At 42.7% G+C, this 49,388-nt stretch carries 40 protein-coding genes, 1 CRISPR repeat array and 1 riboswitch; of the genes, 32 read left to right on the top strand and 8 right to left on the bottom strand.

The window, feature by feature from the left end; all coding sequences use genetic code 11:
* Positions 1–214 precede the first annotated feature (214 nt).
* The 15 genes from I2G42_RS14730 to I2G42_RS14660 all read left to right on the top strand — a co-directional run bounded on the left by I2G42_RS14730 (position 215) and on the right by I2G42_RS14660 (position 18,364).
* On the top strand, positions 215–2,407 hold the full coding sequence (locus tag I2G42_RS14730; RefSeq protein WP_195531208.1) for a glycoside hydrolase family 31 protein: 2,193 nt from the start codon (positions 215–217) through the stop codon (positions 2,405–2,407).
* A 292-nt stretch (positions 2,408–2,699) separates the two neighbouring features.
* On the top strand, positions 2,700–4,862 hold the full coding sequence (locus I2G42_RS14725; protein ID WP_055226000.1) for a PTS sugar transporter subunit IIABC: 2,163 nt from the start codon (positions 2,700–2,702) through the stop codon (positions 4,860–4,862).
* A gap of 27 nt (positions 4,863–4,889) precedes the next feature.
* The gene (locus I2G42_RS14720; RefSeq protein WP_055226001.1) at positions 4,890–5,726 is read left to right on the top strand and encodes a PRD domain-containing protein; all 837 of its coding nucleotides are present in this window, start codon (positions 4,890–4,892) and stop codon (positions 5,724–5,726) included.
* Between the two features lie 4 nt (positions 5,727–5,730).
* Positions 5,731–5,988 (top strand): HPr family phosphocarrier protein, encoded by a 258-nt coding sequence (locus tag I2G42_RS14715; protein ID WP_055220321.1) that lies wholly within the window; start codon positions 5,731–5,733, stop codon positions 5,986–5,988.
* A 23-nt stretch (positions 5,989–6,011) separates the two neighbouring features.
* Positions 6,012–7,640: a phosphoenolpyruvate--protein phosphotransferase gene (ptsP, locus tag I2G42_RS14710; RefSeq protein WP_055226003.1), complete on the top strand. Its 1,629-nt coding sequence runs from the start codon at positions 6,012–6,014 to the stop codon at positions 7,638–7,640.
* A 223-nt stretch (positions 7,641–7,863) separates the two neighbouring features.
* Positions 7,864–7,975, top strand: a riboswitch (SAM riboswitch).
* Between the two features lie 126 nt (positions 7,976–8,101).
* Positions 8,102–9,289, top strand: a complete 1,188-nt coding sequence (gene metK / locus I2G42_RS14705) for a methionine adenosyltransferase (protein WP_022461274.1) — start codon at positions 8,102–8,104, stop codon at positions 9,287–9,289.
* Positions 9,290–9,464: 175 nt separating this feature from the next.
* Positions 9,465–10,958 (top strand): ATP-binding protein, encoded by a 1,494-nt coding sequence (locus I2G42_RS14700; RefSeq protein ID WP_195531209.1) that lies wholly within the window; start codon positions 9,465–9,467, stop codon positions 10,956–10,958.
* Positions 10,955–11,644 carry a response regulator transcription factor gene (locus tag I2G42_RS14695; RefSeq protein WP_022461272.1) on the top strand — a complete coding sequence of 230 codons (690 nt, stop codon included), beginning with the start codon at positions 10,955–10,957 and terminating at the stop codon, positions 11,642–11,644. Before I2G42_RS14700 ends, I2G42_RS14695 begins: the two co-directional genes overlap by 4 nt.
* 27 nt (positions 11,645–11,671) lie before the next feature.
* Complete coding sequence (locus I2G42_RS14690; RefSeq protein ID WP_055226007.1) at positions 11,672–12,268, top strand: nucleoside/nucleotide kinase family protein; 597 nt, start codon at positions 11,672–11,674, stop codon at positions 12,266–12,268.
* A 54-nt stretch (positions 12,269–12,322) separates the two neighbouring features.
* Positions 12,323–13,312 carry a DNA polymerase III subunit delta' gene (holB, locus tag I2G42_RS14685; protein WP_173828546.1) on the top strand — a complete coding sequence of 330 codons (990 nt, stop codon included), beginning with the start codon at positions 12,323–12,325 and terminating at the stop codon, positions 13,310–13,312.
* 4 nt (positions 13,313–13,316) lie between these two features.
* Positions 13,317–14,219 carry a PSP1 domain-containing protein gene (locus tag I2G42_RS14680; RefSeq protein WP_195531207.1) on the top strand — a complete coding sequence of 301 codons (903 nt, stop codon included), beginning with the start codon at positions 13,317–13,319 and terminating at the stop codon, positions 14,217–14,219.
* A gap of 169 nt (positions 14,220–14,388) precedes the next feature.
* The gene (locus tag I2G42_RS14675) at positions 14,389–15,072 is read left to right on the top strand and encodes a tRNA1(Val) (adenine(37)-N6)-methyltransferase (RefSeq protein ID WP_055226320.1); all 684 of its coding nucleotides are present in this window, start codon (positions 14,389–14,391) and stop codon (positions 15,070–15,072) included.
* Positions 15,073–15,076: 4 nt separating this feature from the next.
* Positions 15,077–15,922, top strand: coding sequence for a 16S rRNA (cytidine(1402)-2'-O)-methyltransferase (gene rsmI, locus I2G42_RS14670; RefSeq protein ID WP_055226013.1), 846 nt, complete (start codon positions 15,077–15,079; stop codon positions 15,920–15,922).
* 162 nt (positions 15,923–16,084) lie between these two features.
* The gene (locus tag I2G42_RS14665; protein ID WP_055226015.1) at positions 16,085–17,452 is read left to right on the top strand and encodes an MATE family efflux transporter; all 1,368 of its coding nucleotides are present in this window, start codon (positions 16,085–16,087) and stop codon (positions 17,450–17,452) included.
* A gap of 303 nt (positions 17,453–17,755) precedes the next feature.
* Entirely contained in the window at positions 17,756–18,364 is a 609-nt protein-coding gene (locus I2G42_RS14660; protein WP_055226017.1) for a hypothetical protein, read from the top strand.
* Between the two features lie 9 nt (positions 18,365–18,373).
* Here the strand turns inward: I2G42_RS14660 and I2G42_RS14655 are convergent, their stop codons facing one another.
* On the bottom strand, positions 18,374–19,606 hold the full coding sequence (locus I2G42_RS14655; protein WP_055226019.1) for an aminopeptidase: 1,233 nt from the start codon (positions 19,604–19,606) through the stop codon (positions 18,374–18,376).
* A gap of 203 nt (positions 19,607–19,809) precedes the next feature.
* Positions 19,810–20,526: a histidine phosphatase family protein gene (locus tag I2G42_RS14650; RefSeq protein WP_055226022.1), complete on the bottom strand. Its 717-nt coding sequence runs from the start codon at positions 20,524–20,526 to the stop codon at positions 19,810–19,812.
* Between the two features lie 336 nt (positions 20,527–20,862).
* On the opposite strand from I2G42_RS14650, the gene I2G42_RS14645 reads away from it, so the two are divergent.
* Both I2G42_RS14645 and I2G42_RS14640 read left to right on the top strand, forming a co-directional pair.
* On the top strand, positions 20,863–21,411 hold the full coding sequence (locus I2G42_RS14645) for a helix-turn-helix domain-containing protein (protein ID WP_055226024.1): 549 nt from the start codon (positions 20,863–20,865) through the stop codon (positions 21,409–21,411).
* A gap of 4 nt (positions 21,412–21,415) precedes the next feature.
* On the top strand, positions 21,416–22,231 hold the full coding sequence (locus I2G42_RS14640; protein WP_055226026.1) for a hypothetical protein: 816 nt from the start codon (positions 21,416–21,418) through the stop codon (positions 22,229–22,231).
* 100 nt (positions 22,232–22,331) lie between these two features.
* Here I2G42_RS14640 and I2G42_RS14635 read toward each other — a convergent pair whose 3' ends face one another.
* From I2G42_RS14635 to I2G42_RS14615, 5 genes are all read right to left on the bottom strand, one after another.
* The gene (locus tag I2G42_RS14635) at positions 22,332–23,357 is read right to left on the bottom strand and encodes a vWA domain-containing protein (protein WP_055226028.1); all 1,026 of its coding nucleotides are present in this window, start codon (positions 23,355–23,357) and stop codon (positions 22,332–22,334) included.
* A 273-nt stretch (positions 23,358–23,630) separates the two neighbouring features.
* Positions 23,631–24,860 (bottom strand): OmpA family protein, encoded by a 1,230-nt coding sequence (locus tag I2G42_RS14630; protein WP_195531206.1) that lies wholly within the window; start codon positions 24,858–24,860, stop codon positions 23,631–23,633.
* Positions 24,861–24,915: 55 nt separating this feature from the next.
* Positions 24,916–25,815, bottom strand: a complete 900-nt coding sequence (locus I2G42_RS14625) for a hypothetical protein (protein WP_055226049.1) — start codon at positions 25,813–25,815, stop codon at positions 24,916–24,918.
* Positions 25,805–26,290, bottom strand: a complete 486-nt coding sequence (locus I2G42_RS14620) for a hypothetical protein (RefSeq protein WP_055226050.1) — start codon at positions 26,288–26,290, stop codon at positions 25,805–25,807. Before I2G42_RS14620 ends, I2G42_RS14625 begins: the two co-directional genes overlap by 11 nt.
* Positions 26,290–27,042, bottom strand: a complete 753-nt coding sequence (locus tag I2G42_RS14615) for a hypothetical protein (protein ID WP_055226053.1) — start codon at positions 27,040–27,042, stop codon at positions 26,290–26,292. The genes I2G42_RS14620 and I2G42_RS14615 overlap by 1 nt, the downstream gene beginning before the upstream one ends.
* A 504-nt stretch (positions 27,043–27,546) precedes the next feature.
* Here I2G42_RS14615 and I2G42_RS14610 point away from each other — a divergent pair.
* The 5 genes from I2G42_RS14610 to I2G42_RS14590 all read left to right on the top strand — a co-directional run bounded on the left by I2G42_RS14610 (position 27,547) and on the right by I2G42_RS14590 (position 33,611).
* The gene (locus tag I2G42_RS14610) at positions 27,547–30,420 is read left to right on the top strand and encodes a WYL domain-containing protein (RefSeq protein WP_055226054.1); all 2,874 of its coding nucleotides are present in this window, start codon (positions 27,547–27,549) and stop codon (positions 30,418–30,420) included.
* A 161-nt stretch (positions 30,421–30,581) separates the two neighbouring features.
* Entirely contained in the window at positions 30,582–30,890 is a 309-nt protein-coding gene (locus I2G42_RS14605) for a hypothetical protein (RefSeq protein WP_055226056.1), read from the top strand.
* Between the two features lie 432 nt (positions 30,891–31,322).
* Positions 31,323–31,916, top strand: coding sequence for a ClpP family protease (locus tag I2G42_RS14600; protein WP_195531205.1), 594 nt, complete (start codon positions 31,323–31,325; stop codon positions 31,914–31,916).
* Positions 31,913–33,199 carry a type IV secretory system conjugative DNA transfer family protein gene (locus tag I2G42_RS14595; protein ID WP_195531204.1) on the top strand — a complete coding sequence of 429 codons (1,287 nt, stop codon included), beginning with the start codon at positions 31,913–31,915 and terminating at the stop codon, positions 33,197–33,199. Before I2G42_RS14600 ends, I2G42_RS14595 begins: the two co-directional genes overlap by 4 nt.
* A gap of 220 nt (positions 33,200–33,419) precedes the next feature.
* On the top strand, positions 33,420–33,611 hold the full coding sequence (locus tag I2G42_RS14590) for a hypothetical protein (protein ID WP_118742305.1): 192 nt from the start codon (positions 33,420–33,422) through the stop codon (positions 33,609–33,611).
* Positions 33,612–33,735: 124 nt separating this feature from the next.
* Here I2G42_RS14590 and I2G42_RS14585 read toward each other — a convergent pair whose 3' ends face one another.
* Positions 33,736–36,147, bottom strand: a complete 2,412-nt coding sequence (locus I2G42_RS14585; protein WP_195531203.1) for a TM1812 family CRISPR-associated protein — start codon at positions 36,145–36,147, stop codon at positions 33,736–33,738.
* Positions 36,148–36,385: 238 nt separating this feature from the next.
* Here I2G42_RS14585 and I2G42_RS14580 point away from each other — a divergent pair, with 238 nt between their 5' ends.
* The 10 genes from I2G42_RS14580 (at position 36,386) to I2G42_RS14535 (ending at position 49,214) form a co-directional block, all read left to right on the top strand.
* Positions 36,386–36,700 carry a CRISPR-associated protein gene (locus I2G42_RS14580; protein ID WP_156327523.1) on the top strand — a complete coding sequence of 105 codons (315 nt, stop codon included), beginning with the start codon at positions 36,386–36,388 and terminating at the stop codon, positions 36,698–36,700.
* 19 nt (positions 36,701–36,719) lie between these two features.
* Positions 36,720–38,255 carry a Cas10/Cmr2 second palm domain-containing protein gene (locus tag I2G42_RS14575; RefSeq protein ID WP_195531202.1) on the top strand — a complete coding sequence of 512 codons (1,536 nt, stop codon included), beginning with the start codon at positions 36,720–36,722 and terminating at the stop codon, positions 38,253–38,255.
* Entirely contained in the window at positions 38,246–40,375 is a 2,130-nt protein-coding gene (locus I2G42_RS14570) for an RAMP superfamily CRISPR-associated protein (protein ID WP_195531201.1), read from the top strand. Before I2G42_RS14575 ends, I2G42_RS14570 begins: the two co-directional genes overlap by 10 nt.
* Positions 40,372–41,739 (top strand): RAMP superfamily CRISPR-associated protein, encoded by a 1,368-nt coding sequence (locus tag I2G42_RS14565; protein ID WP_195531200.1) that lies wholly within the window; start codon positions 40,372–40,374, stop codon positions 41,737–41,739. The genes I2G42_RS14570 and I2G42_RS14565 overlap by 4 nt, the downstream gene beginning before the upstream one ends.
* Positions 41,740–41,744: 5 nt before the next feature.
* Entirely contained in the window at positions 41,745–42,116 is a 372-nt protein-coding gene (locus I2G42_RS14560; protein ID WP_195531199.1) for a hypothetical protein, read from the top strand.
* Between the two features lies 1 nt (position 42,117).
* Positions 42,118–43,935, top strand: a complete 1,818-nt coding sequence (locus I2G42_RS14555) for a TIGR03986 family type III CRISPR-associated RAMP protein (protein WP_195531198.1) — start codon at positions 42,118–42,120, stop codon at positions 43,933–43,935.
* Between the two features lie 2 nt (positions 43,936–43,937).
* Positions 43,938–44,660 (top strand): CRISPR-associated endoribonuclease Cas6, encoded by a 723-nt coding sequence (gene cas6 / locus I2G42_RS14550; protein ID WP_195531197.1) that lies wholly within the window; start codon positions 43,938–43,940, stop codon positions 44,658–44,660.
* A 181-nt stretch (positions 44,661–44,841) separates the two neighbouring features.
* A CRISPR array of direct repeats spans positions 44,842–45,417; the repeat unit is 29 nt; unit sequence GTTGTACCTTACCTATGAGGAATTGAAAC.
* A 22-nt stretch (positions 45,418–45,439) separates the two neighbouring features.
* Positions 45,440–45,700: a CRISPR-associated endonuclease Cas2 gene (cas2, locus tag I2G42_RS14545; RefSeq protein WP_055226072.1), complete on the top strand. Its 261-nt coding sequence runs from the start codon at positions 45,440–45,442 to the stop codon at positions 45,698–45,700.
* Positions 45,701–45,707: 7 nt separating this feature from the next.
* Positions 45,708–47,606 carry a CRISPR-associated endonuclease Cas1 gene (cas1, locus tag I2G42_RS14540; RefSeq protein ID WP_055226073.1) on the top strand — a complete coding sequence of 633 codons (1,899 nt, stop codon included), beginning with the start codon at positions 45,708–45,710 and terminating at the stop codon, positions 47,604–47,606.
* Between the two features lie 1,296 nt (positions 47,607–48,902).
* Positions 48,903–49,214 carry a hypothetical protein gene (locus I2G42_RS14535; protein ID WP_055226075.1) on the top strand — a complete coding sequence of 104 codons (312 nt, stop codon included), beginning with the start codon at positions 48,903–48,905 and terminating at the stop codon, positions 49,212–49,214.
* Positions 49,215–49,388 lie beyond the last annotated feature (174 nt).

The following is a 49,388-nucleotide window of genomic DNA, read 5'->3' as shown; positions in this document are numbered from 1 at the left end:
TGTAAAGTTTTTTAACTTTCTTCAATTTTAGTATTGACTTTTTATTTGCAGGCTAAAGTAACGAGAATGCGACGCGCCGTTTTCAAAGCTGAGGCGGTCAGTATTGGTAAAAAAAGATATTTAAAAATATACAAATTTATGATATGTTGAATACGAAAACGTTACCGATTATACATTTTGACTAAAAATAATAAAAACCAGAGAGGGACAATATATGTCTAATAAAGCAGAAACACAATATAATCCACAATGTGGGGAGCGAAGAACAATTTTTTCAGATGAGTATGATTTTCTCACAAAAATTGAATCAGTGTGTGCCAAAGAAGATGGAATACATTTTTTGGTACGTACATGGAAAGACCGTATAGCCACAGTTCGTATTACATTTTTGACACCATCGGTATTCAGATTTGTGATGGTGCCGGAGATGACTGCAAAAAGCCACAGACAGACGGTAGTCGAAGATGTACCTGAATCGGAGTTTGAAACAAAAAATGCAGAATTTACAGAAAATGAAGATCTGTATATATATGAAACAAATCAGTTAAGTCTTCATTTTTCAAAAAACTACTGGGAAATGTCCATCTATCAGAATGGAAAATTATTGACGAAAGAACAGGCTTTTGACACTAATGTCGATAACCGGTGGAAACAGCTTCCAACAGGATTTAGAGTAGATGCATCTGGAAAAAGTATAGCCTCATTTGAGCAGTTTGTATTATTCTCCGATGAGCAATTTTGGGGATTTGGAGAGAAGTTTACACATTTTAATAAACGTGGACAAAGAATAGAGTGTTGGCAAAAAGATGCATTGTCTACTAATACGGAGGATTCATATAAAAGTCATCCGTATTTTACAAGCAGCCGGGGATATTCCGTATTGTTAAATACATTTACGCGTTCATCATTTGATATGGGTGCTTCATCATGGATCAGTTATCAGATGGGCAGTGACGATCCTATTCTGGATTATATTTTCCTGGCAGAAGAAAGCAAAGACTATAAGAAGCTGTTGCAGCAGTATTTGCAGATTACAGGGCAGATACCTATGATTCCACAGTGGGCTTTGGGTTTCTGGATGTCAAAATGCTCTTATATGAGCCGTAAAGAAGTCGAGGATGTTGTTGCTGATGCTGAAAAATTTGGAATAGGTATCGATGTAATTCATATCGATGGCTGGCAGAGGCAGGATATGTCTGGTGTATGGGAATGGGATACAGAACGTTTCCCTGAACCGGAAGAAATGATTAAAGAATTAAATAAAAAGAACATACATTTAAGTCTTTGGAATTATCCGTACTTGCAGGAAGATTCGCCGGCATTTAAGGAACTGGCAGAACGTGGATTTTTTATAAAAAATAAAGAAGGGCATCCTGCAATGTTTAAAGCGACTGCAGATTCAGAGTTTTTGTGTGCTTGCTTTGATTTCACAAATCCGGAATTTCTGGCATGGTATGAGGAACGTGTGAAAAAAATCGTCAGAATGGGTGTATCAGTGATAAAAACAGATTTCTCTGAAGCAGTACCTGAAGATGTTGTATTTTACAATGGCATGAGCGGGCGAGAAGGACATAATCTTCTGACGTATCTGTATGCAAAAAATATTTACACATGGATGAAAGAAATTTGCGACGAACGTGGGGAATTGCCAATGCTTTGGGGACGCAGTGGGTATGTGGGTTCTCATACGATCCCGGCAGCATGGGCAGGAGATTCTTCCAGTGATAAAGCAAGTCACAGTGCAATCCTTCAGGCCGGACTTGGGATGGCTATGTCTGGTGTATCTTTCTGGGGTTATGATCTTGGCGGATTTTATAACACAGGTTATATCGGAAATGAGGAACGTCCGAATATAGAAGATTACCTTTCCTCTGTGCAGATGGGATTGTGGATGCCATTATCCAGAGCGCACGGTAAAACACCGCGGGAACCATGGCAGTATGGAGATATGGCATTAAAAGAAGTAAAAAAATGGATTAACTTCAGACATCGACTTGTGCCATATCTTTATCACACCGCCTGCCAGAGTCATCAGTCTGGTATTCCAATGATTCGTCCGCTTGTGATGGAATATCCGAAAGATCCAATCGCAAAGACACAGAATCTGTCTTATATGCTTGGTGATGCATTGCTTATTTCACCCGGATTTGACAGAGATGAATATGAACTGTATCTTCCGGAAGGCCGGTGGCAGGATATTGAAAGTAAAGAAGTATATGAGGGAATGACATTTGTTCATATAGAAAACAAAGCTTTTGCTGATGGTGGTACATCTCTTCGGGTTTTCCAGAAGGAAGGAACAAGTATACCGTTGTTTGCTCAAAAAGAAGTATTGCATGTGCCTGCACAACTATGGAAACAGGAAGATCTTGAATTTATGACATTTCAAAAAAAAGATGTTGATTAGCTATTGTGCACAAAATAGATGCATAAGAATGTGAAAAATGGATAAAAAGAAAAAAGCTGAAATCATAAGAACTGACTTGACAAAAGAGATTTATCTGTGCTATATTCAACTACAGTTGTAGTGTGTAACTCGATTTTTGGAGGCATTAACTATACATAACAGGAATTGTTTATGTGGGTTAGTGTCTCTTTTTTGTACTCTGTTTCAGAAAAAGAGTACAGACCGGCTAAAAAGATGCAAAACCGCAGAAACTCTTCTTGTAAAAAGTATAAACTACACAAGGAGTAAAAAAATGAAGGACAAAATTTTTAGTGTTCTGCAGCGAGTGGGAAGAAGCTTTATGCTCCCGATCGCAATTCTTCCGGTAGCCGGACTTTTACTGGGAATCGGAAGCTCATTTACCAATGCAACCACAATTGAAACGTACGGGCTGACAAGTTTGCTCGGCAACGGCACAATTCTTCATGCGCTGCTGGTGATCATGAACAAAGTAGGAAGTGCGGTGTTTGATAACCTGCCTCTGATTTTTGCGGTAGGTGTTGCAATTGGTATGGCAAAGAAGGAAAAAGAGGTTTCTGCCCTGTCAGCCGTTATTGCGTATTTTGTTATGAATACAGCGATTAACGCAATGCTGACTATTACGGGTCAGATTCTGGAAAACGGAGAAATTGCAGAATCCGTTCTGGAAGGAACCATCACTTCTGTCTGCGGTATTCAGTCGCTGCAGATGGGTGTGTTTGGCGGTATTATTGTCGGTCTTGGAGTCGCAGCACTTCATAATCGATTTTACCGGATCCAGCTTCCGAACGCACTTTCTTTCTTTGGAGGTACTCGTTTTGTACCAATTATTTCTACGATCGTCTATATGTTTGTGGGAATTTTAATGTATTTTGTATGGCCGGTTGTACAGAACGGCATTTATGCGCTGGGTGGCCTGGTAACCGGCTCCGGTTATGTCGGAACGCTGATTTTCGGTCTGATTAAACGGGCACTGATTCCATTTGGTCTGCATCACGTATTCTATATGCCTTTCTGGCAGACAGCAGTCGGAGGTACCATGGAAGTGGCAGGACAGATGGTGCAGGGCGGACAGAATATTTTCTTCGCACAGCTTGCGGATTCTGCGAATATCGCACATTTCAGTGCAGATGCAACGAGATATTTCTCCGGAGAATTTATTTTTATGATTTTCGGACTTCCGGGAGCGGCACTTGCCATGTACCATTGTGCGAAACCGGAGAAGAAAAAAGCAGCAGGCGGTCTGCTTCTTTCCGCAGCACTTGCGTGTATGGCAACCGGTATCACAGAACCGCTGGAATTCTCGTTCCTGTTTGTTGCACCGGCGTTGTTTGTCGTGCAGGTTATTCTTGCGGGAACAGCTTATATGATCGCACACATCCTGAATATCGCAGTTGGTCTTACCTTTTCCGGCGGACTTCTGGACTTCTTCCTGTTCGGTATTTTGCAGGGAAATGAAAAGACAAGCTGGATGAGGGTGATTCCGGTCGGCATTCTTTATTTCTTCCTGTACTATTTTATCTTCAAATTCATGATTAAAAAGTTTGATTTTAAGACACCGGGTCGTGAGGATGATGATGTAGAAACCAAGCTTTATACGAAAGCAGATGTAAATGCAAGAAAAGAGGCGCAAAACGATGGGGTGGCATCGGAAGATGCCATGAGTGAAGCGATCACAAAAGGTCTTGGCGGAAAGAAAAATATTTCGGATGTGGACTGCTGTGCAACAAGACTGCGTTGTACTGTTCATGATGCAGCGAGAGTCAGTGATGGTATTTTAAAGGCGACAGGGGCATCTGGCGTTGTGCATAAAGGAAATGGTGTACAGGTTATTTACGGACCGAATGTAACTGTGATAAAATCAAATTTAGAGGATTATCTGGAAAAAGCTCCGAATACGTATGCGGAAGCAGAAAATGCACCAGCCCAAAAAGAGGCGGAGCCAGCGCAGGAAACAAAAGAACAGAAGGTTGTGGATACGATTACTGTCTGCAGTCCGATGAGCGGACTGGCTGCCGATCTTTCTACTGCGCCGGACGAAGCATTTGCGGAAAAGATGATGGGAGACGGCGCTGTTGTAACACCGGAAGATCCTTATGTGCGTGCTCCGGAGGACGGAGAAGTTGCGTTTGTTTTTGACACAAAACATGCAATTGGATTTGTAACCGATTCCGGGGTCAGCCTTCTGATTCATGTCGGAATTGATACAGTAAAACTGAACGGAGAGGGATTTGAGGCACTGGTAGAAAGCGGTCAGACCGTGAAAAAAGGTGATCCGATGCTGAAGCTGGATCTGGAATATCTGAAAACACATGCGCCATCGGTTACGTCACCGGTTCTTTGCACAGAGCTGGAGGAGAACCAGAGAATCCGTCTTTTGACAGACGGACCGGTAAAAGCAGGAGATCCTTTATTTGCGATTGAGATTCTCGCGTAAGCTGTGCCTTAAAAACGGGTGAGAAGAATGTACAGGATAGCAAAAACACTGAACCACAATTCATTTATTGGAGTGGAAGAAGAAAATAACCGGGAATATCTGGTCATGGGGAAAGGAATTGCGTTTGGGAAAAAAACGGGACAGCGTGTGCAGCCGGGAGACGATGCCCGCATTTATTCCCTGACGGAGATGACGGAGAGAGGAAATGCCAGAACCATTGTACAGGGCGTTTCTCCGCTCAGCCTGGAGCTGGCGAGTGCCGTGCTTGACGAGGCAGAAAAGGAATTTGGAAAAATTGACCGTTCCATCGTCTTTCCAATGGCAGATCACCTGGATTTTGCTGTCCGGCGGATTCAGAACGGTGAGCAGATCAGCAATCCGCTCACCGACGATATCCGCGTGATGTTTTACAAAGAGTATAAAGTTGCTTCCTGTATCGGGGAGCTTTTAAAAGAACGGCTTCAGATCGAGATTGATGAACATGAAATCGGCTATCTTGCACTTCACGTTCATTCGGCAATTGTGGAGGAAAATGTTTCACAGGCCATGGAAGTGGCAAGAGCAGTCCGGGAGAGCATTTCTTTGGTGGAGCATATCACCGGGCATACCATTGATGTGATGTCGTTGTCGTATAACCGTATGATGAACCATATCCGCTATATGGTTGCAAGAGCGGTCAGTGGGGAAAAACTGAAAGTAAATATGAATGACTACATGTCCGTAAAGTTTCCGGAAGCCTTTCGGGCGGCGAAACGAATCTGTGAGGAGATGGAAAAGAGGCTGAAACTTCCGATGGAGGAGATCGAAATTGGATATCTCGCTATGCACATAGAACGGATTATGGACAGAGAAGAAGGAGAATAAAAGCATGAAATCATTTGAATATACCATTAAAGATGAACTGGGAATCCACGCAAGACCGGCAGGAATGCTGGTAAAGGAAGCAAAAAAATTTGCATCGGAATGCACCATCACAAAAGATGGAAAAACGAAAAAACTGACTCAGCTGATGATGCTAATGTCACTTGGTGTAAAGCAGGGAGATACCGTAACCGTTGCAGCAAACGGAGAGGACGAAGATGCAGCGATTGAGACGCTGAAAGCGTTTTTCGAAGCAAACCTGTAAAAAGTACGCTCGGAGGATAAAAAATGCAGTATTTTCAGGGGAAATCCGTATATAAAGGAATTGTTATGGGACCGGTTGCGGTTCTGAAGAAAAATGATTACCAGGTTAAAAGAGCCCGGATTGAAGATCCGGAAGCAGAAGTAAAACGTGTGAAAGAAGCCGTGGAGGTTTCGAAAAAACAGCTTGGCAGACTGTATGACAAGGCAGTCCGGGAAGTTGGAGAGGCAAGTGCGGCGATCTTTGAAGTCCATCAGATGATGCTGGAGGATGAGGACTATCTGGAATCAATGGAGAACATGATTCGGATAGAGCTGGTAAATGCAGAATATGCAGCGGCAGCAACCGGCGATAATTTTGCAGAGATGTTTGCAGCTATGGATGATGAATATATGAAGGCACGTTCCGCAGATGTAAAAGATATTTCCGAACGTCTGGTCCGCAATTTAAGCGGAGAGGGAGATAACGACCTGAGCTCTATGGAACCATCTATTATAGTGGCAGACGATTTAAGTCCGAGTGAAACTGTACAGATGGACAAAGAAAAAATACTTGCGTTTGTGACTGTGCATGGATCTACCAATTCTCATACTGCGATTCTTGCGCGAATGATGAATATTCCGGCATTAATCGGCGTCCCGATGGATTTAAACAGTCTGAAAACAGGCATGATGGCCGTTGTAGACGGTTTTTCAGGTCAGGTTATCTTTGAGCCGGAGGAGGATGTGCAGAAGGAAACCGAAAAAAGAATGCAGGAAGAAGCAGAAAAACAGAAGCTTCTTGAGGAGTTGAAAGGAAAAGAAAATATTACACCGGATGGCCGTAAGATCAACATCTATGCAAATATCGGCAGTGTTGGTGACCTTGGCTATGTGATGGAAAATGATGCCGGTGGAATCGGACTTTTCCGAAGTGAATTTCTCTATCTTGGAAGAAATGATTTCCCAACGGAGGAAGAGCAGTTTCAGGCATATAAACAGGCCGTGCAGACCATGGCAGGCAAAAAAGTGATTATCCGTACGCTGGATATCGGGGCAGATAAGCAGGTAGAATACTTTAATCTTGGAAAAGAAGAAAATCCGGCGCTTGGGTACCGTGCAATCCGGATTTGTCTGAAACAGCCGGAAATTTTTAAAGCGCAGCTTCGCGCATTGTTCCGCGCAGCCGTTTACGGAAACCTTTCTGTCATGTATCCGATGATCACATCAACAGAAGAGGTAGAAAAAATCTACGCAATTGTTGCAGAAGTAGAGGAAGAGCTGAAAAAACAGGAAGTGCAGTATAAAATTCCGGAGCAGGGCATTATGATCGAGACACCGGCTGCCGTGATGATCAGCGACCGTCTGGCGGAAATGGTGGATTTCTTCAGCATCGGAACGAACGACCTGACGCAGTATACCCTGGCGATTGACCGTCAGAATGAGCAGCTGGATGATTTTTACAACGCACACCATGAAGCAGTTCTTCGGATGATTCGCATGGTGGTGGAAAATGCACACAAATGCGGAAAATGGGCAGGAATCTGCGGGGAGCTCGGTGCAGACCTGACATTGACGGAGCAGTTTGTACGAATGGGAGTGGATGAGCTTTCTGTTGCTCCGTCCATGATTCTGAAGCTGCGGAAGATTGTCCGCGAGATGAAAGCAGAAGAGTAGAAAAAACGATACAGCAGATAAGAAAACTCTCTGTTTTGGAGAGTTTTCTTATCTGTTCACAAATAACAGAAGATACAGCCGAAAAATCAGAAAAAAAAGAAAGGATGTTTGGGACAACAGTAAGAAAATGTCTCAAATCCTTTTATTTCCTCTTGACGAATGGCGTATTTTGCGATAGTGTATCAGAGTAACAAAAAACAAAATCAAAAATTGAGTTGCTTTTCTCTTATTCAGAGTGGTGGAGATACATAGGATCTGTGAAACCACGGCAACCCCCGGCAGATTGGTCTGCATGGGAAGGTGCCAGCCTGAGCGAAATTTTCGAACAATAAGGGGATTTGAACATTACTATTCAGGTCCGCTAAAAATTGCGGATCTTTTTTTACGAAAAAATGTTCAGGGAAAGCCAAAGCCCACGAACGAAAAGCAAAAGAGAAGAGAAGAAAAAAAGGAGAAAAAGAATGGAAAAAAGACTGTTTACTTCTGAGTCTGTAACCGAAGGACATCCGGACAAAATCTGTGATGCCATTTCTGACGCGATTCTGGATGCGCTGCTTGAGCAGGATCCGATGAGCCGTGTAGCTTGCGAAACCTGTACTACAACAGGATACGTTATGGTAATGGGTGAGATTACATCCAACGCACACATTGATTTCCAGCAGGTTGTACGTGATACCGTTCGCGAAATCGGCTACGACCGTGCAAAATACGGATTTGACGCAGATACCTGTGCTGTTGTAACTGCAATTGACAAACAGTCCACCGATATCGCTATGGGTGTAGACAAAGCGCTCGAAGCAAAAGAGAACAATATGAGCGATGAGGAGATCGATGCCATTGGAGCAGGAGATCAGGGAATGATGTTCGGATTCGCAACCAACGAGACCGAAGAGTACATGCCATACCCGATCTACATGGCACACAAACTGGCTCGCCAGCTGACCAAAGTCCGCAAAGACGGTACTTTAAGTTACCTGCGTCCGGACGGAAAAACACAGGTAACCGTAGAGTACGATGAGAACGGCAAACCGTTCCGTCTTGATGCGGTTGTTCTTTCCACTCAGCATGATCCGGAAGTATCCCAGGAGCAGATTCATGAGGATATCAAAAAATACGTATTCGACGAAATCATCCCGGCAGACATGGTAGATGAGCACACCAAGTTCTTCATTAACCCGACCGGCCGTTTTGTAATCGGCGGACCTCATGGAGATTCCGGCCTCACCGGACGTAAGATCATCGTAGACACCTACGGCGGATACGCTCGTCACGGCGGCGGAGCTTTCTCCGGAAAAGACTGTACAAAGGTAGACCGTTCTGCAGCTTATGCAGCACGTTACGTAGCAAAGAATATCGTAGCAGCAGGTCTTGCCGACAAATGCGAGGTCCAGCTTTCCTACGCAATCGGTGTCGCTCATCCGACTTCCATCATGATCGACAGCTACGGCACAGGAAAACTCTCCGACAACAAACTGACCGACATCGTTCGTGAGAACTTCGACCTTCGTCCGGCTGGAATCATCAAAATGCTGGATCTGCGCCGCCCGATCTACAAACAGACTTCCGCTTACGGCCACTTCGGAAGAAACGATCTGGATCTGCCGTGGGAGGAACTGGATAAAGTAGAAGACCTGAAGAAATACCTCTAATTTCAGGCTTTTCTGTTTATAGAAAGTTTAGAAAGATTCATCTAAGTTAATGAAAAATCCTCAGGCGTTGTGCTATAATAAATTTAGACTGCGTACTGGGGATTTTTTGTGCGCAAAAGTACGAAATATGTGTTGAAAAACAGGTGGATCTTATATGGAAAAAAAGAAGAAAAGCATGAAATTAAGGACGAGAGTAATCATTTCTTTTTTCATCATCATACTGGTTCCGATCGTGATGTGTGCCTTGACATTTTACTTTTTTGTAGGGTATAAAGCAAAGATTATCGGTGAAAAATACGGTCTTGCGAACGCAACATACCGGACGATTTCGAACAACACCCTGCTGCTGAATGCGATGACATCAGAAGAGTACGACGAAGTAGAGGATACCGCGAAATCGGATACGGCAAAGCTGGAAGAAACAAATTATCTCTCTGTTCTGAATGCAAGACTGCAGAAAAAACAGTCGTTTATCGCGGTGCGCGAGGATGGTGTTATCATTTACAATGGCTCGGAGGAGCTGTCGTCGGAGGAGCTGGAAAATGAGCTGCCGAAATACGGTGACCCGGGGGCCAATTCGAAGGGCGGCGTTTATTTCCGCAATGAAAAACAGTGGATGGTCAAACAGGTGGACTATGAGAACTCGGACGGAAAAGAATGCAGTGCGTTCATCGTCACCAAGACAGACCAGATTGCGCCGCAGATTACGGGCATGGTAAAAGAGCTAGGCATCGTGATTGTGCTGATTCTGGTGCTCACCAGTCTGGGCCTGAGCTTCTGGATTTACCGCGGTGTGATCGGACCGCTCGAGCAGCTGAAAAAGGCGACACAGAATATCAAAGACGGAAATCTGGATTTCACTGTTGAACCGTGCGGCGTGGCGGAGATTAATGACCTCTGCGAGGACTTTGAGGAGATGCGTATCCGGCTGAAAGAGACGGCGGAGGAAAAAGTCGAGTTTGACAAAGAGAATAAAGAGCTGATCAGTAACATTTCGCATGATCTGAAAACACCGATTACCGCGGTCAAGGGTTATGTCGAGGGAATCATGGACGGTGTGGCAAATACGCCGGAGAAGATGGACCGCTACATCCGCACCATTTACAACAAAGCGAATGAGATGGACCGTCTGATCAATGAGCTGACGTTTTATTCCAAGATTGACACGAACCGCATTCCGTATACGTTTTCCAAGATTCACATTGCGGATTATTTTGATGACTGCGTGGAGGAACTGAATCTGGAGCTTGACGCGCAGCATGTGGATCTGACATACTTTAATTATCTCGAGGACGACCCGATCGTCATCGCGGATGCGGAGCAGATCAAGCGTGTCATCAATAACATTGTAAGCAATTCCATCAAATATATGGACAAGAGCCATAAGGTCATCAACATCCGTCTGCGTGATGTCGGAGATTTTGTGCAGGTGGAGATTGAGGACAACGGAAAGGGAATTGCGACGAAGGATCTGACGAAGATTTTCGACCGTTTCTACCGCACCGACGCGTCCCGCAACAGCACGAGGGGCGGCAGCGGCATCGGTCTTTCCATCGTGAAGAAGATTCTCGAAGACCACGGCGGAAAAGTGTGGGCCACCAGCAAAGAAGGCGTGGGCACCACGATGTACTTTGTATTAAGAAAATATCAGGAGGTACCTGTTTCATGAGTAAGATACTGATTGTTGAGGATGAGGAATCCATTGCGGATCTGGAGAAGGATTATTTAGAACTTTCGGGCTTTGAGGTAGAGATTGAAAACCAGGGAGACACCGGTCTTGTGCGGGCGGTCAAAGAGGATTTTGATCTGCTGATTCTGGATCTGATGCTGCCGGAGGTGGATGGCTTTGAGATCTGCCGTGAGGTGCGTGAGAAGAAAGATATTCCGATTATCATGGTTTCGGCAAAGAAGGATGATATCGACAAAATCCGCGGACTCGGTCTTGGTGCGGATGATTATATGACGAAGCCATTTTCTCCGAGTGAGCTGGTTGCGCGCGTGAAAGCGCATCTGGCACGGTACGACCGTCTGGTCGGAAACGGCAAGAAAGAGAATGATGTTGTGGAGATCCGCGGCATCAAGATTGACAAGACGGCACGCCGCGTGTGGGTGAACGGAGAGGAGAAGCAGTTTACAACGAAAGAGTTCGATCTGCTGACCTTCCTTGCGGAGAATCCGAACCGCGTTTTCACGAAAGAAGAACTGTTCCGTGAGATCTGGGATATGGAGTCCATCGGAGATATTGCGACGGTTACGGTGCATATCAAGAAGATCCGTGAAAAAATAGAGTTTAATACGGCAAAGCCGCAGTATATCGAGACGATCTGGGGCGTTGGATATCGGTTTAAGGCATAAAGAATCTGTGTTTCGGGGAGAGATAAAATGGGAAAAATTTACTATCTGATGGGAAAAAGTGCGTCAGGGAAAGATCATATTTATGAGCATCTGATCCAGGAGACGGCGCTGGATTTAAAACCGTTTGTTCTGTATACAACACGGCCGATCCGGAGCGGGGAGCAGGACGGAAGAGAGTATTTCTTTGTGGATGAAAAACGGCTTTCGGAACTGCGGGAGGCCGGAAAGATTATCGAGGAGCGCATGTATTCGACGGTGCAGGGGCCGTGGTATTATTTTACGGCGGATGACGGGCAGATTGATCTTGCGAAGCATGATTATCTCGGAATCGGGACACTGGAATCGTATCTGAAATTAAAGGCATATTTCGGGGAGCAGGCGATGGTTCCGCTGTATGTCGAGGTGGACGACGGGCTGCGGCTTTCACGGGCACTGGAACGGGAAAGAAAACAGACAGAGCCGAAATACGCGGAGATGTGCCGGAGATTCCTGGCGGACTGTGAGGATTTTACGGAGGAGAAAATTGCGGAAGCTGGAATCGTCCGCAGATTTTCCAATAATTCTACGCCGGAAGACTGTTTTTCCGAAATTCAGAATTTTGTGGAACAACAGAAAAAGTTGTGATATACTTAATGCAGTATTAGTAAGAAATACAAAAGAACTCCAGGGGGTGATTTTATGCAGGGTTTTCAGAAGGTTGTAGGACATCAGGAAATCATAACGCATTTACAGAATGCCATTTCGATGAATAAAGTATCTCATGCTTATCTTTTTGGCGGAGAGAGTGGATCGGGAAAGAAAATGATGGCTTCACTGTTTGCGATGACGCTTCAGTGCGAGAAGCACGGGGTCGAGCCCTGTATGGAGTGCCCGTCCTGTAAAAAGGCACAGAGCCAGAATCATCCGGATATCATTTATGTGAAGCATGAAAAGCCGAACACCATCAGCATCGATGAAATCCGCGAGCAGCTCATTAACGATGTGATGATCAAGCCGTACAGCAGTCCGTACAAGATTTATATCATCGACGAGGCGCAGAAGCTGACACTTCAGGCGCAGAACGCGCTGCTGAAGACGATCGAGGAGCCGCCGGTCTACGCAGTTGTCATGCTTCTGGCAGACAACCCGGATGCGTTGCTTCCGACGATTTCGTCACGCTGCGTGCAGTTAAATTTAAAACCAGTGGGAGACCAGCTTGTGAAAGATTATCTGATGAACGAAATGCATGTGCCGGATTACCAGGCAGAGGTTGATGCGTCCCTGGCGCAGGGAAATATCGGAAAAGCAGAGCGGATTGCCCGTTCTCCGGAATACGAGGAGACGCTGGAAAATGCACTCCGCATGGCAAAGTACGCCGACAGTATGCCGCTGTATGAAATCGTGGAGACGATCAAAAAACTGACGGCCGAAAAAGACAATATTGATGATTACTTCGATATCTTTTCTTTATGGTTCCGCGATGTTCTGCTCTTTAAGGCGACAAAAGAGGTCGATTCCCTTGTGTTCAAGCAGGAGCTGAATGGAATCCGTGAGAGAGCAAATAAGAGCTCATACGAAGGCCTGGAGAAGATTATAGAGGCGATTCAGAAGGCGAGAGCCCGCCTGAACGCGAATGTTAATTTTGATTTAACCATGGAGCTTATGTTCCTGACAATGAAGGAAAACTGATAGCATGATAACAATTATAGGAGTACGTTTTCGAAACGTAGGAAAAGTATATTATTTCTCGCCGAGAGAGCTGGACATCTGCGTGGGCGACCACGTTATCGTTGAGACGGCGCGCGGCGTAGAGTATGGTTTCGTTGTGCTGGGGCCAAAAGAAGTTGACGATTCCAAGGTGATCCAGCCGTTGAAAGAAGTCATCCGCATTGCAACGCCGAAGGATGATGCGCGGGAGGAGAGCAACCGCAAGAAAGAAAAAGAAGCGTTTGAAATCTGCCAGAAGAAGATCCGGGCGCACAACCTGGAGATGAAGCTGATCGATGCAGAGTATACGTTTGACAATAACAAGATGCTGTTTTACTTTACCGCCGACGGAAGAATTGATTTCCGTGAGCTGGTAAAGGATCTGGCGGCTGTCTTTAAGACGAGAATCGAGCTTCGCCAGATCGGTGTCCGCGATGAGACAAAGATTCTCGGCGGAATCGGCATCTGCGGCAGACCGCTTTGCTGCCATACGTATCTGTCCGAGTTTGCACCGGTTTCGATCAAGATGGCAAAAGAGCAGAACCTGTCCCTGAACCCGACGAAGATTTCGGGTGTCTGCGGACGACTGATGTGTTGCCTGAAAAACGAGCAGGAAACCTATGAATACCTGAACCGCAAGCTGCCGGGTGTCGGCGATATCGTCACGCTGCCGGACGGCATGAAAGGTGAGGTTTTCGGTGTGAATGTGCTTCGTCAGCTCGTAAAAGTGCTGGTGGATGTGAACGATGAGAAGGAAATGCGGGAGTACCCGGTGGAAGAGCTCAAGTTCAAGCCGAAGCATAAGAAGGCAAAAGGCAAAGAGAAGAAAAAAGACAGAAACAGCTCCGGGGAGCAGGCTTCTTCGGAAGAGGCAAAACAGCCGGAATAAGATTGATTTGGAATGCATTTTGAAAAAAGTAAGCGCCGGGTAAAACTGACGCTTCTTTTTGTGTGATGCGGCGCTGGGCGGTCAGCAGGAGGAGGGATTTTCATTGGATAGAAAAGAAGAATTTTTGAAGCCGGGTGAGCGGCTCGATGATCTGCAGAACGGTTACTGGATGATACAAAATCCATCCCTTTTCTGCTATGGCATTGACGCGGTGCTGCTGGCATCCTACGCGAAGGTGAAGCGCGGGGAGCGGGCGATGGATTTCTGCACGGGATCGGGAATTGTGCCGATTCTGCTGAAGGCGAAGACAAACGGAGAGCATTTTTCCGGGCTGGAAATTCAGGAGTACAGTGCCGAGATGGCACAGCGGAGTGTGCGGTACAATCATCTGGAAAATGATGTTGAGATTTTCCAGGGAGATGTGAAGACGGCATCGCAGCAGTTTGGAAAAGAAGTGTTTGATGTGGTAACGTGCAATCCGCCGTACATGACGGGGCAGCACGGGCTGACGAATGCGCTTGAGGCGAAGACGATTGCGCGGCATGAGGTGCTGTGCTCGTTTGATGATATTGCAAAAGAGGCATCGGCGGTTTTAAAGACGAAAGGACGGTTCTATCTGGTGCACCGGCCGTTCCGGCTGGCGGAGATTTTTTCGACGCTGAAAAAATATCATCTGGAACCAAAGAGGATGCAGCTCGTTTATCCGTTTGTGGACAAGGAGCCGAACATGGTGCTGATCGAGGCGATGAAAGGCGGGAATCCGAGAATTACCGTGGAGAAACCGCTGATTGTGTATGAGACGCCGGGCGTGTATACAAAGGACATCCGGGAATTATATGGAGACGGGAGATAAGAACATGGCAGGAAAATTATATTTGTGTGCAACACCAATTGGAAATCTGGAGGACATGACCTTCCGTGCAATCCGCATTCTGCAGGAGGTCGATCTGATCGCGGCGGAGGATACGAGAAACAGCATTAAGCTGCTGAACCATTTTGAGATTCATACGCCGATGACGAGTTATCACGAATACAACAAATACGACAAGGGCCGCGAGCTGGTGCAGAAGCTGCTGGCGGGAACAAACATTGCCCTTATCACCGATGCCGGAACACCGGGAATCTCAGACCCGGGGGAGGAGCTGGTGAAAATGGCATACGAAGCCGGAATCGAAGTGACGAGTCTGCCGGGGGCGTGTGCGTGTGTAACGGCACTGACGCTGTCGGGACTTTCGACGAGAAGATTTGTGTTTGAAGCGTTTCTTCCGCCGGATAAAAAAGAACATAAACTGGCGCTGGAGCGGCTGAAAAACGAGACACGAACCATGATCGTGTACGAGGCGCCGCATCATCTGCTGAAAACGCTGCGGGAACTGCTGGAAATCCTTGGCAACCGCCGCCTGACACTGTGTCGGGAACTGACGAAAAAGCATGAGACAGCATGGCAGACCACAATAGAAGATGCCATTACCCGCTACGAGCAGGAAGATCCGAAGGGCGAATGCGTTCTTGTGATCGAAGGCAGAAGCCAGAAAGAAATCGAGGACGAGGCGAAGGCTGCGTTTGAGGAAATTTCGATTGAGGAACATATGAAACGGTATGAAGACCAGGGGATTGCGCGGAAAGAGGCGATGAAGCTTGTGGCAAAAGACCGTGGCGTAACGAAGAGAGATATTTATCAGTATTTACTGGGAAAAGAATAACGACACGCTCTAAGAGAAGGAAAGAGAGGAAGAAGTATGAAAATCTGTAAAATTTTGTGTTATTGTATTTGTTTTACAGATTTGGAGATATTCCTTGTCCGGTAGTTACTCCCGTCTGTTATAATAGGAACAATGAAGTATTTTTGAGGGAGGAAATTTTTTATGTCACAGTCACAAACCCGGCGGAGTTCTCAGGTCGATCTGCTTCACGGCCCGATCCTGAAATCTCTGCTGCTTTTTGCCCTGCCGATTATGGCGTCCCGCGTGTTTCAGCAGATTTACAACACGATGGATACGCTGATCGTCGGCTATACACTCGGCGACTCATCGATTGCGGCGATGGGTGCCTGCTCATCCATCTATGAGATGATGACCGGATTTACGTTCGGCGTCGGAAACGGTCTTGCGATCGTCACGGCGCGCTGCTTTGGACGGCAGGAGACGGACCGGATGAAAAAATCGGTCGCATCCTGTATCGTCATCGGCGTTGCCGTCACACTGGTAGTTACCATTCTGGCGACGATCTTCATGCATCCGCTGCTGCGCCTGCTGAAAACACCGGCGGAGATTCTTGAGGAATCCTACAGCTATATTTCGATTCTCTCGATTTTCCTGTTCGTCATGTTCGCCTACAACCTGTGCTCCGGCCTGCTGCGGGCGATCGGCAACAGCTTCATGCCGCTTGTGTTCCTGATCTTTTCATCGCTGGTGAACATCGTGCTTGATCTGCTGTTTATCCGCACCTTCGGCATGGGTGTCCGGGGTGCCGCGATTGCAACCGTCATTGCACAGGGCATTTCCGTTGTGCTCTGCCTGATTTATATTGTTACGAAAGCGAAAATCCTGCTTCCGGAAAAACGCCACTTCGCGCTGGACCGCGGACTGTACGCAGATCTGCTGGCGCAGGGATTTTCGATGGGATTTATGAGCAGCATCATTTATGTTGGTTCGATCGTTCTGCAGCCGGGCATCAACAGCCTCGGATATGAAACTATCGCCGGACATACCGCTGCGAGAAAGCTGTTTTCGTTCTCCATGATGCCGCTTTCCTCCATGGCGCAGGCCGTCAACACCTACGTTGCACAGAACCGCGGCGCAGACAACTGGGAGCGCGTGCGGAAAGGCATCCGTTACGCTTACATTTTCTGCTTCAGCGTAACCGCGTGTCTGATTGTAATCGTCACCCCGCTTGCACCAACCATGGTACACCTGATCTCTGGTTCATCCGACCCGACCGTCCTCGGAAACGGAGCCCGCTACCTCCGCGTAGCCATCCCGTTTTTCTTCGCCCTTGGTCTTGTCAACTGCAGCCGTCTGGCACTGCAGGCACTCGGAGAGAAAATTCTGCCGTTGCTGTCGAGCTTTATTGAGCTGTTTGGAAAGATTATCTTTGCCATGGTATTCATTCCACGCTACCACTACAGCGCCGTAATCTGGTGCGAACCGATCATCTGGTGTTTCATGGCTGTGGAGCTTGTGATTTCACTGTATCGAAATCCTTATATGAGAAAAGGGAAGACAGGAAACTGATTTTTAAATGAAAAAATTACCGGCCAATGCACGGAAAAATCTGTGTGTTGACCGGTAATTATATATCACATTATATTATTCATAGCAGGCACTGAATGCAGGTCTCATTTCTTCATTTTAAAACACCACCCTTATAATGTTTATTATTATATACGTATAAAACTAAAATATCAATTTTAGAAAGCATTATAAAACGACGGCATAATAAAAATTTGTGGGATTATGGTGTATACTTGAGTTTCGAATCATGGAAAATATAAAGTCAGCATATTTTTATAAAGATCTTTTTAGTCAGGTGATGCAATGAACATTCTATGGAGTTCCATGCTGCTTCTCGGAATCGCATATGGCGCGCTGCAGGGACGGATGCCGGAGGTGACGGATGGGGTGATTCAGGCTTCGAGGGAGGCGGTGGTGCTGGCGGTTTCGCTGGTTGGGGTGACGGGTTTCTGGGCAGGGCTGATGGAGATTGCGAAGAAGGCGGGAGTGATTGACGGGCTGGTGAAACGAATGGGGCCGGTGATGCGGTTTTTGTTTCCGGAAGTGCCGGAAGATCACTCTGTGATGCTCTCGGCGGGGATGAATATGATCTGTAATGTGTTCGGACTCGGCGCGGCTGCGACGCCGCCGGGGCTTGCGGCGATGGAGCGGTTTGAGGAGCTGGAGGAAGAGCGGCGGAAAATGAAAAACCCGGCCGCAGTTCCAGAAGGAACCGCAAACCGGGAAATGTGTACGTTTTTGATTTTAAATATTTCTTCTCTGCAGCTCATCCCCGTCAACATCATTGCGTACCGCAGTCAGTACGGCAGCGTCCACCCAACAGCAATTGTCGGACCGGCGCTTGCTGCGACGGCTGCGAGTACGATTGCGGCGGTGGTGTTTTGCAAAGTGATGGAAAAGATGGGGCGATGATTATTCAGATTACTCAGCCCAGGTGCCGTTTACAAAGACATCGGTCTCGCTTCCGTCTTCGTGAATACCCACGATATGCAGGTCATCCGATCCAACCATAAAGTCAACGTGGATCAGGGAATCGTTGACACCCTTTGCGAGGATTTCTTCATCACTCATATCCATAAATCCGTCCAGCACCTCGGAAAAGCCGGCGCCGGCGGCAACGTGGCAGCATGCATTCTCGTCGAACAGAGTGTTAAAGAACATCAGTCCGGACTGGTTGATCGGGGACTCCTTCGGAACGAGTGCAACCTCGCCGAGCATCGCGGCGCCCTCATCTATCGCGAACATTTTCTTCAGAACCTCTTCGCCCTGTTCTGCGTGGCAGTCGACAACCTTTCCGTCCTTAAAATCAACGGTAAAGTTGTTGATAACCTGGCCGGACCAGCTTAACGGTTTGGTGGAAACGAGGCGGCCTTCACATTTGCCGCGCATCGGGCTGGTGAAAACTTCTTCGGTCGGCATATTCGGGACATAGAAGGTATTGTTCATATGGTTGATATCGCCAGCGCCGCTCCACTTTGCGCCCGGAATCAGTTCAACTGTGAAATCGGTGCCGTTTTTGCTGGTATAATGCAGTTTGCGGAACGCCTGTTCATTCAGCCAGTTGGCTTTTTGGGTCATGCGGTCACAGTGTGCCTGCCAGATTTTTTCAACATCTTCGCCTTCTTTTAAATACAGGCAATCAAAAATAGCATTCCACAGCTTCTCGACCGCAATATCCTCCGGCTCGCCCGGAAATACTTTTTTTGCCCATGCCGGTGACGGAGCGGCAACGATCAGCCACTGATGTTTTCCGTCGAGCTGATCGCGGTATTTTTTCGTTACTTTCCCGCGCATCTGGCGGACGGTAGAGAGCAGATCGGCAGAGATGCCGGCAAGCTCATCCGGATCGGAGGAGTCAATGAAAATGCGGACTGGAAGATCTACGGTCATCTGTTTGAGGCGCTCCTCCTCCCAGTTCTGAACCGTACCGAGTGTTTCGGCTGTGGCGTACTGATAACTCAGCTTGTTAATTGGACCACACTCCCAGATCAGCTCAACATAGCTTGCACCGGCTTTGTAACACTCTTCCGTGACCATGGTAGCAAGCAGAACCTGATCCACACCGGCCTGCAGACGGACACGCTGTCCTTTCTGTACATTTGCGCCGATTTTTACGATCAGCTTTGCGTATTCTCTTAATTTTGCTTCATTCATGATAAAAAGCTCCCTTTTTGTAAAGTTTGTTTCAACTCACAGTCGGTATTTTCACGGAGTCTGACGTGTCGAAAATAGTTCGACTGTGACTTGCCTCATGTCAGTGGAGGATACCGATTTCTCTCCGCCCGCCACTGCCGTTATGTTTCTTTTAACAATTCATCCCACCGCTTTAGAAGCGAGGGACTTCTTGTCTACGGATGTTAAAATTGGAATGGATCGTTAAACGCTCCATAATACGAAACCGGTTCGCCCGCAGAAAGCAGGTGATGGACATCGCCGACGGTCTGGCAGCGGAAGTACACTTCGCCTGGTTTGCGCTCTTCCGTTCCGACGATCGTGACGGAAGTCGGCGCCAGGAACAGGCCCTGCCAGAGCTGCACCGGCGTTGTGTTGAGCAGATGGGACAGCGCGACGCAGGTAACGCCGAGATGGCAGAAGCAGACGATGACAGCTTCGCGGTTCGTTTCATCTGAAGCGTGGTAGCGGTAGCCGTCGCGTACATAACCGTAGCGAGCAAGCAGCGCATCGAGTCCGTCCGTTACGACACGATAATTTTCATCCATGTTTCCGGTTTTCATGATCGGGTTCTGTGTCCAGAGATCATGATCATAGAGATCCCGGTTCGCATCGAGCACATCCGGCAGAAAATCCCACGGAATCCGGCGTTTTCCGGTCTCCGGATCAAGGACAGGCGCATCAAATTCCCGCAGCCACGGAAGAATTTCGGCCTCGCGGCCCGCATTTTTCAGCGTAAAAGAAGCCGTATCCTTCGCGCGTCCGAGCGGCGAGCAGTAAAAATCGGTGACGTTCCATTTCGCCGTGCGCTTCGAAAGCAGCTCAGCCTCACGCCAGCCCTTTTCAGTCAGCGAATCAATCTCATAATTCGGTTCACCGTGGCGGATAAAGATAATTTTCATAAGAATTCCTTTCTTCGTATGCCACAAATCGTTTGGTTTATGCATCGAAAAGTCAATTTCAGTTCCGAAAAATCTGCGGCAGAGCACAGAACATTCAGAATTGATGTCACTTAGCTTAGTGTATCATAAATTGTCAAATTTGTGTGAGTTTATCCGGAAAAAGATGCGACAAATTGGAAGAGTGTGGTGAGATGTTGAGATCTATGGGGAAACAATTAAAATGATGGTTTTTAAGATTTAAAAACAATCAAAATAATGGTTTTTCGTTTACAAATACAGATTTTTATGATTCAATAAAGAAAAAGTCGGGAATTATAAAGCTGAAAGGTGAGGTTTATGAAAGAAAAATTATTTATAACGCCAGAATATACAACGGCAAAAGAAATCAAGGAACTTCGGAAGGAACTGCATCTGACGCAAAAGGAGTTTGCGGAACTGATTAATTGTTCCAAGCCAACGGTAGAGCGCTGGGAAAGAAGTGAAGAAGTGATTCGCGGACCGATTGTTTTACTTTTGAAAATGCTGCAAAAATATCCAGAATACGAACAGGAAGTGAAAGTTCCGGAAAAAATATGGCCGCTCAGAATCTGGTACATGTATGGGCAGAATGTATGTACCTTGATCGATGTGAATGAGCAGGAACGGAAAGTAAAAGTAAAAAATTATACAGACAAAATTATGTTTCGGGCATTCGGAGTTGTGGAAGAACCGGATTATGATCAGTATCTGGAATTTCTGGAATCACGATGCTTTCCGGAAAGCAGAGATAAGATGAAACTGATATTAAAAGATTTGGGACTGCCATTTTACGATCCGATTATGATTATAGAAAAAACGGAAGGACGGATGGCGGAAGATGATTTCTGGCTACGGATAGAGAGGTAGATGGATGATAGAATTATTTGAACAGAATATCAGGACGAATGAGCGTCAGTCGTCAAAAGGAAACCAGTTAAAATGGGAGAATAACGGAATCTGGTACAAAGCGGATTATACAGGATATGAGGGATTGGCAGAGTATATGATCTCGCATCTTCTGAAAAAATCAACGCTGGCGGAAGACGAATTTGTATGTTACGATCTGGAAAAAATAAAATATGGAACTGTGATTTATAACGGAGTAAAGAGTAGAAATTTTCTGAGGGAGGACTGGCAGATTATCACTTTGGAGAGACTGTTTAAAAATTCTTTTGGAGAAAGTCTGTATCAATCCCTGTATAGAATTCCAAAACATGAAGAACGCTTACGTTTCTTGGTACAGCAGGTGGAGCGTATGACCGGGCTTCAAAACTTTGGCGTCTATATGAACAAGCTGTTGACGATAGACGCATTTTTCCTGAACGAGGATCGTCATACGCATAATATAGCGGTGTTGATGAATGGAAAAGGTGACTATGCATACTGCCCGATTTTTGATCATGGGGCAGGGCTACTGTCAGATACAACGATGGATTATCCTTTATCGGGGGATACGTATGCACTGATGGATCAGGTTCAGGCAAAAACGATATGCAGTGAGTTTGATGAGCAGTTGGACCTTTCTGAAGCATTATATAGAGGGAATCTGAAGTTTCATTTTACGAAAAAAGATGTGACTGAATTGCTCGCGAATGCGGAGGGGTATCCAGAAGAAATACGAAAACGAGTGGAAATGATTTTGTTTGCACAAATGCGAAAATATGCGTATTTGTTTTCAAAGATGTAGAAAAATTGAGCAAAAAAGGACGAGTTACATCTATGGTTATTTTTTTGTCCAATAAATCAATTATATAAAGTCTGTTTAACATGTTATATAAAAATTTATGTCACACGCGAATATTTTCATTTTTTATTTCATTTATCCTATCGTCTTTTAATTCCAAGGGAACTGTTATATTTCCAGGTCTCAAAATTTGTTTTTTAGGATGCAGAAATCCCAGCGTAGCGGAAAACAGAATCCACAGGAGAAACCATAAAATACTCTGATAAACACCACTCTGGACACCGGATTCCAGAAGAACACTGCCAAGAAGGGAACCGGCCGCACTGCTGGAAACAATGAGTGGAAGGCTGGCATGATCCATGTAGGGGAGAGAAAGCAGTCCGCCGATGAGTAAACCAATGAGACTTAAGAAAATGACTCTGAGAAAACCGAAAAGCGTATTAAAATGGTTCATATAGCGGACAGAAAGCAGATCTCTTGTGGAATAGGAAGTTGCAGCGGTTTTCATTGCTTCAGCAAGATCGGAGGCCTGATTGACGGGAATAAATACGCCGCCTGTTATTTCCGCCATTTTCTTCATAAGGTCTTTGTCCACAGATCCAAGTGCGACCGTGCTGATGTTAATATTAAGATGATTGTATTCTTCCAGTGCGGCATTGAATTCCGGAATATTACCCTTGAACCACAAGAAGCCGTTATCCAGGTCTGTAGCGAAGCCGTCGGTTAAGAAAATGAGCTTTGGGTGTGTACCGCCGTTCCATTTTGCATCTTTGTAATCTTGCAGAATACGAAGTGTGGTTTCATAGATAGAGGTTGCTCCGTCACAGGTTACGGTGAATGCAGCTTCATTTTCCGTCATCGGCCCCATGTCACGCAGGATTTTAGGTTCAGAAGAAAAGGCGTAGACCATATAAGGAAGCGGGGAATCGGTGGAGTTCATGATCTCTGAAATAGCGTCATACCGAAGGCCTTCCGGATCATTTCCGCTCATGGAACCGGATTCATCGATGACAAAGATATAGCTGGTTGGCTCGATGATTTTCTGCTTTGGATTTAATTCGTATAAATATTCCAGCAGCATGGTCAGACAGAAGATGCCCACAATACTGAAGGTAAAATATTTGAGCATGGAGCGCGGACCTGAATACAGGAAATTTTCCCGGTCAAAAGAACCGATCCTGCCCATACGGTCAGGAACAGAACAGCAAATAATAAGGTACACAGGGCAGGAACCATCAAAAAGCCTGAAATCTTTAAACGATAGACAGAGTACAGATGATTACAGAAGAACCAGAGAGTGCCGCCTGAGGCAGCACTCATAAGGAAAACAGGTTTATTTATTCTGCGTTTTATGTTTTGGATCATAGACTGTGAAATGTCCTTTCTGTGGGAGAAGCGGAAATTAATGATTGTTCATAAGACTCTGGGCGAGTTCCGTATCGGCACTGATCAGGGTCACGTTACGATTTCTGCTGGCAGCGGCACCATCGTACCCGACGTTGCTGATGTGCCAGGGAGCTGAAGAACCCATGCCAAGGGTATGAATGCGGCTTTCAGCGATCCCTAAGTCATCACAGAGCGTTTTTTTTACGGCATCCGCTCTGGCCTGAGACAGGCTGAGGATGGATTCATCTGTGATGTCTCCGGCTGTAGAGCCGACAAGGAGGAGAGAGACGGATTCGTGTTTTGCCAGGTAATCTGCAATGGGACGAATGGTTTCCAAAGCGGCTTCCGGGTTAAGGTAGGCTGCTTCGTCACCAACGAATTGGACCTGGCTTTCTTCCAGAGCAACAGGTTCGTCGAATGCGTTGGATTCTTCGGTATCTGTTTCATCCAGAACGTCCGAGTCAAATACAATTGGCGTATCAGAAGGAATATCTACAACACTGACCGATGGGAGGGAATCTGTCGCGTTGGTATCGTTAGATACGGCAATATAGTCGTTTGATACGAATTCTCCGCCGGAGGCTTCGACAACAGCTTTCCAGATGCTGGTAAGGTTATTGCTCTGCTTGGGAGTAAGTTTTTCCTGAGGTGCTTCGACCTGCGCCATACCTAACCAGTATACGGTGCATCCGCTGAGATCAGGCAGGGCCTCCCGTTCTTTCAGCATATCAACGATAACCTGAGGCTCAGCAGACAGTAAGTTGTTCTGAAAGTTTAAGTAACCTGATGTGGACAGTCCGCTTCCACAGCAGATGATGGTGCGGGAAGTGTAGCTGGAATCCAGACTCCGCAGTGAGGAGGCACCAAGGCGGAGAGCTTCCAGATAATCGGCCTCTGGATTTACTGGTGTCACACTATCCACAATCTGAAGGAGATTGGAGGCTTTGCTGGCGGCATCTCTTTTCAGTCTCTCTTTGGATGCGGTTTTATACTGTTCATCAATATTGAGGTCCTCCGTGGAGATAAGCGCAGGGTCACCGTCTACGCGAGCGACAATGCAATAACCATAATTCATGGCAGCGTCGAGCATGGTATCCTGAATGAGCGGGGCGGATGAATCTACTGGTTTGGAGTTTGCTGTGTTTGCGATAATGTAAGCGACAGCCGGCTTGCTGGTTTCAGCAGAATTGGAACAGGAAGGGTCTGAATTGCTGCATCCGGTCAAAGTGAAAAGTGCAGCAGCCATGACAGCAAAAGTGCATGTAAGTTTTGTGATTTTTTTCATCATAGTATTTTCCTCCTTAAACAGCTTCTGAAAAGTTGACAACGTGGTTTTTAGTTGGAACATCTCTGTCGATGGCAGGGAGAGCGGTTTTTTCACCGCTTGCAGCTGCAAGGGCAGCCAGTTCCCTGCCAAGACGATCAAAGATTTCATCAGAACGAGACTTACTCAGGACATTTGTTGAGGTGGGATCACCCAGCTGTTCCATGAGCTGCACTCTCATATCAGCCAGAAGGGTCAGAGAATCGTTGATGAGATCCTTTTTGGCATTGATAAGATGCTGGTGGTCTGCGTCCTGAATCTGTGATGAGTTAAAGCTGTCACATTCGTCCTGAATTGCTTCCAGACGGCGAATATAGTTTTTAAGCTCGTTAAGTGTAATTTCCTCACGGCAAAGCTGTTTTGCCAGCGGGTTGTACAGCTCGAAGCTGATGGCAAAATTGCCGACAGATGTAAAAACAGGAGTTGCAATGGCAATAATCGTTAATGCGATCGTTGCGGCATCCACTGTTCCGTCTGCAGAAGAGAGCGACATGGTGGAGAAACGGAGTACACCATTGATGATCAGGGCAAAAATCGGAACAGCTAACAGCAATGCCAGATTGAATTTATCGTGGCTGAGTCCCTGTCTGATCTTTTTTGCCAGAATGCCTGCAAAGGCGGCCACAACATCTGCTGCAAAGGCCAGTCCTGCGACCTGGCCCCAGATCATGATGGGAGAGTCGTAAGAAATGCGTACGAAGAGACTGCGGAAAAAGGCAATATCTATTACGACACAGAAGAGCATAAGCAGATAGGAGACAGGTGCGCAGAGCAACAGACTGTCTGGTTTGTATTTTGCTTTGACAGCGTCATCAGAATTTTCAAGCAGGAGTTCTCCACTTTTGTTCATTTTCAGTGCAAATGTATTATCTTTCATCTTCAACAACCTCCATTTTTTCTTTGATGCCGTAACATTTGTTCCAAAGCATCTGGGTATGTGCATGTTCGGTTTCCAGGACGGTTTCTTTTTCGCGCATCAGCTCGAGAATTCTTTGGATGTCCGCGCGATGTGCAGACATATTCCCATCCTGTCGATGATAAAAATCCAGGTGATCCAATGACTGGTCATCAAGGGAAATGAGACCGCTTCGGACCGGAGCAAGGATCTTATCAATCAGACAGTCCTCGTTGCCCGCGTCAACGGCGTTTGCGTTGATCAGGCGGGTCAGGGTATCGGTAAGTTCCGACTTTAACTGTTCCAGATGGTAGTTCTCCGGCTTTTTGTAGCCGACAGCTCTGTAGTTTTCGAACAGCAGATTGGTACGACGGCGGAAGTCATAAACGAGTACACGGCTGTCGTCTACTTCACTGATAAAACTGTTTTCTTTTTTCTTGTTTTTTCCAAATAACATTAGAGTACCTCCTCCTGTAATTCAGATGCCAGGGTAAGACGGAGCTTTTCCGCACGCTGCACCACTTGTTGATAGTGTTTTGAAAATTCCTGTTCAGAGTTGTTAGTGAATGTTACGTTCGGGAGAGCCGGAAGATCCGGAACATGACGCATCGCAGACCGCCAGTAAACATCAATGCGCCGCTGATGATGCTGAAGAACACGATTGGTGATTTTGGCAGCAGAATCAAAGCTCTCCGTGACCTGACTGAGGCTGGTGAAAATGGCTTCGATGGTATCGGAAAGTGCTTTCTCGGATTCGGCGACAGCTCTTTTAAACGGGAGAAGCGATTCTTCTCGTTCACGGTTTCTTCGAGCTGCAACTTGCACTTCAGTAAGACTTTCCTCACCTTCTTTCCGGCGTGTGAGGTCGACATCTTCTGCAAGGGCGTTCTTTAAAACCTGTTTGGCGGCAGTAAGGTTTGTTTTCAGCGGAACAACCGTATCGAAAAGAATATTGAGCTTTTTGAACTCGTCCTCTTCCTCGAACTTTAAGCGTCCCATCTGACCAGCGCAGAATTCTTCGTAGGAATCGACTTCCTGCTTCAGAACACTCGACTGCCAGTCCCCGTTTTGACTGCAGCGGAGGAGCCCATGTTTTCCATCCACCCAGCCGGCATATCTCATGGTAAGCTTTTCGACAGGACCAAGAGATTTTGCCTTGCCCTTGTCAAGGCTCTGTAAACGTTTTTGATATACTTTTTTATGATTCATGGTTTTCCTCCTTAGGTAAAATGTTTTTTGCAGGTACACTTGTGTATTACGATATTGGAAGCGGATCTTAACGTTTTTACAAAAATATTTTTTTTCTTTCAGCCATGCAGTGTATTGTGACACGAGAAAGAGTTTTATTTTTGCAAAAACATTTTTAGTTTTCCGGGTACATTCAGGTATAGAGATACGGGAGGAAAAACTTAACAGTTTGTAAAGAATAATTCGATAGATTTTTTCGTGGGGAGAAATATAGGATTTTGGAAATAAAATATTTTATCGAAGCAATGTGTTCTGTTTTTTTCATTTATATAAGCGTATAGAAATTTTGTTGTCGGGGTGATTTTTTTAGACTGAAATCTTCGTTTTCTCGCTTATATTCTTTTAGCTGCTGTGCTAAAATAGTGGCAGAGATCAGGATAATAATCTGATAGATATAGAATCTTTTGGATGAAGATCAATTCGTCAGAATGGTACGAAAGCATAAGAAGTGGAGTGGGATTAAATATGGGAATAATTCTTGAGAAGTCAAAATTAATATTTGACGAATTGGTCGGAACCAGTTCGTTTGATGATGTTTTTAAGAATAGTATTCGCGATTACTATACATATGGGTTTAAATCATACGATCAAAATATAAAAGGAAGTCAAAGTGTTAAGGACAGATGGAAAATTTTCAGTAAAATTCTTGGAGAAAAATGGTACTTTGAAAAAAGAAAAAAAGGAAGAAATCAGATTGTTTTGAAAACAATGCCTTCCGGAACAGATAACCCGGTCGATGATTTTTACTTTTTACATAATCTCAGCAAAATAGGTGATTATCTTAACTATCTTTTAGATATGGACAGAAGATCAACATTTAATGGAGAAACAAAAGATCTCCCGGTAAGTCAGGACGAATTGTATTCTGTAGAGGGAAATGCGGGTACTCAGAATTTAGAAAATACAAATCTTGTTGAATATGCAATTATTAGCAATTGGATAGAAAAGTTACAAGATAAAATGGTTACTGAGAATGAACCTGACGGGGATACAGATGATCCAATAAGACTTAACCGTCAATTAAACATTTGGTCTGTCCATACTCGATTTATGCCGGCCAGCTACAAAGATAAATATGCGAACCTCAGTAACCGGACAGAATATTTGTATTCATTAGGGGTAATCGGAGATCTTAGAGATAATCCAGAACAAAGAAATAAATGGCTGGAGAAACAATGGAGAGCCTGGCGGGATAAAGATTCAGATGGTGATAATTCTGTTTTCAAAAAGTATTTTAGCAGTGAGACATCGGAGAAGGCGAATCATTTTTGGTATAAATCTCCGTTGACGATGGCAATGATTTGTGATACCGAAGATTCCTGCCTTTTCACTGAAAAATTTTTGGAAATGTGTGAATTCTTTTCTCAATATTATCCGTTAGGTGAAGTTGGAACTATATTATCGGAAAGATGTAGTATAAAAAAAGGACAAACAGAGAAGGAGATATTTCGGTTCAAGCATAATTATGTTCAAAAGACATTATATGATTACAACATGATAGACATTCTGACTGCGATAGAGAATGGATATCTTTGTGCACTTCAATATTCTCATGGAACAAATTTAAAAGCATGTGAAGAATTGATTATCCCGTTAGAAATTCGAATAAGTGTTTCAAATGGACGTGAGTATGTTTTGTATTATCATATTCTGGAACGCAGAATAAAAGCATTGCGCTTGGAATTTATAGATAAAATAACGTTATATTCACATGTTGATTCTATGAGTAAGGTTAAGCGCACTGTAACTAAAACAGGAAAGAAAAAGAGTGTGCAGGAGGAAAAATTATTTGATATAAAAATCGATGAAACTGACTTGGTAAAACAGGTTGCATTAGCAAATAAAATGTTACCGTATATCTGGGGGACTGATGTCCATGATTGTATTGTTGACGAAGAATGGGAGAGCCGACTGATATCCTTTGAAGTGCCTGTTTCTATTAATTCTGAAACGGAACAATTCATAAAAAACAGAGTAATTAAGGAAAGAAGAATCGAAAAACAAGACCATATAATTACAATTTTTCCAACAAAAGAATTGAGAAATTGGATACGCAGCTTTTATCTGCGTGTTACTAAGCCAGAAAAAATACCTGTTTCTTTACTGGATATCGATGGTGACGTTAACGCAATGTGGAATGTATATTTCAATAAACGAATTTTGAACGGCGATGAAGGAGAAGAATATAAGAAAAATACAGATAAGAAATATATAGAAGAGAGTTTTTCGGTGAATGGAGATATTGTTTCAGAAACAGAGGGACATGGGGCTTTATTTAACGAATTATTTAGCTGGTATTCTATTGTTTTAGCAAATTCGGTTTTATCAATAGATGGCGAACATACTGTGGACTGTAATCTAAAAGAAGAACTTAACAGAGTTTTGGATTATTATACTGATGAAGAACAGGAATGGGTGAAGAATGAATTATATGAGTACATTTTGGAATCAGAGCTTGTAGACGGTAAAGGAAAAGTAAGGTTCAATGTTCCCAAAATAGATTACTTATATGATTTGCTTCCGATTACAAAAATTGAGGTAAGATGGTTATTGTCTGTGTTGGATGATCCTTTAGCAAGAGTGTTCTTGTCTCCGGAACAGATTAATGCTGTCAGGAAGTGTTTGTCCTGTGCACCATTTAAGGTGGAGAAATTACAGATTGATGCCATAAATTATTTTGATAGATACAATATTGAGGGGCGAATCTCTAAGGGGAAAAAGCACATTGCACAGAAAGGCCGTGTGAACGAAAAAGATTTGTTTCATATACGAGCATTGTATAGGGCAATCGTAAATGAACAGAAAGTTCATATTGTTTATAGAAATTGGGAAGGTAAAAAGAGACATGCAACTTGTGCACCGGTGCGTATAGAGTATTCAAGACGGGACGATGTTTTTAGGGTTTGGTATGTGCATGTGCAAAACGCAGAATCAAAAATTGGTATCATTAATATTCCAAGGATTGTTCGGGTGGAAGAATTAGTGGGTGAATGTTTTGACTTAAAAGAACAGAGAAAAATTCTTGATAAATTATATGACAAAACAATGACATCTATACAGATAGAGTTTTACCAGGGAATAAAGAACCTTCCGGATAGAATTCTGACAGAATTTTCTCTTTGGAAGAAGAAATGTGTGTATGATCCTTTGAGTTATAAGTTTACAATGATATTGTACTATTCGGCCCTTGATGAAAAAGAAATATTGATTCGATTATTAAGTTACGGACCGTATATTCGGGTTATTGCGTCTGAGGATAATTATATTTTGTCAGAGATCCAGGATCGTATTAAAAAACAAAGAGAAATTATCAGAGACAGAGAATTTGAAATAGGATAAATTTTAAAAGATAACTCGAGAAAGTAATATTAAATCCGACCTGTTTAAGGAACAGCAGTGAGTATTTAAGAGAGCAATACGAGATAATGGTACGATGACGTATAAAGAGATAGTAAAAAAGAAATCGATTAGTACATGACACAGGAATAGAGAACAACTATTTGGAGTCTGATGCGGATGATATTTATAAAAATGTAAATCTGATCCTTGAAAGATATATAAAAACTGAGGTTAGTAAAGTTATTTACCGAAAGAACAAAGAATTTACAGAAGAAGCTGAACATAATCAGGCTGAACCAACGTTCCCTATGTTTATCAGTAGCATTACGTCGTATACGTTTGAACAGTCAGAGTTTATAGAAGAATTTTGCGGCAAACTTAAAAGTATTGGCATTAAACCTGTGCGCTGCGTAATGACAGATTTTGATCGCAGGAATCTCCTGTTGAACTGGAAATGCCGCTTGATATGAATGATCCTATGATTAAAGAAACATTGAGTGTCTTGGAAAATTATAAAAAAGAAGTAGAAGCAAAAACGTGATTATTTAAATTTATGAAATGAAAGAGTAAGGGTTCATTTCATAAATTGAGCAGATAATGGAATTACGGAACGTATACGCTTAAGATCAGATAAAAATTGGAAAAGAAGTTTTGTGATATTAATTAAAAATGTCGCAGAACTTCTTTTTTTGTATCTTTTTTTGCCGATACGAGACAGAAAATCCTTCGAAAATTTTATATTCTATACCTGTACTTCAGAGATGAATGTACCGCCTGGTGGCTGGGGCGTAGAGTTCAGATGACAGTGACCGTAAAACGGCTGAAGGTTTGCGGGGGACTGAAACACCAACGTGCTACGCAGGATTAAAAATCGTTGTTAAAAAAGAAAAGGATGAGGAAACATGAATATTATCGAGAAAAGTTCAAACGGAATCTTTCAGATTTCCGGGGATGCAAAACTCATGTCAAATCGTAAAGTCTTTATAGAGGGAGAAATTACTCCGGAAACGGCATGTGAGTTTGTGAAGAAAATCATGATTTTAAATATGCAGGATCCGGACCGGCCGATTGACCTTTTGATTAATACACCTGGCGGCTGTATCAACTCCGGAATGGTGTATTACGATGTCATTCAGGCAAGTAAAGCCCCTATTCGTACATTCTGCATTGGCAGAGCATATTCTATGGGAGCGATTTTACTCGCCTGTGGGAACCACGGCCGGTATATACTTCCGCATGGGGAAGTAATGATCCACGAGCCTCTGCTTGGAAACCACGTGAGTGGCAACAGCTCATCCATCAAATCCATTTCGGAATCCTTGCTGGAAACGAAACGTAAGATGAATCAAATTCTGGCAAAACACACAGGACAGACAGAGGAGACGGTGGAGAAAGCGACCGGTTATGACCACTATTTCAGCGCTGAGGAGAGCCGGAACTTTGGTTTAGTGGATGAGATCATAGATTTCGGTAGATTATTGGAGGAATGCGAATGAATAGTACAGAGAGAATGATTCTTGGAAACGATTGCATTTACAGCGGGGATCCGGAGGAAACGGGTTTAAATCGTAACGTTTTGATTGTGGGAGGCACCGGGAGCGGAAAAACGAAATCTTATGTGGAACCAGAGCTTATGGAGGCACTGAGAGTGGAAAATCCTAATAATAAGTGTGTGATTCTCACCAAAAGAGATATTCCGGACAGGTATATCCCTTTGTTTGAGGCAGCTGGGTTTACAGTATATGACCTGGATCTCTCGGATTCGGAGAAAGGGAATTGCTGCTATGATCCGCTAGCTTATGTCAAGTCTGAGGAGGATATTTCGGACCTGGCACATGCAATTGTTATGGCGAATGAGCGAAAAGAGCATAGTAATGCGGATCCCTTCTGGGATGACAGTTCAGAGCAATTATTGGGCGCAGAGATTGGAGCAACTCTGATGACGAAAAATAAACCAACTTTCGCAGATGTGCTTGATCTGCATTTCAGCCTGAAAATCGAGGAATCCGGTTGTGGAATAACGACGTCACTGGATTCACTTTTTAAAACAATCGAAAAAGCGGCACCGGATTGCTATGCTGTCGTATGCTGGAAGACATTCAAGGAGGCTGCGGCGAAGACTGCAAAGTCAATATATGTTTCTTTGAATCCGACATTAAGAGCATTTACAACAAGCATCAGAAATAATATGAGAAATAAGCCGCCTGTTGATTTTGATAAGTTTGCCAGTGAAAAATCAATCTTGTTCATTACGACAAGCCCCGTAAAAAAGGCTCTTCATGGTTTGGCCAATATTTTCGTGTCTCAGGCGATCTCAGAATTATTTACAATTGCAGACGAGAGCATAGCCGGAGCTTTAGAGATTCCAACAGATATCATTTTTGACGACTTTGCAACCGGGGCTAAGATAAGCGATATGCCCGAAAAACTGAGTATCTGCAGGGCAAAAGGGATTGCCTTTTCCGGGATTTTATTACAGTCAGAAAGTCAGTTAAAGCGAATGTACGGCGAATATGAAGCGATAGAGATCATTGACCAATGTGATAGTTATGTGTTTTTTGGCGGAAATAATTATGAGACAGCAAAGGCACTCAGCCTGAAAATGAATGTGCCGCTTGACGAAATATTGTATCTCCCGGTCGGCCGCACAATCGTCTTTCGCCGTGGCCAGAAACCGGTGTTTTCTACAAGATATGATATTTTCCATGATGAATTTTACCAAAGAATCACACAGTCACATACGGGGCAAAAAGATGATCAGTGGTCGAAGGACCGCTGATCATGAGCGGGTGTATCAGTCCAGAGAAAGCAGCGTTTATTTATTTGAGCAAATTGCACGGTCGATGCGGATAGAATTGTGATATGATAATAAAGAAGAGTATGTTTTGTACGTGTTGAAAGCTTAATCTGGAGCCAGAAATATAAGGAGAGATGTAGGCAGATACAAAGATGAACTAATGGATTGATTGAGAATATTAAGGCTAAGGGGGATAAATAAATTGAGCGATAAACATAAAGAATTTGCTGAAGCTATGCGAAAGATTATGCGTAACACTGAAGTGGAACAAAAGAAAGCTGAACCAAGGTATGTTGATGAAGAAACAGATGAGGAAACCCACTCTTTGCAGGAACTGCTTGAGGCAAAGTTTGATGAACTTTTCGGACCGATAGAAGACGATGATGCAGATTGATAACTGTATGGGGAGGGGTAACCTCCCCATTTGTATCTCGTTTCATTATTAAAAAAGATTGTATCAGAAAAGTGTAGGTGCTAACAGATATGGACGATTACCTGCTTACATGGAAAAGAATACGTTAATTCTGGTTTGGATTAATCTGTTCCAGCCATATCATATAATATTTTAATGCGAGGACGATGGCATCTAATTTGTAGTTCAATTCAGAGGAAGCATGATTCATGGTATTTCGCACATCTTTCAAGGTTTTATGTAATATGAGTAGTTGGAATAAAACCGTTTTGTCAATGGAGTCGGAAATAATGATACATTCCGGTACATTAACATATCTGAAAGCTTGTTGTGTTTTGTTTTTTAAAGATACAGTTGGGTGTTTTAAAGCATTCTTTAAATAATTATTTATAGCGGCAGGTGAAGTTAAAAAGCGTGGTGTTGTCTGGAGAGCATTTAAAAAGTGCGTATAATCCTGTTCAGTTAACTGATTAAATTTTGGACGAGTTAAAAAAAGTCCCGTTGTATCGTTTCTTACAATATCTGTTGTGATGCGGTAGACAAAAGCATTAAAAAAGTCATTTACTGTGGCGGGGGCAAATTCTTCCGAAACTTTGTAACAGGTAGTTTTTCCTTTTCGTACGGGAGTGTAACTGGGATTTATTTTTAAGACTTTCCAATCCTCAATAAGTAACAAAGAAACTCTGGATTCAATCAGTGTTAATGCCTGCTGATAAAACCCTTTTTCTCTGCACCAGGCTATTTCATCAGCTACATTATGCTGGGTTACAAGTTTTTTATAGTCTTTTTTTATATCTGTTTTATAAATTTCCAGATATGAAGTATTTATATCGGTTGTTTTAGCCCTAGCATTTTTAGAAAAAAATGTTTGAAGATTTTTTAAACCATTTTCAAATTCTGGAATACAACACCACTGAATACCATTGGCAACATTCTGAATTGCATTTATAAAATCCTGTTCGGAAGAATCCATTTTGGAATGAGAAGAGGAATAGCTCATCAGAGTGTTAGCTCTTCCACTGGAAATAAATTCGTTGATACCTGAAACGAAGTCAAAAATTTTTAGATTTTCTGTTTCAGAGGTAATAATACTGTTTTTGCTTTTTTCAGAAAACTCTACACTAAATGCCTCTTTAACATGAATATCCTCTATTTTCAAAAGAGAGATGGTTGCTTCCATAATACGTTGTATACCGCGAATGCCACCATGAGTATCCAGATATAATACTGGATTTTTTATGCCACGTAGCGTATCAATAACCTGTTGGATTCCGTCATAAGGGGAAAACAGGGAAAATGTTATCGGAGTGAAGCGTTCGTCATCACTCAAATTAGGATTCATATAATTGCGAATTTGATTCTTGAAATATTCAAGAGGTGAGATATTCATCATGATATTCTCAGGAGTAGTGATACTTGTTTCTTTAAGGGTCTTATCTGTGCAAAGCATGATAATTTTGTCAAGATTTTCATTGCTTTCAGCAAGTAATTCATCCAGCATTTTAGGAATGGGATCCAGCTGATAACGACCAATAACAGTTCCTTGATGTCCATTGAAATTATATTCAAATTTGTTTTTCTTCATCTGACCAGGAAATGTACTTAGAGCAAGCAGGAGTACATTTGTATGATGATGTTCAGGAACAAACTGGTGAGTCTGGGTATGGGTTTCGGCTTCATTTTCCTCGAAATCTGGCATTACTTTTTGCGTATCCTCAATTGGAATCATCTGTGGCAGGTCAGAAGCGTTTGAAGGATACATTTCTTTCTGCTTTCGTGATAAAACTCGTTTTGAATAAGGAATAAAAGAGATATCTACAGGAATTCCCTGTCTATAAGCAGTTATTCCATTGGACTCTTCCATCTGTAATTCGATTCGCCTTATTAAATCCTGCACAAATTCAGAAGCTTTTAAGTCAGCAGTTTCGTATATGGATTCGATATAATATGCTAATTCATCTGAAAAATCCGAAGTGGCCGTATAACCTTTTTGTTTGAAAAGATTAAGAAAGTGGCAGGTGATTTCTTCGGAGTGTAGTTTTTCAAGATGAATATGGCGGGCCAGAACACGGTAAAAGAAATGCTCATTGGAACGAAAGCGATTTTCTATTACATGGGTAGGGGCACATACAATTTTGATAATATCAGGTGTGGATTGAAATTGTGAGATGATAGAATCCAGGGAACCATCATCTTCGCAATCTGTAAGGACTAAGATTTCTTTCGGAGTCTTAAAATACTCTTTTAGTGTTATCTGAGATAAACTTTTTTCTGTGGCATGTTTTAACAGATATTTGTCTTTGGTATTAAGTTGTGGAAGGACAGATTCCAAAATGCTTAGGAAAGTCTGGTAAGAACTGTCTTCATCATATTGTATAAGCAGACCATAGGGAATAATTACATTTTGTGAGTTGCAACGATTGACAAGAAAATGTAAAAAACCAGTGAGAATAGTCTTCTCATGCTCGGAAATATGTAATTGCTTTTCAAAGTTTAATAGAAGTGCATTTATTTCCATAATATCGTTACCTCCAGAATGAAATATTTATAATAATACTACCATATTTATTATAAATACACAATAATTGATGGATTTATAATTGAAAGGACTGAAAATTAAACAAAAAATATTGAAATGACAGGAAAAAAGAAGTATGCTTATTAAAACTGCTTTGGTTGACTTTTTATAGATAAGGTAAGAAAAAATGAAAAAATTTGTGAATTGTTCGAATCATCCTTCCAGGTTATGGTCGGTTATGCAAAGAGAGACAGCAGAAAAATATGGAGAAATAGTAGATGTACCTTTTCCGGCAGTGGCATGTGATCTGACGGATTCAGGTCTGGAAGAACTGGCAGAGCAGATAACAAGAGATATATTGGCATTGGAGCCGACGGCTGTTATGTGTATGGGCGAGTTTGTAGTCTGCTTTCGGATAGTTCAAAAGCTGAAAGCAAGAGGCATTAAAGTGTTAGCAAGCTGTTCAGAACGCAGAGCCACAGAACATGTGAAAGAGGATGGGACGGTACAAAAAGAGACACTATTTGTTTTTCAGGGATTTCGGGAATACTAATGAAATCAGGAGGAAAGTTATGAAAGCGGAATTACTGGATCAGCAGGTTCTGGCAATGTATGATGTGCGCGGGATTCAAAGCTACATTTTTAAAAGCAATGCAGCGAAAGAAATTGTAGGAGCCTCTGCGCTGGTAGAAAAAATTATCACAGAAGGATTGCGGGAATATGTGAGTATACAGAAGAAAAATTTGTCGACCTATATGATGGACTGGAAGAAAGATAATCCAAAGGCGTTTCTGGAAGACCAGGAAATCGAAATGCAGATTATGTTTATCGGTGGTGGAAATGCTTATGTATTATTTCGACATGGAAGAGAATGTGAGAAAGTAAATCGATTTCTGGCGAAATATCTATTGGATAGAACATATTCACTGAATTTAGCAGTAGCAGTGGTTTCTAAAACAGAGGATTACAAAAAGGATTATGATGCAATTAATAACAAGATGCGTGAGATCAAAGCAAGTATGCCGTTGAGCATGCCTGTGGGTGCAATGCCATTTATGGCAGTGGATACGATTACGGGCTATCCGTTAACGAGTAAGGATACAAAAGGCAACTATTATTCCACAGAGGCAAGCCTGAAAAGAGCCGCATTTCCTAAGATGGAAGATGAAAAACTTTTTGATAACATGATTACAGAAAAAGGGGATAGCAGTACCTTGGCAGTGTTTCATATTGATGGAAATAGTATGGGAAACACAATTCGGAATACGATGAAAGACATTAGGGGATATGAAGATGCAATTACAAAAATGCGGAAGTTATCTTTAAATATTTCTGGGAATTTTCGCCAGACAGTAGATGAAATGAAAGGATACATGGAGTTTTTGACTCCTCGGATAAAAGACACAAAAAAACACAAATTGTACAGAGAAATTATTGTTGCGGGAGATGATATTACTTTTGTATGCAATGCAAAACTTGCTATTCCGGCAGTGAAATTTTTCCTGGAGAATATCAGTAAAAAAGGTGATTTTTCAGCTTGTGGAGGAATTGCATTTTTTAATAGTCATTTTCCTTTTTCAGATGCTTATCAGGTGGCAGAAGCATGCTGCGATAATGCAAAGAAAAGAGCTAAACAGCCAGAATGTAAAGGTAAAGATGGAAGATATGATAAGATTGGCAATTTCTTGGATTATCAAATTTGTACAAATATTCGGGCGTCTGAACTTGATACGTACCGTGACAGACACTATACAGCAGACGGAAAAGAATTTATTTCCCGTCCATACTATGTTCCGTTTGAAAAGGATAACTGGAATATGAATGAGAAAAACGAGTGCTATGACATTGCTCAACTGATGAAGTGGATGATATATTTCGGGGGAAAAAAGATAAAGTCAAACTCTGAGGAACACTTATTGGCAAGAGGCAATGCGAAAAAACTTCGTGATGCTATTCCTATGGGGAACACAGAACTTGAAGGTATACTTTCCTTTCTGAAGTCGAGAGGATATACCGAATTGGAAAATCCGGAGAAGAATGCAGCAATCTGGTATGACGCATTAGAAATTATGGATTGGTATGTAGGGGAGGACGACAAATGCAATTGATAATCAGACTTCTTAGTGATCTTTGTACATGTTCTGGCGATACCCATAATAGTCTGGTAGATACGGATGTGGTATATGATGAAAATGGAATTCCTTATATTCCGGCAAAAAGAATAAAGGGGTGTATTCGGGAAGTGGCCCAGGAAATGGTGGAACTTGGTATTGCAGATGCAGAAATGCATGAAATATTTGGAAAAGAAGGACAACAAAATTCAGCTTTTTCTCTTTCGAATGCTTACATAGAAAATTATGAGAAAGTGACAGCTGCTCTGAAAAAATGCCACCATGCAGAGCTGAAAAGTCCTCAGAATGTACTGAACCAATATACTTATATGCGGACGCAGACAGCAGTGAATTCAGAAACAGGTACTGCTCAGGAAAATTCCCTGAGAAGAATTCGGGTTGTGAAAAGAGGTCTGGTGTTTACGGCAGAATGTAACTGGAACAGAAAGGTATCTTTCCCGGAACTTCTTAGACAGGCAGTATCCCTTGTAAAACATATGGGAATGTCTAGGACAAGAGGGCTGGGGCTGGTGGAAATGGAATTAATCGGGTTGGATAAAGCGCAGAAAGAGACTTTGGAATCTGACAGATGGCAGCACGTACTCCTTGATAAAAACCAGCTTTATGATCATAACCAGATAAAATATACTGTTCGCCTGAGAAGTGCGATGATCTGTAAATCCACACAGGGGAATCAGGCAGTGACAGAAGATTATATTGCAGGCAGCAAGATTCTTGGCCTGATCGCCGGTGCCTTGAAGCCGGAAGGCTATAGTCGCCTTCTGGAAAGCGGCGAAGTAATCGTAACGAATGGTTATATCACAAACGGAGAAGAACGATGTGTGCCAGGACAGATTTCTTTGCAAAAGGTAAAGGATCAGCGTTACGACAGTAACGGAGAGATGAGAATAAAGGATATGCTTCTGACAGATCCGCTGGAAATCAGAGATAAGCAGATGACACCTGCAAATATCCGGTATATGGATCATACCGGTACTATAGAGGATGTGGAAACAGAGATCAGTTACCATCACCAGAGACCGTCAGACAAATCCGTAGGACGTGCGACCGGACTGGACGGTTCCAGTTTTTACCAGCTTGCAGCAATTTCGCCGGGGCAGAACTTCTGCGGATACATATATGCCGGCAGAGAACAGACAAAGCAGATCATAGAAGCTGTGGAAGCTATGGGTGAGGTACGTATGGGGTATGGACGTTCCAGTGAGTTTGGGGCGGTGGATTTTACACTGGATTCTGTAGAAAAAAGAGAAGAAGAACACAAAATAGTAAGGCGGGCAATTCTTACGCTGGGGGCAGATGTACTTCTGTATAACGACCAGGGAATGTTTACCACCGACGTTCGGGTTTTAGAAAAAGAATTATGCAAAATGACAGGATGCCGGGATCTTCATCTGGAAAAACCATATATCCAGTTTAATGCCATCGGCGGATACAATGTAACCTGGCAGCGAAGGAAACCAGCAGTATACGCACTGGCAAAAGGAAGCACCTTCCTTCTTCACTCAGAAAACGGATTTGATATGGGACTTTTGAATGGAAAGTTTGCAGGAGAACGTGTAACGGAAGGCTTTGGAGAACTTCTGGCAAAAGAACCGGCAGAAAGCTCTGATGTTGTGGTAAAAAAGGTGCGGGCAGAAAAACCGGCAGAAAGAATGGTAGAAATAATGTCACAGGATACCACTGGAATTCTGGACGGACTTCTTCAAAAAGAATTTGAAAAGAGGCTCGAGCAGGCTGTTCGGGAAAATTTGAAAAATGAAAACCTCTTTGACCAGAAACAAATGGATAACATGAATGCAGCAATAGCGAAGTTGAGAGTCCTTTTCGGAACAGAACATTCCTATGAAAACATGAAAAATGAGGTCAGAGAGATTGAAAAGGAAAGTAAAAACAGTTTGTGTACTTTCCTGATCGAGCGGATAGATCCGGAAGAAATCGGAAAACAGGTGGAAGCAGAGATGACAGAAGCCTATGGTAGCAGCTTTAAAAATAAACTGACAGAAGAAAGACTTTTTAAGAAGGTTTACCGTGCATATCTGGCAGAACTGAAATACTTCGTAAAGACAAATCAGAAGAAAGGAGACAACAAAGAATGAAAACAGTTATAAAACGGTTGGTTTTTTATATTCAAATCCAGCTGGAGTCTCCGCTGAATGTAGCATCTGGAGAAGATGAATGGACAGATGCCGATATACTCCTGGATTTCGATGGCAATCCATTTGTGCCAGGAAACTCCCTTGCCGGTGCCATGCGTTCTTATATCGGGGAAAAGGACAATGAATGGGAGCTGTTTGGCTTTTCCAAAGACGATATAGAGGGAAAAATGAGCCCGCTTCTTATCTCAGATCTTGTATTTGACCAGGAGCCTGTGATCGGTGTGCGAGATGGAGTAGGGTTAAATGAAAAGAAAGTTGTAAAAGACGGCTGCAAATTCGATATGGAGATCCTGGAAACCGGTCTGAAGGGACATTTTTATCTGGAACTTGTTGTCAGGGAGGGGGATCTGGAAGAAGAGATGAAAAAGCAGCTTGCTATTGTGTTTCAGGGAATCCAGCAGGGAGAGATTCGTCTGGGACGTAAGAAAACCAGAGGTTTCGGAGCATTTAAGATCACCAGACTGTCAGTCAGAAGTTATGGCAAAGACAATTATCTGAAATATGCAGATGCCTATAAAGCTTCCACCTGGGAGAAAGCTTCCAATGAGCTGGAAAACTGGCTGCACACAGATTCGGATTCCAGAAGAATGATCCATATTGAAGTCCCTCTTGTGATGAAAGGCGGCATCAGTATCCGGCAGTATGCGGCAAAAAAGAATGAACCGGATTTTGTCCATATCACTTCAAACGGAGTGCCGGTGATCTCAGGCAGCAGCTTTGCAGGTGCAATCCGTCACCGGGTAGAACAGATTTTGGGAGAACTGGAAGCAGGCGGTACAAAATTACCTGTGAAGAAAAAAGAAATTCTGCAGATCATGTTTGGATACGTTGAGGAAACCGCTGGAAACCAGGCGACAGACGCAGGAGATGGAGCGAGACAGAGTGTAAATGCAGGCAGTGGCCACGCGTCCAATGTTGTGATCAGTGAGGCAAGAATTCTGGATGCCAGACCGCTTACTATGGTCCGTACTGGAATCAGCCGCTTCGAATCTGCTGTACACGATGGAGCTTTGTATAAGGAAAAAACTTATGTGGACGGACATTTTACCCTGAAAATTGCAGTGCAAAAAGGAAAACAGCCTGTGGATGCCAAATGGATGACAGGAATTCTTCTTCTGGCAGTGAATGACCTGCGGAACGGCTATCTGGCTGTAGGGGGACAAACGGCAGTAGGAAGAGGGGTTTTTGCCCCGGACACTTCTGAAGAGTATCCGAAAGGTGTGATTTTCATTGACGGAAAACCAAGACTGGAAAACCAATTCATCGCGGAAGCATTCAATTGTCTCTGCGCACATAAGAGGTGAAAAACATGGATCTGACAAGTATCCCGGAACGGGGAACACTATATGCGTTATACCTTGACAAGGTGAAGTATGAGAAATATAGTCGGAAGGAGCTTCTGGAAGACAGGCAACTAACGGAAAAACTTCTGGAGCTTCACTTATTTAATGATACCAGAGAGTATCGTTATATCAAGACCAGAAGTGGGGAAATAGAAACTCTGATCAGCGATGAGACTGTGGAACATGAGGACATTTACACGGAAAAAATAGTCACTCTGGGAAATAAAAAAGAAAAACCAGACAAAGATTCAGGGCTGGTAGAAGTAGTAAATTATATTACTTACGATGAAAACGACCTTATGCGGATCGAGAATTACAGATTGAAAGAGGTGAAATAAGATGGCAGATAAATTTATCAACCCATATAATTTTATCAATTTTCCGGCACAAAAGGCGAAAGCTTATACAGACACCGACCGCCACACCGGTGTGATAAAATACAGCATAACAACGGAATCACCTCTTTTTATACCAAATTCCAGTTCGGAATCAGCATTTAGTGAATCCACAAAGGTGGAGAATCATAAATCTTATGACTTTTTTTCCTATACGGAACTAGAGGCAGGAAAAACTTATGAGAATGAATATCATATTCCGGTAATTCCAGGCAGTGAGATGCGAGGTGTGGTGAGAAATGTTTATGAGACGTTAACGGATTCCTGCATGGGAGTGCTGAACAGTGAGGAATATCCGGTGAAACGGGCACCTGTCCGGTTTAAGCCTGCGCTTCTTTGTAGAAATAAGGAGGGGATGTTTGAACTAAGAGATGCTTTTTCAACGCCAGTGGGGGACAAGGCATTTAACGGCAAAAGTCCGATGGAATATAACAACTGGAGGAATGGGGATCTGATAGTCGGAAAGGGATATCTTCTGAAATGGGGAATGGGAGGCACCGGAAGTAAGGCGAAAAAAAGATACCATGCGTTTTCGGAGAAAAGTGCTCGTGCTGGTGAAGGCAGGTACAAGAAGAATATCGTTCTTTCCAGAGATGACGTAGAACGCAAGCTGTTTCCGGTGATTAGTTCCTATTTGTCTCAGCCGGCACTGCAAAAAAACAACAAAGATGCTTATATAGAGTACCGGAAGGATCTGGAGAACTTCTTTAAGGATAAAAAGAAACAGTATTTTCCTGTTAATTATTCCACGGTCGGAAAAAATCTGATTTATTTATCTCCTGCAACAGTAACAAAGGAGGCATTTCATAACAGCCTCGGTATGCTTGCCGGAGAGTTTGCTTCATGCACAGAAAATTTCTGCCCGGCATGCGAATTGTTTGGCCACATTGGGAAAAATGGAGATTCCAGTGGTTCTAAGATACGATTTACAGATTTATACGTGACTGACAAGAGAAGGCCTGAGGAATATTATGAATTTAATAAAATCACTCTTCAGGCACTGGGCGGACCTAAACTTGGAAATACAGAATTTTACTTGAAGCAACCTGACGGAGCAACTTTCTGGACCTATGATTATCAGGTGGTAGATGGAAAGGTTATAGCGAAACCAGGTGAATTGCGTGGAAGAAAATTTTACTGGCATTCCAGAAATAGCAGGATTCTTAAAGCAGAGCCATCCAATTTTAATAAAACAGTAAGACCAGTGACAGGAAAAGTTACTTTTAGTGGAGACCTTTATTTTGAGGAGATTTCAAAAAAGCAGCTAAATCAGCTGGTCTGGATCCTAAACAGTGAAAAAGAAAATCTGGGTCTGAAGCTTGGAAGCGCAAAACCATTGGGGATGGGAAGTATTGTCTGCAAGGTGCTTGAAGTGAAGGAACGAAGAATTGCGCTGAAGGATGGAAAATTGGAATATAAAGTTTCTCCTTTGACAACGGCTCTTACCTATGAACAGGCTGGTTTAAGTGTTCATGCCAAAAAAGAATTTTATAAAATAGCTGGTCTGGACAGTGTTCCGGAAAACATGGAAATCTCTTATCCGAAAGATATTGCCCAGAAAAACAAGGCGATTGAGAAAGGATATGAATGGTTTGTAAGAAATCGTGGCACTAATTCAGGAAAAAAGTTTGCATCAGAAAGAGAAGATATAAAGATCTACGCAAATCTTCCCAATATTCTTGATACAGATTTAGGCATGGCTTATAGTGAAAAAAAATGGCAGAATAATGGTAAGAATAATGATAGGAAGGGAAATCAATAACCATGCAGTTGGTCATACATATCGAGTTGGATGAGCCCCTTTTACTACCTGTAAATTATAATCATATTCTCCAGGCTGTTATTTATCGGTCTCTGGATATTATACCGGGCTATGCGGAATTCCTTCATGAAGGTGGATTCATGCGGGGCCAGAGGCAGTACAAAATGTTTCAATTCAGTCAGTTGAAAGGGGAATATCGAATTGAAAATAAGAAGATAACGTTTTTCTCAGAGGTTTCCTTTGAAGTGCGAAGTCCGGAACCTCTTCTGATCCGGCTTCTGGGAGAAGGCATATGGAATAAGGGCGTTACTTTCGGAAACCATGTGTATACAGATGTGGATTTGGAACTTTATGATTATACGGTGGAAGAAAGACGGCTTCTTATCAGAATGAAATCTCCGGTGACGGTATATGCCACAGATTTGAAAAGCGAAAAAACCTGGTATTTCAGTCCGGATGAAGAACCATTTTGCGAGATGATCAATGATAATTTCTACCGGAAATACCAGGCCTATTATGGAATAGCTCCTATGTCCGGAATACAGCTGGGAATCTGTGAAAACAGTATGCCGAAAAAGCTGGTAACTCGTTATAAGGGGACTTTTATTACTGCCTGGTATGGAACTTATAAACTAAGCGGAGAACGTAAATACCTGGACTTCTTGTACCAGACAGGTCTTGGGGCGAAAAACGCGCAGGGATTTGGAATGTTTGAAATACTTTAAAGAATTAAATTGGAAAAAGTCGGTCGATCTCATGCCTGAAATCATGAATTCCGCAAAATGGCGGAAATTTAAGGAAAATCAGGAATCTCAGAAAAACGATCGACCGACTTTTGTGATAAAATGGTTGCAAAAAAGAGAAAAATTTGATTTAATAGAATGTGAAAATAGCGGAAATGCTGATGTTGTACCTTACCTATGAGGAATTGAAACGCTTTTTCGATTGCTTCTTCTACAATCTGCTGAGCTTTGTTGTACCTTACCTATGAGGAATTGAAACATAATGGGTCTTTCTTTCCAAAAATCTTATGTGGAGTTTCGTTGTACCTTACCTATGAGGAATTGAAACTTAATAATCCGTGTAGCTTTCTTTTTTTCCATTATATTTTGTTGTACCTTACCTATGAGGAATTGAAACGTTTCGCCTGTTTTCAGATTCAAGTTAAATTTGCACTCGTTGTACCTTACCTATGAGGAATTGAAACGATTTCTTCTTCCTTGAATCTCAGATACACATATCTCTTGTTTCGTTGTACCTTACCTATGAGGAATTGAAACCTTTCAGGCTTGCCCTTGAAGCAAGCATCAACTGTATAATGTCAAGTTGTACCTTACCTATGAGGAATTGAAACCCATCTGTCTGTAAGCAACCTGTGGCTTATTAAAGTGTTGTACCTTACCTATGAGGAATTGAAACATGTTTGGAGATACATGTGACTGACGAATGGTCCGTTGTACCTTACCTATGAGAAATTGAATTATAAAACAAAGGTGTGAATTGAATGTACGTAATACTGGTATACGATATCCATCAGAAACGCGTTGGGAAAGCCTTGAAAATATGCCGGAAATATTTGATTCATATACAAAAGTCTGTATTTGAGGGAAATATTACAGAATCAAAATTGAAGGCGTTGAAAGAAGAATTAGGCCATCTTATTGATACACAAATGGATTCTGTCATCATTTATCATTTGGATTCGGTAAAGTATACAAAGAAGGAACAAATCGGTATCGTGCAGTCAACTTCTAACGTTATCTGAGGTGGATATGTTTACAATTGATGAAATGCTTTCGAAGAATAATCAGCGTCTGGCATTTGAACATTTCGCAACGAAAAATGATGGTTGCGGTCCAGACGGAATGCACGTTTCGGAATTGGAAAAGTACTGGAGAATGAACCATGACCAAATAATTTCGGATTTGAAGAATCAGGAATATCAGCCGGGAATCATCCTGATACGTGAGCATATGAATAAGACTGGAAAGCGCAGAAATATAGCCAGTTTGAACGTAATAGATCGATTTATTACACGGTTGCTATCCCAGAAACTGAACCGTTATTTAGCTCCCATATTTTGTGAAAATAGTTATGCATATCAGGATAGCAAAGGCGTAATGCCTGCTGTTCTCAAGGCAAAAGAATATGTAGAACTTGGAATGAGGCATGTAATTGAAATAGATTTGAAAAACTATTTTGATACAATTCCTTTGGAAAATTTGATTCCGGAAATTGAAAGATATATCACCGACGAAGCTGTTTTACATCTTATAAAGCAGTATTTGTTTTGCGATATATCCTTTGAAGGAAAAATTAGCAGAAAGACACAGGGAATTGTGCAGGGAAATGCCATCAGCCCCATTCTCAGTAATCTTTATTTAAATGATTTTGATAAAGAATTAGATGAAAGCAAATTATGTTGGATTCGTTATGCAGACAATATTTATATTTACATGGATTCCTATGAAAAAGCTTTATTGGTATACAGCGAATTAACAGAAAGGCTGGAGCGAAGAAAGTTGACTGTCAACAAAGAAAAGAGTGGAGTTTTCGACGTAAGCACCAGAAGTATTTTAGGATATGATATTCTCATTCGAAACAAAAAGGTGGATGTTAGAAAGCATATTTATAAAAGTGTGAACCAATATTCGAACTGGCACGACAGTAGGCTTGAATTTATAAACGGAAGATATCATATTACGTCGGATGGAATTCTAAACCGCCAGGATTTTGGACTTCTTTTTGAAAACGAACAAAAGAAGCACTATATCCCGGTGGAAGTGTCGGATCAGCTTAATATATATGGGAATGTAACATTGGCATCAAATGTATTGCAGAGTTTTAGTAACAGGGAAATAAAGGTTTCTTTTTTCGATAAATATGGTCGCTTGATAGGTAGTTTTTTGCCGGAAAAAACAAAGAAATCTGCAGAAATAATCCTGGTGCAAAGCAAGAATTATTTAAATGAAGACGTAAGAATGGATACTGCGCGTAGGATGGAAATTGCAGGACTTCATAATATTCGTGCAAATTTACGATATTATGATAAGAAGCATAAGGGGGATTTCAAAGAAAAAGTTGATGCAATAAGCGGGTACATAGATGCGCTGAACCGTGCCCCTTCGGTAAATGATATGATGTTACTTGAAGCAAAGGCGCGGCAATTGTACTATACTTGTTTTAATCAAATATTGGAGACTTCAGATTTCCAATTTGAAAAACGGACGAAACGTCCTCCGAAGGATGCTATAAATGCTTGCATCAGCTTTGGAAATACGCTCTTATACAATTTATTCGTAAACATTATCTGGAAAAAAGGTCTGGATCCGAGATTCGGAGTGGTGCATGCATCAAATAAAAGAAACCAGAGCTTAAATCTCGACTTCGCGGATATTTTTAAACCGATTGTTATTGACCGGATCATTTTTACTATGATTAATAAAAAAATGTTAACGCTGCTTACTGATTTTGAAACATCCAATCAAGGTGTGTATTTATCGAGAGAAGGAAAGAATATTTTTCTGCAAATGTATGAGGAAAAGTTAAAGAGCAGGATTACGATAAAAGGGAAAGAAATGTCTTATTACCAATTACTGGAGAGCGAAGTTCAAAATTATAAGAATTTTATTTTGACTGGGGAAACGTATAAACCATACAAATATTATTAACGGGGAAGCTTATGTTCCATAGCAAAAAGTCGGTCAGTCTCGTGGCTGAAATCATGAGTTCCACAAAATGGCTGAAATTCAAGGAAAATCAGGAATCTCAGAAAAACGATCGACCGACTTTTTCGATAAAATGGTTGCAAAAATGAGAAAAATCTGATTTAATAGAATCTGAAAACAGCGGAAATGCTGTTGTCGTACTTTACCTAAAAGGAATTGAAACACTTACCAGAATATACGTATTACGTAAATCCTTTGCTTTGTCGTACTTTACCTAAAAGGAATTGAAACAATCCCTAAGACCTTTATTCACCACCTTCTTCTTTAATCGTCGTACTTTACCTAAAAGGAATTGAAACTTTTTCTGTACTCAAACACAGGAAGTTGTTCACTTGTCCATGGCGTCGTACTTTACCTAAAAGGAATTGAAACTTTTTTAGCTGATATGCATCCATTTCGTCGTACTTTACCTAAAGGTGCTATATGGGGTCAGACCCCAATGTGGCACAGAAACTCTAATATAAAGATCAACCAGGTCAGAGCTTGGAAGCGGTGATGATATTGCTGCCTTTTTCTTTGCCATAACCATTCTTCTTTATTTTCTCTAAAAATGAGTACAAAAATAACACCGAACAAACTTTCTGATTGTTTGGTGCTCCAGAAAAAAGTAATATATCGTTTGGAGGGTTGTCCATTTTCTGGATGATCGATTGCCGCTCTGGTGCGCCAACACCGGGGCGGCTTTTCTTTTACGTGTGTCCAGCAAAGCTGGACTACACTTGCCGGTGTAAGTCCGGTCACGGTAATCGCCAGTGGGTCATTGGGGTCAGACCCCCTTACGATTTTCTTAAAGAAAAAGGATCAGAAATAAAAGAATCCTGAAGTGCCAGCTTCAGGATTCTCAAGTCCGTTAAGGTGGACTATTCCGTTTGGGCTAGTGCTGTCTGTCATTTCTGTCTAACCACTTGCAAATATAGTAGCCAACTACAGATGCCAATACAGAAATAAGAAAAGCAATTATGTATTCCAAATAAGTCACCTCCCTCCGCTGGAAAGAGTCGACAGCAAATCCATGATAGCATAAAAATATATTTTGAGCAATTCATATTTTCAAGTTGATTTTAAAAGAAAAACGTGTTAGTATATGAATAGCTAAGAAAAGCAATTATATTTTCAAGTAAGCCAGAAAAATCTAGAGTGCCAGCTCTAGATTTTTTGCTATACTTAAAAAACGTAAGCGCTTAATTTTCCGCAAGCACAAGCATTGGGGTCTGTCCTCATTAAAATTTTTAGCTTGCTATGGATTTGCTTAATAGGGGAAACATTTGGGTCAGACCCCATAAAGATTATCATGGAACCGACTATTGCAAACAGGTTATCGCTGATGTGTTGGTGGCCATGAACTGGGGGACGCAGAAATATCTTGGCTCGTTGGATCGCATTGCAAATGAAGTGTTTAATGTTAATTTATCTGAGGGGATAAATTATCGTATTGAATTTGCAATCAATACATATGAGAAAAAAGTTGCAAGACTTGAGTGTATGATTACCGGGCTGAAAACGGAAAACTACGATCAAAAAAGATTTTGGGGTCAGACCCAATGTGGTTAACCTAGTGTCAACTTAAGACAAGTGTCTGCTCAGGTTAATGACTAACGGTGCGAAATCGAGAAAAGAGGAAGGTAGATTTGAAAAGAAGACGCACTTTAATGAAAAGTCTAATCCCCCAGCTATGCTGGGGAGAATAGAGTAGTCGGAAGTGGTGAGGATAACAAAATAAAGCCT

Origin of the sequence: Fusicatenibacter saccharivorans (assembly GCF_015557635.1) — a bacterium.
Lineage (GTDB): Bacteria > Bacillota > Clostridia > Lachnospirales > Lachnospiraceae > Fusicatenibacter > Fusicatenibacter saccharivorans.
Note: the sequence above shows the minus strand (reverse complement) of the source record. Positions and strands in the feature narration are given on the sequence as shown.

What these genes read in the sequence shown, in the direction of transcription:
- I2G42_RS14595 (WP_195531204.1), top strand. Translation starts at nt 31,913, where the DNA reads ATGAATAGTACAGAGAGAATGATTCTTGGAAACGATTGCATTTACAGC.
- rsmI (WP_055226013.1), top strand. Translation starts at nt 15,077, where the DNA reads ATGGCAGGAAAATTATATTTGTGTGCAACACCAATTGGAAATCTGGAG.
- I2G42_RS14640 (WP_055226026.1), top strand. Translation starts at nt 21,416, where the DNA reads ATGATAGAATTATTTGAACAGAATATCAGGACGAATGAGCGTCAGTCG.
- I2G42_RS14600 (WP_195531205.1), top strand. Translation starts at nt 31,323, where the DNA reads ATGAATATTATCGAGAAAAGTTCAAACGGAATCTTTCAGATTTCCGGG.
- I2G42_RS14615 (WP_055226053.1), bottom strand. Translation starts at nt 27,042, where the DNA reads ATGAATCATAAAAAAGTATATCAAAAACGTTTACAGAGCCTTGACAAG.
- I2G42_RS14725 (WP_055226000.1), top strand. Translation starts at nt 2,700, where the DNA reads ATGAAGGACAAAATTTTTAGTGTTCTGCAGCGAGTGGGAAGAAGCTTT.
- cas6 (WP_195531197.1), top strand. Translation starts at nt 43,938, where the DNA reads ATGCAGTTGGTCATACATATCGAGTTGGATGAGCCCCTTTTACTACCT.
- I2G42_RS14665 (WP_055226015.1), top strand. Translation starts at nt 16,085, where the DNA reads ATGTCACAGTCACAAACCCGGCGGAGTTCTCAGGTCGATCTGCTTCAC.
- cas2 (WP_055226072.1), top strand. Translation starts at nt 45,440, where the DNA reads ATGTACGTAATACTGGTATACGATATCCATCAGAAACGCGTTGGGAAA.
- I2G42_RS14650 (WP_055226022.1), bottom strand. Translation starts at nt 20,526, where the DNA reads ATGAAAATTATCTTTATCCGCCACGGTGAACCGAATTATGAGATTGAT.
- I2G42_RS14560 (WP_195531199.1), top strand. Translation starts at nt 41,745, where the DNA reads ATGGATCTGACAAGTATCCCGGAACGGGGAACACTATATGCGTTATAC.
- I2G42_RS14630 (WP_195531206.1), bottom strand. Translation starts at nt 24,860, where the DNA reads ATGGCTGCTGCACTTTTCACTTTGACCGGATGCAGCAATTCAGACCCT.
- I2G42_RS14565 (WP_195531200.1), top strand. Translation starts at nt 40,372, where the DNA reads ATGAAAACAGTTATAAAACGGTTGGTTTTTTATATTCAAATCCAGCTG.
- I2G42_RS14730 (WP_195531208.1), top strand. Translation starts at nt 215, where the DNA reads ATGTCTAATAAAGCAGAAACACAATATAATCCACAATGTGGGGAGCGA.
- I2G42_RS14695 (WP_022461272.1), top strand. Translation starts at nt 10,955, where the DNA reads ATGAGTAAGATACTGATTGTTGAGGATGAGGAATCCATTGCGGATCTG.
- I2G42_RS14690 (WP_055226007.1), top strand. Translation starts at nt 11,672, where the DNA reads ATGGGAAAAATTTACTATCTGATGGGAAAAAGTGCGTCAGGGAAAGAT.
- I2G42_RS14585 (WP_195531203.1), bottom strand. Translation starts at nt 36,147, where the DNA reads ATGGAAATAAATGCACTTCTATTAAACTTTGAAAAGCAATTACATATT.
- I2G42_RS14580 (WP_156327523.1), top strand. Translation starts at nt 36,386, where the DNA reads ATGCAAAGAGAGACAGCAGAAAAATATGGAGAAATAGTAGATGTACCT.
- I2G42_RS14655 (WP_055226019.1), bottom strand. Translation starts at nt 19,606, where the DNA reads ATGAATGAAGCAAAATTAAGAGAATACGCAAAGCTGATCGTAAAAATC.
- I2G42_RS14570 (WP_195531201.1), top strand. Translation starts at nt 38,246, where the DNA reads ATGCAATTGATAATCAGACTTCTTAGTGATCTTTGTACATGTTCTGGC.
- I2G42_RS14625 (WP_055226049.1), bottom strand. Translation starts at nt 25,815, where the DNA reads ATGAAAGATAATACATTTGCACTGAAAATGAACAAAAGTGGAGAACTC.
- I2G42_RS14555 (WP_195531198.1), top strand. Translation starts at nt 42,118, where the DNA reads ATGGCAGATAAATTTATCAACCCATATAATTTTATCAATTTTCCGGCA.
- I2G42_RS14575 (WP_195531202.1), top strand. Translation starts at nt 36,720, where the DNA reads ATGAAAGCGGAATTACTGGATCAGCAGGTTCTGGCAATGTATGATGTG.
- I2G42_RS14535 (WP_055226075.1), top strand. Translation starts at nt 48,903, where the DNA reads ATGGATTTGCTTAATAGGGGAAACATTTGGGTCAGACCCCATAAAGAT.
- I2G42_RS14660 (WP_055226017.1), top strand. Translation starts at nt 17,756, where the DNA reads ATGAACATTCTATGGAGTTCCATGCTGCTTCTCGGAATCGCATATGGC.
- I2G42_RS14700 (WP_195531209.1), top strand. Translation starts at nt 9,465, where the DNA reads ATGAAATTAAGGACGAGAGTAATCATTTCTTTTTTCATCATCATACTG.
- metK (WP_022461274.1), top strand. Translation starts at nt 8,102, where the DNA reads ATGGAAAAAAGACTGTTTACTTCTGAGTCTGTAACCGAAGGACATCCG.
- I2G42_RS14620 (WP_055226050.1), bottom strand. Translation starts at nt 26,290, where the DNA reads ATGTTATTTGGAAAAAACAAGAAAAAAGAAAACAGTTTTATCAGTGAA.
- I2G42_RS14720 (WP_055226001.1), top strand. Translation starts at nt 4,890, where the DNA reads ATGTACAGGATAGCAAAAACACTGAACCACAATTCATTTATTGGAGTG.
- I2G42_RS14635 (WP_055226028.1), bottom strand. Translation starts at nt 23,357, where the DNA reads ATGCTCAAATATTTTACCTTCAGTATTGTGGGCATCTTCTGTCTGACC.
- cas1 (WP_055226073.1), top strand. Translation starts at nt 45,708, where the DNA reads ATGTTTACAATTGATGAAATGCTTTCGAAGAATAATCAGCGTCTGGCA.
- I2G42_RS14675 (WP_055226320.1), top strand. Translation starts at nt 14,389, where the DNA reads ATGATACAAAATCCATCCCTTTTCTGCTATGGCATTGACGCGGTGCTG.
- I2G42_RS14610 (WP_055226054.1), top strand. Translation starts at nt 27,547, where the DNA reads ATGGGAATAATTCTTGAGAAGTCAAAATTAATATTTGACGAATTGGTC.
- holB (WP_173828546.1), top strand. Translation starts at nt 12,323, where the DNA reads ATGCAGGGTTTTCAGAAGGTTGTAGGACATCAGGAAATCATAACGCAT.
- I2G42_RS14715 (WP_055220321.1), top strand. Translation starts at nt 5,731, where the DNA reads ATGAAATCATTTGAATATACCATTAAAGATGAACTGGGAATCCACGCA.
- I2G42_RS14645 (WP_055226024.1), top strand. Translation starts at nt 20,863, where the DNA reads ATGAAAGAAAAATTATTTATAACGCCAGAATATACAACGGCAAAAGAA.
- I2G42_RS14680 (WP_195531207.1), top strand. Translation starts at nt 13,317, where the DNA reads ATGATAACAATTATAGGAGTACGTTTTCGAAACGTAGGAAAAGTATAT.
- ptsP (WP_055226003.1), top strand. Translation starts at nt 6,012, where the DNA reads ATGCAGTATTTTCAGGGGAAATCCGTATATAAAGGAATTGTTATGGGA.